At 33.9% G+C, this 57,671-nt stretch carries 33 protein-coding genes (1 of these 33 running past the window's edge); 25 read left to right on the plus strand and 8 right to left on the minus strand.

Annotated elements, in window-relative coordinates; genetic code table 11:
* From rpoC to ABI657_RS06200, 4 genes are all read left to right on the plus strand, one after another.
* A partial coding sequence (gene rpoC / locus ABI657_RS06185; protein WP_348096371.1) for a DNA-directed RNA polymerase subunit beta' occupies window positions 1-3,251 on the plus strand: 3,251 nt, incomplete at its 5' end.
* A 55-nt stretch (window positions 3,252-3,306) separates the two neighbouring features.
* Complete coding sequence (locus tag ABI657_RS06190; RefSeq protein ID WP_025572408.1) at window positions 3,307-3,615, plus strand: DUF3467 domain-containing protein; 309 nt, start codon at window positions 3,307-3,309, stop codon at window positions 3,613-3,615.
* 390 nt (window positions 3,616-4,005) lie between these two features.
* Window positions 4,006-5,541, plus strand: coding sequence for an apolipoprotein N-acyltransferase (gene lnt / locus ABI657_RS06195; RefSeq protein WP_348096372.1), 1,536 nt, complete (start codon window positions 4,006-4,008; stop codon window positions 5,539-5,541).
* Between the two features lie 39 nt (window positions 5,542-5,580).
* A complete protein-coding gene (locus tag ABI657_RS06200; RefSeq protein WP_348096373.1) occupies window positions 5,581-7,302 on the plus strand; it encodes a LamG-like jellyroll fold domain-containing protein in 1,722 nt (573 codons plus the stop codon).
* Between the two features lie 246 nt (window positions 7,303-7,548).
* Here ABI657_RS06200 and ABI657_RS06205 read toward each other — a convergent pair whose 3' ends face one another.
* Both ABI657_RS06205 and ABI657_RS06210 read right to left on the minus strand, forming a co-directional pair.
* Window positions 7,549-9,138, minus strand: coding sequence for a peptide chain release factor 3 (locus tag ABI657_RS06205; protein WP_348096374.1), 1,590 nt, complete (start codon window positions 9,136-9,138; stop codon window positions 7,549-7,551).
* Between the two features lie 150 nt (window positions 9,139-9,288).
* Window positions 9,289-10,731, minus strand: coding sequence for an alpha-amylase (locus tag ABI657_RS06210; protein WP_348096375.1), 1,443 nt, complete (start codon window positions 10,729-10,731; stop codon window positions 9,289-9,291).
* Window positions 10,732-11,205: 474 nt separating this feature from the next.
* Here ABI657_RS06210 and ABI657_RS06215 point away from each other — a divergent pair, with 474 nt between their 5' ends.
* Both ABI657_RS06215 and ABI657_RS06220 read left to right on the plus strand, forming a co-directional pair.
* Window positions 11,206-12,636 (plus strand): peptidylprolyl isomerase, encoded by a 1,431-nt coding sequence (locus tag ABI657_RS06215; protein ID WP_348096376.1) that lies wholly within the window; start codon window positions 11,206-11,208, stop codon window positions 12,634-12,636.
* A gap of 78 nt (window positions 12,637-12,714) precedes the next feature.
* The gene (locus ABI657_RS06220; protein ID WP_348096377.1) at window positions 12,715-13,668 is read left to right on the plus strand and encodes a MoxR family ATPase; all 954 of its coding nucleotides are present in this window, start codon (window positions 12,715-12,717) and stop codon (window positions 13,666-13,668) included.
* A gap of 44 nt (window positions 13,669-13,712) precedes the next feature.
* Here the strand turns inward: ABI657_RS06220 and xrtN are convergent, their stop codons facing one another.
* Both xrtN and ABI657_RS06230 read right to left on the minus strand, forming a co-directional pair.
* Entirely contained in the window at window positions 13,713-14,963 is a 1,251-nt protein-coding gene (gene xrtN / locus ABI657_RS06225; RefSeq protein WP_348096378.1) for an exosortase N, read from the minus strand.
* Window positions 14,963-17,566 carry an XrtN system VIT domain-containing protein gene (locus ABI657_RS06230; RefSeq protein WP_348096379.1) on the minus strand — a complete coding sequence of 868 codons (2,604 nt, stop codon included), beginning with the start codon at window positions 17,564-17,566 and terminating at the stop codon, window positions 14,963-14,965. Before ABI657_RS06230 ends, xrtN begins: the two co-directional genes overlap by 1 nt.
* 403 nt (window positions 17,567-17,969) lie before the next feature.
* Here ABI657_RS06230 and ABI657_RS06235 point away from each other — a divergent pair, with 403 nt between their 5' ends.
* The 3 genes from ABI657_RS06235 to ABI657_RS06245 all read left to right on the plus strand — a co-directional run bounded on the left by ABI657_RS06235 (window position 17,970) and on the right by ABI657_RS06245 (window position 24,640).
* Window positions 17,970-20,753, plus strand: a complete 2,784-nt coding sequence (locus ABI657_RS06235; protein ID WP_348096380.1) for a bifunctional aconitate hydratase 2/2-methylisocitrate dehydratase — start codon at window positions 17,970-17,972, stop codon at window positions 20,751-20,753.
* Window positions 20,754-20,879: 126 nt separating this feature from the next.
* Complete coding sequence (locus ABI657_RS06240) at window positions 20,880-23,144, plus strand: aconitate hydratase (RefSeq protein ID WP_348096381.1); 2,265 nt, start codon at window positions 20,880-20,882, stop codon at window positions 23,142-23,144.
* Window positions 23,145-23,521: 377 nt separating this feature from the next.
* A complete protein-coding gene (locus ABI657_RS06245; RefSeq protein ID WP_348096382.1) occupies window positions 23,522-24,640 on the plus strand; it encodes a LysM peptidoglycan-binding domain-containing protein in 1,119 nt (372 codons plus the stop codon).
* Between the two features lie 96 nt (window positions 24,641-24,736).
* Here ABI657_RS06245 and ABI657_RS06250 read toward each other — a convergent pair whose 3' ends face one another.
* On the minus strand, window positions 24,737-25,183 hold the full coding sequence (locus ABI657_RS06250) for a hypothetical protein (protein WP_348096383.1): 447 nt from the start codon (window positions 25,181-25,183) through the stop codon (window positions 24,737-24,739).
* Window positions 25,184-25,363: 180 nt separating this feature from the next.
* Between ABI657_RS06250 and ABI657_RS06255 the strand changes: the two genes are divergently transcribed.
* From ABI657_RS06255 to ABI657_RS06270, 4 genes are all read left to right on the plus strand, one after another.
* Entirely contained in the window at window positions 25,364-26,377 is a 1,014-nt protein-coding gene (locus ABI657_RS06255) for a 2-hydroxyacid dehydrogenase (RefSeq protein ID WP_348096384.1), read from the plus strand.
* 65 nt (window positions 26,378-26,442) lie between these two features.
* Window positions 26,443-27,042: a hypothetical protein gene (locus ABI657_RS06260; RefSeq protein WP_348096385.1), complete on the plus strand. Its 600-nt coding sequence runs from the start codon at window positions 26,443-26,445 to the stop codon at window positions 27,040-27,042.
* 105 nt (window positions 27,043-27,147) lie between these two features.
* Window positions 27,148-28,341 carry an ATP-binding protein gene (locus ABI657_RS06265; RefSeq protein WP_348096386.1) on the plus strand — a complete coding sequence of 398 codons (1,194 nt, stop codon included), beginning with the start codon at window positions 27,148-27,150 and terminating at the stop codon, window positions 28,339-28,341.
* 2 nt (window positions 28,342-28,343) lie between these two features.
* Entirely contained in the window at window positions 28,344-28,934 is a 591-nt protein-coding gene (locus tag ABI657_RS06270) for an RloB family protein (RefSeq protein WP_348096387.1), read from the plus strand.
* A gap of 55 nt (window positions 28,935-28,989) precedes the next feature.
* On the opposite strand, the gene lysS is transcribed toward ABI657_RS06270, so the two are convergent.
* On the minus strand, window positions 28,990-30,693 hold the full coding sequence (lysS, locus tag ABI657_RS06275) for a lysine--tRNA ligase (RefSeq protein WP_348096388.1): 1,704 nt from the start codon (window positions 30,691-30,693) through the stop codon (window positions 28,990-28,992).
* Between the two features lie 339 nt (window positions 30,694-31,032).
* Between lysS and ABI657_RS06280 the strand changes: the two genes are divergently transcribed.
* The 3 genes from ABI657_RS06280 (at window position 31,033) to lipB (ending at window position 33,281) form a co-directional block, all read left to right on the plus strand.
* On the plus strand, window positions 31,033-31,749 hold the full coding sequence (locus tag ABI657_RS06280; protein WP_348096389.1) for a hypothetical protein: 717 nt from the start codon (window positions 31,033-31,035) through the stop codon (window positions 31,747-31,749).
* A 66-nt stretch (window positions 31,750-31,815) separates the two neighbouring features.
* Window positions 31,816-32,577, plus strand: a complete 762-nt coding sequence (locus ABI657_RS06285) for a hypothetical protein (protein WP_348096390.1) — start codon at window positions 31,816-31,818, stop codon at window positions 32,575-32,577.
* A gap of 5 nt (window positions 32,578-32,582) precedes the next feature.
* A complete protein-coding gene (gene lipB, locus ABI657_RS06290) occupies window positions 32,583-33,281 on the plus strand; it encodes a lipoyl(octanoyl) transferase LipB (protein WP_348096391.1) in 699 nt (232 codons plus the stop codon).
* A gap of 114 nt (window positions 33,282-33,395) precedes the next feature.
* Here lipB and ABI657_RS06295 read toward each other — a convergent pair whose 3' ends face one another.
* On the minus strand, window positions 33,396-34,064 hold the full coding sequence (locus tag ABI657_RS06295; RefSeq protein ID WP_348096392.1) for a ribonuclease HII: 669 nt from the start codon (window positions 34,062-34,064) through the stop codon (window positions 33,396-33,398).
* A 511-nt stretch (window positions 34,065-34,575) separates the two neighbouring features.
* On the opposite strand from ABI657_RS06295, the gene ABI657_RS06300 reads away from it, so the two are divergent.
* From ABI657_RS06300 to ABI657_RS06315, 4 genes are all read left to right on the plus strand, one after another.
* Complete coding sequence (locus ABI657_RS06300; RefSeq protein WP_348096393.1) at window positions 34,576-37,803, plus strand: SusC/RagA family TonB-linked outer membrane protein; 3,228 nt, start codon at window positions 34,576-34,578, stop codon at window positions 37,801-37,803.
* A gap of 18 nt (window positions 37,804-37,821) precedes the next feature.
* Entirely contained in the window at window positions 37,822-39,312 is a 1,491-nt protein-coding gene (locus ABI657_RS06305) for a RagB/SusD family nutrient uptake outer membrane protein (RefSeq protein ID WP_348096394.1), read from the plus strand.
* A 127-nt stretch (window positions 39,313-39,439) separates the two neighbouring features.
* On the plus strand, window positions 39,440-41,398 hold the full coding sequence (locus tag ABI657_RS06310; RefSeq protein ID WP_348096395.1) for a putative porin: 1,959 nt from the start codon (window positions 39,440-39,442) through the stop codon (window positions 41,396-41,398).
* A 48-nt stretch (window positions 41,399-41,446) separates the two neighbouring features.
* A complete protein-coding gene (locus ABI657_RS06315) occupies window positions 41,447-42,808 on the plus strand; it encodes a pyridoxal-phosphate dependent enzyme (RefSeq protein WP_348096396.1) in 1,362 nt (453 codons plus the stop codon).
* 37 nt (window positions 42,809-42,845) lie between these two features.
* On the opposite strand, the gene ABI657_RS06320 is transcribed toward ABI657_RS06315, so the two are convergent.
* Window positions 42,846-43,649, minus strand: a complete 804-nt coding sequence (locus ABI657_RS06320) for a polysaccharide deacetylase family protein (RefSeq protein ID WP_348096397.1) — start codon at window positions 43,647-43,649, stop codon at window positions 42,846-42,848.
* Between the two features lie 392 nt (window positions 43,650-44,041).
* Here ABI657_RS06320 and ABI657_RS06325 point away from each other — a divergent pair, with 392 nt between their 5' ends.
* From ABI657_RS06325 to ABI657_RS06345, 5 genes are all read left to right on the plus strand, one after another.
* Window positions 44,042-46,969 (plus strand): triple tyrosine motif-containing protein, encoded by a 2,928-nt coding sequence (locus ABI657_RS06325; protein WP_348096398.1) that lies wholly within the window; start codon window positions 44,042-44,044, stop codon window positions 46,967-46,969.
* Between the two features lie 213 nt (window positions 46,970-47,182).
* Entirely contained in the window at window positions 47,183-51,142 is a 3,960-nt protein-coding gene (locus ABI657_RS06330) for a family 16 glycosylhydrolase (RefSeq protein ID WP_348096399.1), read from the plus strand.
* A 155-nt stretch (window positions 51,143-51,297) separates the two neighbouring features.
* The gene (locus ABI657_RS06335) at window positions 51,298-53,967 is read left to right on the plus strand and encodes a beta-1,3-glucanase family protein (protein WP_348096400.1); all 2,670 of its coding nucleotides are present in this window, start codon (window positions 51,298-51,300) and stop codon (window positions 53,965-53,967) included.
* Between the two features lie 106 nt (window positions 53,968-54,073).
* Entirely contained in the window at window positions 54,074-55,699 is a 1,626-nt protein-coding gene (locus ABI657_RS06340; protein WP_348096401.1) for a glycosyl hydrolase family 18 protein, read from the plus strand.
* Window positions 55,700-55,823: 124 nt separating this feature from the next.
* On the plus strand, window positions 55,824-57,671 hold the 5' portion of the coding sequence (locus tag ABI657_RS06345; protein ID WP_348096402.1) for an RICIN domain-containing protein. 303 nt of this gene lie beyond the right edge of the window; the window shows 1,848 of its 2,151 coding nt (coding positions 1-1,848); its start codon is at window positions 55,824-55,826; its stop codon lies beyond the right edge, outside the window.

Below are 57,671 nucleotides of genomic sequence, written 5' to 3' on the forward strand. Positions count from 1 at the left end.
GTAAGCAAGGACGTTTCCGTCAAAACTTACTTGGAAAACGTGTGGATTATTCTGCCCGTTCGGTAATTGTTGTTGGTCCTGAACTAAAATTATTCGAATGCGGATTGCCAAAAGATATGGCAGCTGAATTATACAAACCTTTCGTAATTCGTAAATTGATTGAAAGAGGTATTGTTAAAACAGTAAAATCTGCTAAGAAAATTATAGACAAAAAAGAGCCAGTAGTTTGGGATATTCTTGAAAATGTAATTAAAGGACACCCAGTATTGCTTAACCGTGCTCCTACATTACACAGACTTGGTATTCAGGCTTTCCAGCCAAAATTAATTGAAGGAAAAGCGATTCAATTGCACCCATTAGTATGTACGGCTTTCAACGCCGATTTTGATGGGGATCAGATGGCAGTTCACTTGCCATTAGGACCAGAGGCTATTTTAGAGGCACAATTGTTAATGTTGGCTTCTCATAATATTCTTAACCCCGCAAATGGTGCTCCAATTACTGTACCTTCTCAGGATATGGTGTTGGGTCTATACTACATGACCAAAGAGCGTATCTCTACTCCTGAACATAAAATTTTAGGTCAGGATTTGACTTTCTATTCTGCAGAAGAAGTAAATATTGCATTAAACGAAGGAAGATTAGAATTGAATGCCCGTGTGAAAATTAGAGCAAAAGATTTTAATGAAGCTGGAGAACTAGTATACAAAATCATTCAAACTACTGCAGGACGTGTATTATTTAATGAAGTAGTACCTGAAGCAGCCGGATATATCAATGATGTATTGACTAAGAAAAACCTTAGAGATATTATTGGACACATTTTAAGTGTGACTAATGTACCTACTACAGCAGCTTTCTTGGATAATATGAAAGATATGGGGTATAAATTCGCATTTAGAGGAGGTTTATCATTCTCTTTAGGTGATATTAGAATTCCAGAACAAAAAACACAATTAATTGCAGATGCCAGAGAGCAAGTTGAAGGTATTTCTGTGAATTATAACATGGGTCTTATTACCAATAACGAACGTTACAACCAGGTTATTGACGTATGGACTTCGGCAAATGCTCAATTAACTGAGTTAGCAATGAAAAATATTAGAGAAGACCAACAAGGTTTCAACTCTGTGTATATGATGCTTGACTCAGGAGCGAGGGGTTCTAAGGAACAAATTCGTCAGTTAACTGGTATGCGTGGTTTGATGGCTAAGCCTAAAAAATCTACTGCCGGTGGTGGTGAGATTATCGAAAACCCAATTCTTTCTAACTTTAAGGAAGGTCTTTCGATCCTTGAGTACTTTATTTCTACTCACGGTGCCCGTAAAGGACTTGCGGATACGGCTCTTAAAACTGCCGATGCCGGATACTTGACAAGAAGACTTCATGACGTTTCGCAAGATGTTATTGTTAACATCGAAGATTGTGGAACCTTAAGAGGTGTTGAAGTTTCAGCATTGAAGAAAAATGAAGAAATCGTTGAATCATTAGGGGAAAGAATTTTAGGACGTGTTGCGTTACAAGATCTTATAAACCCACTTACTAATGAAGTATTAGTTCAATCAGGTCAACAAATTACTGAAGCAATTATGAGAACTATTGAAGCTTCTCCAATTGAAAAAGTAGAAGTTAGATCTCCATTAACTTGTGAAGCTACAAAAGGTATTTGTGCTAAATGTTACGGTAGAAACTTAGCTACCGGAAAAATGACACAAAGAGGTGAAGCTGTCGGAGTTATTGCAGCTCAGTCTATTGGTGAACCAGGTACACAGTTAACACTTCGAACTTTCCACGTTGGAGGGGTTGCAGGAGGTATTTCTGAAGAGTCCAGTATTGTTACAAGATTCAACGGTAGACTTGAGATTGAAGATTTAAAAACGGTTAAAGGTGAGGATAGTGAAGGTAATGCTACTGATATTGTAGTATCGCGTTCAACTGAATTAAAATTAGTTGACGAGAAAACTGGAATTGTCTTAAATACACATAATATTCCTTACGGATCCAGCATTTTTGTGAATGATGGTGATGTCGTTACTAAAGGAACAGTAATTTGTAAATGGGATCCATATAATGGTGTAATTGTTTCTGAATTTACAGGTAAGATTGCTTACGAAGATTTAGAACAAGGACAATCATTCATGGTTGAAATTGATGAGCAGACAGGTTTCCAGGAAAAAGTAATTTCTGAGGCCAGAAATAAGAAATTAATTCCAACTTTATTAGTTTATGGTAAAGAAGGTGAATTGATTCGTTCGTATAACTTACCAGTAGGAGCTCACTTAATGGTTGAGAACGGTGAGAAAATTAAAGCAGGTAAAGTATTGGTTAAAATTCCACGTCGTTCTTCTAAATCTGGTGATATTACGGGAGGTTTACCAAGAATTACAGAGCTGTTAGAAGCTCGTAATCCTTCGAATCCAGCTGTAGTTTCTGAAATCGATGGTGTTGTTTCTTTTGGAAAAATCAAAAGAGGAAACCGTGAGATTGTTATTGAGTCTAAATTTGGTGACATCAGAAAATACCTGGTTAAATTATCAAGCCAAATCCTTGTTCAGGAAAATGACTTTGTAAGAGCGGGTGTTCCATTGTCTGATGGTGCAATTACTCCGGATGATATTTTAAGAATTCAGGGACCAGCCGCTGTTCAACAGTATTTGGTAAATGAAATTCAGGAAGTATACCGTTTGCAAGGGGTAAAAATCAATGACAAGCACTTTGAGGTAGTTATTCGTCAAATGATGCGTAAAGTAAGAGTTCAGGATCCGGGAGATACATTATTCTTAGAAGATCAATTAATTCACACTAAAGATTTCATCGTTCAAAACGATAAATTATATGGTATGAAAGTAGTTGAAGATGCTGGAGATTCTGCTGTATTGAAACCAGGTCAGATTATTACACCTCGTGATTTACGTGATGAAAACTCATTGCTTAAACGAAATGATAAAAATCTGGTTGTAGCCAGAGACGTAATTACTGCAACTGCAACGCCAGTTTTACAAGGTATTACAAGAGCTTCGTTACAAACTAAATCATTCATTTCTGCTGCTTCATTCCAGGAAACTACAAAAGTACTTAACGAAGCTGCAGTAGCAGGTAAAGTTGATGATCTTGAAGGATTGAAAGAAAATGTAATTGTTGGACACAGAATTCCTGCAGGAACTGGTATGAGAGAATACGATCATACTATTGTAGGTTCTAAAGATGATTACAATGAAATGATGGCTAATAAAGAAGAGTATATTTATTAATTCTTATCAATTCCCTCTTCTTAGGAAGGGGGAAATTGAAAAAAAATATTAAATTATGAGTAATCCGAAACAACAAGAACAAATTAATATTGAACTGGACGAAACCATTGCAGAAGGAATTTATTCCAATCTTGCGATTATCAACCACTCATCATCTGAATTTGTTTTAGATTTTGTAAACATTATGCCGGGTACTCCAAAAGCCAAGGTGAAGTCAAGAATTGTCCTGACACCACAACATGCTAAAAGATTATTGAGAGCAATTGGAGAAAATATTCATAGATTTGAAGCAGCTCATGGCGAAATCAAAGAAACTGAACAAGCACCAATTCCACTTAATTTTGGTCCGGCTGGACAAGCATAAATTTTAAAGCTCCAGTAATGGAGCTTTTTTTATACAAAAAAGATTACGGGTTATTTTTTTGCAGGCCCTTAGTCCGATTTAATGCATCTTTAACGATTATGTTTTATAAGTGCTGAACTTTGCTATACTTTTGATCAACATAAAATAAGAAAATTAATTTTGAAATAAATGCAAGTTTGATTCAATTTAAAAAGCACTAATTTATTTAGTGCTTTTTTTTATGAAGTTTTTAATCGAAAATTTTAAAAATTCAGGGGTTTCCCCTTATATGATAAAACTTTCTATTTATTCATCTTTGAATAAATATTGAATCTAAATAGTATTCAATTAATTGATTTTAATCATAGCTACATTTTAACAATGCAATCAATAGTAAGTTCATAATTATCAATGGGAAAAAACTTAAAAACAGGACTGATATCATTGACTTTCGGATTAATTTTTAATTATGCCAATACGCATCTTTGGATTTTTTTAATATGTATAAGTATTGTTCCTCTATTTGTATTTGTAAATGATAATAATAAAAAAAAGTCACTAAGTATTGGTTTTATGTATGGTCTGGGAATAGGATTAGGTATGTTTTTCTGGATGATAAAAGGTGTTAGTCATTATACAGGAAATGGTTTTTTTTATGGAGTTTTACTTTGGATAATAAGCAGTCTTTTTCTTGGGTTTTATTTTGCTTTTCTTTCGTGGCTTACAAAATGGATTTGGCTTTCTAGTGCAAGATCAAATTGGTTATTAATTTTAAACAGGCTCTGTATTGCTGGTCTCTGGACAATTATAGAGTTTCTTTTAGCATCTTTATTAGAATCGTTTCCATTACACTATTTCAGAATTGGTTTTCCTTTTGTAACTAACATTTATTCTATCCAATTAACCAGTATAGGAGGTTTGTCATTATTGACTTTTTTTACTGTTTTAATCAACCTTTTTGTAGCTGAGTTTTATATTCAAAAAAAGAAACTGTATTTGTTGTATGGTTTTTCCGTACTTGCGTTTATGTTCATAATAGGAGCTGTAAGCTTTTATACTTTCAAGCCAACTCCGGTTGGAAAATCATTTAAAGTAGCGGTAGTTTCAGATAATACAAATCCGGAATCCAAATGGAATAGTGAAAACGGAAACACTTTTGCCAACAACTATTTTCAATTGTGCAAGGATGCTGCTGCACTAAAACCTGATTTTATTATCTGGCCTGAAACTGCACTTCCGTGGACGTATTCTCCTGATGATGACTTATTAAAACAAATAATTAGAATAAGCAGTAATCATGACCTTACTCATGTTATTGGAATTAACAATGAAAACAGTAAAGATAAAAAATTATATAACTCGGTTTTTTATATCAGCAATCAAAATAAGGTAAACGGAATTTACAACAAACAAATATTGCTTAAAGGTATTGAAGAACCATTAGGGAAGTTTCTGGTTCCTTTTTTAAGTCAGGATGGTTTTGTTTTATCAAAGGGAAAAAATCAGCTGCCTGTTACAACCCGTTTTGGTAAGGCTGGAAATTTGATCTGTAATGAAGTTGTAGTTGAGAATTCTGGCGCAGAGCAAGTAAGACGCGGTGCTAATTTTTTGTTCAATTTCAGCAATGATGGCTGGTTTAAAGATAATTATATATCAGATCTTCATTTTTATTATGCCCGCCTTCAGGCAGTAGAAAATCGAAAAGACATTAGTGTTGCCAATAATTGTGGTATTAATGCCATCATTGACAGTAACGGATCAATTATCTCACAAAAAAAAGATACGATTGGAACATTAGTATATGGAACTATTCAGCCAAATAATAATATTTCCTTATTTACAAAATATCCTTTATTTTTTCCTGTGTTACATATCATATTCATTCTAATATATTTATTAACCTTAAAACTCAAAACCATACAAAACAGAAAAATACCACGAATTTAATCCAATTTTTTAATTAATTTTTTAACACAATTTACAAATATGAAAAAAATATTACTTTTTACATTATTGCTTGCCAATTTCTTTTTTGCTAATGCATTTACCAGAATAACAGCCTACCGTTGGAGAAATGATAATGGAACTGAAACTAATGCTACATGGAAGGCAGCAACAAATACTCCTATACAAATTAATACCTTAGACCCAATAAGAATTAGAATAGCTATTGAAGATAATAGTGGTACAGACCCTAATAATGACCAATTTCTTGGTTCTACAATAGCTGTAGATGCTACTATTGAATTTTCAGTTAATAATGGTCAGACATGGAAAAGTATTACAGTTTCAGGATCTCCATTTGATTTTGTAAGTTCTTCAGTTCTAGATGGTACTAATACTACCCAGCAAATTACGTCTGGTAATCCCTCTTCATTTGTTGCAGGCTTGTTCAAAAGTACAGACCAAAATACTCCATTTAGTTTGCCAAGAAAAAATAGTAGTTTTACAGAGCATGAATTTTGCATAAAGCCAAATGTGCTAATTGATGCTTCAGTTATATATATCTTTAGAGCATCTAGCAGTACAATTGATCAAGTAACTCCTGCGCTTACCTATTGTCCGACTGTCGTTGATCCACCAGTAGCAAATGCATCACAAAATTTTAATTCAAATGCTAAAGTTTCAGATTTACAAGCTGTTGGAACAGATTTGAAATGGTATACAACTATTTTTGGAGGTACTGTATTAGACGAGTCAACGACCTTATCAACAGGTTTATATTATGTATCACAAACTCTATCTTGTGAAAGTACGCGTACTCAAGTAAAGGTAAATATTATTCAAGGTGCTACATTAAATTTCAATGGAGGATATATAGATTTACCTTTTAATATGCCAGCTATCTACACGAAAGAAGCCTGGATTAATGTAAGGGATTTTTCAGCTGTAAATAATATTATTTCTGGAGATGATCAGAATGGTAGACATGCTATTTATATACCTGGTGGTAAATTGTCTACAGGACATAATGGTGCTTATGAAAATCTAAAAGATCCTACACAATTAAGTACAAATACATGGTATCATGTTGCAGTAACTTATGATGCAAATGGTACTTTAACGCTATATAAAAATGGTGATGTAGTTGGTGCTGCGGCTAATGTACCTGCTTTTACAGGAACTGCGGTCAGAATTGGAGCATTTGATCCGGGACAAAATTTGTTTAATGGTACGATAGATGATGTTCGAATCTGGAATAAGGTTTTAACTCAAGCTGAAATTCAGGAAAAAATGAACTGCGAATTCGCAGGTCCTCAACCAGGTTTAGTAGCATATTATAAATTCAATCAGGGATTTGAAGGTGCTGACAATTCAGCAGTTACAACCTTAACAGATTCAAGCGGAAATGGAAATGACGGTACCTTTGTTAATTTCGATTTATCTGAAAACTCTTCTAATTTCATTGGCGGTTCTATTATTCAAACGGGTAATACTTGTACAACATTAAGTGTTGGTGATCATGATTTGGATTTTAGTTCGAGTTTAAAAGTATATCCTAATCCTTCAAGAAGTGCATTTTTTATCGATAGTGACTCAATCGGTACTGTAGTTATATTCGATATATTAGGAAAAATTATTCAAAGCCAAAAAATAAATTCAGGTACGAATACGTTAGATTTAGGAAGTACTCCAAATGGAGTTTACTTATTAAAAGTTACTAATGAAAAGAATCAGTCAAAAACTGTGAAGTTGATTAAGAATTAAGAACATAAGAATTTTAAAAAGCTCCAGAAATGGAGCTTTTTTATAATCAATCAACTAAAAACCTAAATGTTTGTCGTTATTGTACACTTAATCCGATATAATTCGTTTTTAACGAATATATTTTAAGTATCTAAATTTGTAGTCTATATTTGACCAACATAAAATAAGAAAATTAATTCCAAAAGTTAATTTAATTCTATTAAAAAAGCGCCAATTGCAAAATTGGCGCTTTTTGATTTTTATAGTTTATTCGAATTCCGAAGTGAAAAATAATTTTACATTTGGATATTTACTTTGTGTCATCTGAATAGTAAAATCTGAATCAGCTAAAAACACCAGCTGGCCATATTTGTCGTGAGCAAGGAATTTTTGTTTGATTCTTCTAAACTCTTTAAATTCATCGCTCTTAGGATCATTCGGCTTTACCCAACAGGCTTTATGAACAGGGAAATTTTCGTACGTACATTTTGCTCCATATTCATGTTCCAATCGGTATTGAATAACTTCATATTGCAATGCTCCAACAGTTCCGATGATTTTACGGTTATTCATTTCCAGAGTGAATAACTGAGCAACACCTTCATCCATTAACTGATCAATTCCCTTATCCAATTGTTTTGCTTTCATTGGATCAGCGTTATTGATATATCTAAAATGTTCTGGTGAGAAGCTCGGAATTCCTTTAAAACTCATTAGTTCTCCTTCTGTTAAAGTGTCACCAATCTTAAAATTGCCGGTATCGTGTAACCCAACAATATCTCCCGGATAGGAAATATCAACGATTTCCTTTTTCTCAGCAAAAAAAGCATTCGGACTTGAAAATTTTAAATTTTTCTTCTGGCGAACATGATAATAAGGTTTGTTTCTTTCAAAAGTACCCGAAACAATTTTGATAAAAGCCAAACGGTCTCTGTGTTTTGGATCCATATTAGCATGGATTTTAAATACAAAACCTGACATTTTCTCTTCTGTTGGATCAACTAAACGGGTTTCAGAATCTTTTGCTCTTGGAGATGGTGCAATAGAAACAAAACAATCTAATAGTTCACGGACCCCAAAGTTATTCAATGCTGAACCAAAAAACACCGGCTGCAATTTACCATCCAGATAATCCTGACGGTCGAATTTTGGATACACTTCATCGATTAATTCTAATTCTTCACGTAATCTGTCAGCAGGCTTTTGACCAATAATTTTTTCTAATTCAGGATTTTGAACATCTGAGAAAGCAATAGTTTCCTCAATATTTTTACGGCTGTCCCCACTAAAAAGATTGATATTCTGTTCCCATAAATTATAAATTCCCTGAAAGTCATAACCCATTCCGATAGGAAAACTCAAAGGTGTAACGGTTAGTCCCAGTTTTTGTTCCACTTCATCCATCAAGTCAAAAGCATCTTTACCTTCACGGTCTAATTTATTGATGAATACAATCATTGGGATATTTCTCATTCTGCAAACTGCGACCAATTTTTCAGTCTGTTCCTCAACCCCTTTAGCAACGTCAATTACAACAATAACACTATCAACTGCAGTTAAAGTCCTAAAAGTATCTTCGGCGAAATCCTTGTGGCCGGGAGTATCAAGAATATTTATTTTTATGTCATTATAATTAAAAGCAAGAACAGAAGTAGAAACCGAAATACCTCTCTGGCGTTCAATTTCCATGAAATCACTTGTTGCTCCTTTTTTAATTTTATTGTTTTTTACAGCACCTGCTTCCTGAATGGCCCCTCCAAAAAGTAATAATTTTTCTGTCAATGTAGTTTTACCGGCATCGGGATGCGAGATAATTCCAAAAGTTCGTCTGCGTTGTATTTCTTTTAAAAAGCTCATATTTTGTATAAATAGGATGCAAAAGTACTATTAATTACGGCTTAATAAAAATATTCACTTCTTAATTTAGAAGTCCTGAGTTTAAAGTAAACCCGCGAAAAAAAATAAGGCTGTTTTTTGAAACAGCCTTAAATTATCATTTTAAATATATTATTGATTGACAGACCAAACTGAATATCCTTTGGGCGGACATTGAATTTTTACCCATTTATCTGCCTGAGTGGTTGGATACCAGGTTGAATTTCCGGTAAAGTCCTTGATTTGAGTATTTGCCCAGTTGGTTTGAACCCATCTTTCCTGCCATGCAGAGGAGTTATTAATATAAACAACTAATCCGGGGTTTCCATTGTATCCGTTTCTTCGGGCTACATATTCATCATTGTCAGAATATAAAATGGATGTTGTGCCAGTTGCCTTATTATTGTGTATCCATATAAGATTGTTTAGTTTATTTTTATCCAGCCATTCTTCATAATCCCTATAGAAAATGGTTGGATATCCTTCATGTGTTAGAATATACGAATACGCTAATAATTTATTTGAGATTTCATCAGTATCGTGATTGCTTACAAAAGTCACGGCTTTGTATGGATTTCTTTTCCACATCATATCGTCATTTAATATGGCGAGATTATTACCATCAAAGGCATCATTCATTTTATAATAACAGGCAAAATCAAACACAGAACTATTGGCATTGTTAGCCCACCATTCCAGTGTGTTTACATTGGCATCCCAGTATTCTCCAACAGAAAACCCGCCAACATTCGCATTCCATGCATTTACTACCCAAGGGCCAAAACCCTTTACGTAGTCAAATCTCCAGCCATCAAATTTCATGGTATTTTTGTAATATTTGCCAACTCCATCAGCTCTCATCCATAACCAGTCTTTTACATAAGGATCAGCATGACATAAATCCGGAAACCCTCCAAAGGCACCTTCATCATTATTACCATAACTATTTTTATAAAAATTAGTGTAGGTACGTTTGAATTTTCCTGAAGCAATTCCATTAAAATTAGTCCAGGTATTGGTTCCTGTAAATGGATTTGCTTCTGACTGTCCTCCGCTGTTATGATTGATAACGATATCTGCATACACCTTCATGTTTTCGGTATGAGCTTTTGTTATCAGACTTACTAATTCTGTTTTAGATCCAAATCGGGTTTCTGTAGTTCCGTTTTGATTATAGTCTCCAAAATCAAAATAATCGGTGGGGTCATATCCCATGGAAAAAGCCCCATTTTGTGCTTTTGAAACGGGTGGCAGCCATACTGAACCGATTCCTGCATTCGACCAGGCGGTTATTTTGCCATTTATGGTATTCCACCAATTTCCACCGGAAGGAACATCCCAATAAAAAGCTTGCATCATGACTCCTCCTCCGGGATTGTCAACGTACTTTCCTGTCAGGGATGAGGCTTGTATTCCTGTGCTAAAAGGTTTTCCATCATGATTTGTAACATTAATAATCTTAAATTGCTGACTTTCAGTTCTGGTATTTGTTTTCTCAGTTTCATTTTCTGAGCACGAATAAAAAAGTACGGTACATACTCCAATAAAATAAACTTTTAAATTTAGTTTCTTCATAATTACGGTGGTTTTAAGGTAGATAATAAAGTTTAATTGAATAGTTTTGACTGTTTGTTACTAATAAAGCCTTACGGTTTATTCAATATTTATCTAAAGTAAATAATTTTTCATTCGACCTTTTTTTGTGCAAAAATAGTTATACAACGAAAACGTTATAGTGTTGAAAACTTTATTTATTTAATTGTAAATTAGATGTTTATGAAATTGTTAAAAAGGGTATAAATCATAAAATTATTTTTCTGAATGATTAAATTTCTTCACGTTGCTTTTTGTTTTTAGAAGGTTTTTAAAATTATCCCTATAATTTTTTGTTAATAGTATTACTGATAGTTGTATTATGTAATTGAATTGTTATTTTTGTTCGTTATAAGTCAAAAGCATAATTATGTAATTCAGTTTTTTAACTTTTGAAGGAGTAAAATCTATTGGATTCATAAACAAGTCTTTCACATTAAAATTAAATTTAAAATAATGTTATTAAAAAAAATACAGCTAAAAACCATTGATTTCAAAGTGATGTTAACAATGTGTTTTTTGTTTTTTTTCAGCTCAATTATTTCAGCTCAGGAAGTTATTAAAGATACCGTTGTTGAAAAACCGGTTCAAGTCTCAATTGATAAGAAAAAAATTGATGGTATTATAGCTAATGTTGGAGACTATATTATTTTAGATTCAGATATAGACAAAGGTTTTGTTGAAATTTCGGCTCAGGGCGGATCTGTAAATGATATTACAAGATGCCAGATGTTAGGTAAACTTTTAGAGGATAAATTGTATGCACATCAAGCCATTCAGGACAGTATAATTGTTAGTGATGCAGAGGTTAAAAGCCTCATGGATGACAGGCTTAATTACATGCTCCCGCAAGCGGGAGGAGATATAAATAAAATTGTAGCATTTTATAAAAAAAGTTCTGTTGAAGAGTTTAAAACTTATTTTGCAGATATTTTGAAAGAGCAAAAATTATCTGCCGAAATGCAGAAAAAAATTGTAGACGGTGTTGAAATTACGCCGGAAGAGGTTCGGAATTTCTTTAAAAAAATACCTAAAGATGAACTCCCAACATTTGGTGCAGAGATGGAAGTAGCTCAGATTGTAGTTGAGCCTAAGGTTTCTGCTGCGGATAAGGAAAAAGTAATCGACAGGTTAAAATCAATTAAAAAAGACGTTTTAGAAGGTTCTAGTTTTGCAACGAAAGCAGTTTTGTATTCTCAGGATCCCGGATCTTCACCTAATGGAGGATATTACAAGATGACAAGAAAAACTCCATTTGTGAAAGAGTTTAAAGATGTTGCTTTTAGTCTTGCAGAAGGTGAGGTTTCTGAACCATTTGAGACTACTTTTGGATATCATATTATAATGGTAGACAAAATTAAGGGTCAAGAGGTTGAACTGCGCCATATTTTAATTTCTCCAACAGTTTCTGAAGATGCATTAAAAGAAGCCAAAGACAGAATTATAAATATTAGAAAGAAGATAGAAAGTAAGGAAATTTCTTTTGCTGATGCTGCCAGAACTGAATCTGATGAAAAACAAACCCGCGCTAACGGAGGAACTTTGGTGAATCCTAATACTCAGGATACACGTTTTGAATTGACAAAAATGGACCCGACATTATATTCTCAGGTTTCTAATTTAAAGGATAATGAAGTTTCGCAGCCACTTTTAAATACAGATGATAAAGGCAAAAAAACATATAAATTAATTACTGTAACAAACAGAATTGATTCTCATGTGGCTGATTATGCTCAGGATTACACCAAGATCAAAGAATTAGCATTAAAAGAAAAGCAATTCAATACTATTGGAAAATGGTTTGATACCAAAATTAAAGATACCTACATAAAAATAATTGGGGAATACAGAGATTGTACTTTTACAAACAATTGGTTGAAAAAATAATTTTTATAAAATAAATAAAAAGAGTTAGTTTTATGAATTCATAGAACTAACTCTTTTTTAATTTAAAAACATATTTAAATGTCGGATGTAGCAGCAATTCATAATTTAGTTCAGAAACGTAATGAATTAAAAACAGAAATAGCAAAAATCATTGTAGGTCAGGATGCAGTAGTAGATCAAATTTTACTTTGTATATTTTCCGGAGGGCATGCTCTTTTGATTGGTGTTCCCGGTTTAGCAAAAACCTTAATGATAAATACATTGTCACAAGCTTTGGGTTTAGATTTTAAAAGAATTCAGTTTACTCCGGATTTAATGCCATCGGATATTTTAGGCAGTGAAATTTTAGATGAAAACAGACAGTTTAAATTTATAAAAGGCCCTATTTTTTCTAATATAATCCTTGCTGATGAGATTAACAGAACGCCACCAAAAACGCAGGCCGCTTTATTAGAAGCGATGCAGGAACGCTCAGTTACAATTGCAGGAGAAAATCATAAACTGGATTTGCCTTATTTTGTATTGGCTACCCAAAATCCAATTGAACAGGAGGGGACATATCCTCTTCCGGAAGCGCAATTAGATCGTTTTATGTTTGCCGTAAAATTGGAATATCCAAGTTTTCACGAAGAAGTCCAGGTGGTAAAACAAACTACTTCTGATATAAAAACAACAATAAATCCATTGTTCACGTCACAGGAAATTATTGATTTTCAACATTTGATCCGCAGGATTCCTGTAGCAGATAATGTAATTGAATACGCAGTTACTTTAGTAAGTAAAACCCGTCCTGATAATCCTCTTTCAAATGATTTTGTAAGAAATTATTTAGATTGGGGAGCTGGTCCAAGGGCATCGCAGAATTTAATTTTGGCTGCCAAAGCACACGCCGCTTTTAATGGTAAGTTTTCTCCGGATATTGAAGATGTAAAAGCGGTTGCAACCGGAATTTTGCGTCACAGAATTATTAAAAACTACAAGGCAGATGCTGAAGGTATTACAGAAGAGATTATCATTCAGAAGTTAATGTAAAAACTGAAATGCTATATAAAAAAACCTAACAGCTTTTAAAACTGTTAGGTTTTTTTATTGAATTCTGTTCTGCTTGTTTCATTGATCAGACGCACAGGTTTGTTGTAAAAGAGTTTTATGGTTAGCACCTCTATAAGTGAGGTATATTTTTTATTTCCACATTCATACCACCAATAAGAAAAATATCTAACATCGCCTTTCTCTATTTTTACAAACCAAATTTCTTCATTATTTCGGGTGATTTTTTTAGATTCAATTATTTTATAACCATTTCCCGTCCAGCAAATCAGAGGTTTATGTGCAGGTGTTTTAATATATGTTAATTTTTCAACAGTTGAGATTTTAAAGACTTCTTCATTTATCCAAATCCCTTTATGAATGTTGTATTTTGGGTTTAGATTTTCCAGAATGTTTTGAGTTTGTTCTTTTTTAATTTCAAGGCTGGTTATGAATAATATTCCTGTTGTTATGATTACTGGTAAGAGTTTAGGTGAAATTGAATTTTCAATAATTTGTTTTGTTCCAGGTTTAAAAAATCGAATCAAAAGCAACATTGGCAGAATCTGATAAAAGAGAAGGCAAATAATTCCGATTGTGTGATGTAATGCATTTTCTTCGGTACAATTGAATAAAATCAAGGTGATGATCCTAAAGTAATTCGAAATTATATTCAATACAACCAATAACAGGCAGAACAGTAAAATTTGAATTATACTGAAAAATTTTTGATATTTTCGTTCTTCCAGAGTCAATAAAAAAGCACCAATAAGTAATCCTGTTTTGAACATGGATAAACCCATGCAAGCCGTATCTACCGATATTTTACTGTTGTTGATGTAGAAATTTACGCCTTCTATTTTCTCAATTTCAATGAAGTTTCTCAAAGTCAAATATACATTGTAACAAAGCTCCTGTTTGATTTCGACAGTAAGATAATTGAATAACTGATCAAAAACAGACGAAAATAAAAAGAGACAGATAAAAGCAATGAACGAGAATTTTCGCGTAAAACTATAATAGATTAAACATATAAATAACGATAAAGCCTGAAAATGTAATGTTTTTGTGTGCAGACGATAGCTGATGAATTCTAATATGATAATCATTGCTATAAGCGGGTAGCTCATTTTTAGAGTAGTTCTTCTACCCGCTGTAAGAAATAATACCATAGAAAAGAATACACCAAAAAAGTTGCTGTCTAATGCTATAACAACAATAGGATAGTTCATCGCCAAAAGCACGGCAATAATCAAAACGATACTTTCTTTTTTATAGGGTATTATTGGGAATTTCATTAAATGGTTTGCTTTTTATTTTTTCGATAATAGAAAAATAATGTAGTCGCACCAATGATAATCATCAGCCATTCGTGTGGTTCAGGCACAGCGCCATCATTGTTTATTGAAGCATTTCCTAAAGTATATACATTTTTTTCTATACCGTTGTTTTTATAATCGGTATCAGTTTCCAAGACAATTAAAGAGGAAATAGGGGTTACAATATTCGCGTCTTTTGCTAAATTCACATATTTATTATAGAGTGAGCAATCATTTTGAATTTTGATATTTTCTTTACGGAATTCATCTACAGAAATTGCTGTAGCGCTGGCAGTATCTTTCGAAAATGTTTCGTATTTATTATGTGATAAACAAACATTCTGAATTTTTACTTGTTCCTCCAAAACTTTTCCAAAAGCATACATTCTGAATATATGATTTGGACCTGTGCTTTTTGATGAACTCGTTTTAGTACTTTCTTTAATTGAAATATGCGCACTCTCAATATTTACTGAGTTTTCTTCTGTTTCAAATAAAACAAATTGATTGTTTGTAATAAGATTCAAGCTGTTTTTTAAGCTAGTTTGAAAATAATCAACATATTTCTGCTCTTTAACAGTCTGCCAAAACGGATTGATTTCTGATGAAATATTAATCACTTTTAAATGCCTATCCTTAGTTCCCGATTTTATTTTTTTCAAATAATCAGAATTTTCAAGTTCTTCAAAATTGGCTGAAAATGTACCGCTTTTGGTAATAATTAAACAGTTTGGGTTCAATTTATAAAGTGGTAATAAAGAGTAATGCAAACCGTCAAATTCTTCCTGAACAGTTTTATAGTTTTTTATGTTGATTGGCTTTTTCTCTTTATTTGTATAGATATAAAAGAGTTTTTCTTTTAAGTTTAATATGGATTCTATTTCCCGGGTTTTCCAATTACTATTCAGATCCAAAATGATTTCAGATGCTGTAAAAGGGACTGTAGTTTTTTGGATATCTTTTACCTCATAGACTTTTTCTTTCCAGACAAAAGAATTAGAATATAGTTTTTTACTGTAAGGGATAGTCGCTTCCCAGTTATTCAGTCCGGTTGATTGGTTGATGTAATAATTGTTTTTTAGTTCAAAATCTTTATCAGTTTCCACTTTTGATTTTCCAACTATCTGAATTCTGGAAAGCGATTCTGCGTTTGAAATATTCGGACCTTTTATAGAAAGACTTTGGTATTTCATTTGGTTAGCTTCGACTTTTAAAGGAGTTGTAAATCCGCATTTGAATGTTCTGGGTGTATCAAAATTTACAGGAAAAACTCTGACAACTACTTTGTTTCCTTCTTTCCATTGCATTAAGGACGGGTCACGACTTTCAATGCCAACAATTTGCTTATAAGCTTTTGCTGCTTTTTCTTTTGTAGTGAGGATACCTTTTCTTTCAATACCGTTTACCCATAAAGATAATGATGTAGCAACAGAATTTTCGGGAAGCTGAAACGAATAAATAGCTTCCTTATCTTGCCATGATTCTTTTTGGCATGCAATATCCATTGTAATTTCTGTATAAGCCAATCGTGTTTCGGGATAGAGTTTTACATCTTCTTTGATGTTTTTGGTAAATAAATCTTCACCGCTCCACAATTGTTCTTCGGTTTCCAGTCGTTTGTCAAAATTTGATTTTAAAATATTTATTCTGTCATCTGCACTCAAGTTAAGATCATTGCAAAAAAGATAAGCAATCGTAATAAAAGGATTGTGAATTTTTCTTTCATTGAACTGACTATTGCCTAAAGAATTAAAACTTCTAAATTCAAAAAAGTTATCCTTTGAAGTGTAAACAATGTCTTTTTTTAATAAAATCTCATTCCAGAAATTGGGTTTCAGATTTTGTGAAATAGTGATATAATTAGGTAAATCTTGGTTTGAATCAAATGATTTGGTAATAGTATTTCGGGCTATTTTTTCACTTTCTAAATTTAAGCCCACTATAAATGTAATTAAGCTAATCAGTATTATTGAGAATCCGATGCCAAACGAAAGAAAATAGCTTCTTTTTTTCTGATAAATAAGAAATAAAGTTACGGTATGGATTCCCAGTGTAATTGCTGGAACCAAACCGTAAAAACCCATTCCAAGGGCTATAATGCAAATGAAAGAATAAGGCATAATCGGAATAAGATAAATGGTAAAATAAATAATCAGGCTAAAAGATAATCCGTTTATAAAATACGAAATAGTGGAGACGTATTTCTGTTCCGTATTTTGATAAATAAAGAAATTAGAAATACAAAACATAAGTGTAACTACATACACCCAAATAGATAAATCTTCAAAAACGGATAGGAAAGTATTAAGGCAAAAACACCCAATAAACCAATTTAGCATTAGAAACGGAATTAGGTGAAGGTGTTTTTCTTTGTTTTTTAATGTTAAAAAACAAAGAACTGTTCCATAAATGAATTCAATGATTAAACTGATTATAGGCAGTTGTTCAAGTGAGCGAAATTCTAATTTGATTCCAATTAAAGAAGTGATAAGAAGAATGGCGTTGAAGAGGGTAAGAGCAATACTAATTTTTACCCCAGGTTTCCGAAAATAGTCATCTAAAATTTCTAATTTGTTTTTCATAGTTATATTTTTTATAAAGTACTTTGAATTGCAAAGTTAATAGAATATTTGAATTGCAGCAGAAAATTGCATTTTTTTTTATTTTAAGTAGTTTTACGTATAAAAATTGTTTTTCATAATTAACTATAACGTTATAAATACTTATTTAGAAGTATTCTTATCCAAAAAGCATCAAAATTCAATTTCGTTTGTAACATATAATTTCGACTTTGTTAAGGAAAAGATTTTAAATTATTGATAATTTATTATTTTGATGTAAAACTGAATTTTTGACAACAAACAGTAGTAGAAATCATTATTTTGCAATAATAATTTTCCAGAAAGCGACATCTATTATATTTTTTTTAATTCTCAGCTTTAATTTCTACATTTGCGAACAAAAAACAAAAACACCTAATTTACTATGGCTTTTGATAATACTATTTACAAAGATTACCTAAAGGAAATTGAAGAGCGTAAAGAACAAGCACTTAACCCGAAACCAATTGATGGTGCCGATTTGTTAAGTGTAATTATTGCTCAAATTAAAGATGTAAGTAATGAATACAGAGAAAATTCTCTGAAGTTTTTTATATACAATACTATTCCCGGAACGACTAGTGCGGCCGGCGAAAAAGCAAAATTTTTAAAAGAAATCATTTTAGGTGAATCTGTAGTAAATGAAATTACTCCTGCTTTTGCTTTTGAATTATTATCACACATGAAAGGTGGTCCTTCGATTGAAGTATTACTTGATTTGGCTTTAGGGAATGATATTGCAATTGCAAAAGAAGCAGCAAAAGTGCTTAAGACACAAGTTTATCTTTATGATGCAGACACAGACCGTCTTAAGGCTGCGTTTGAAAGCGGTAATATAATCGCAATAGAGATTGTTCAAAGTTACGCACAGGCTGAGTTTTTTACAAAATTACCAGAAATAGCGGAAGAAATTAAAGTTGTAACTTTTATAGCTGGTGTGGGAGATATCTCAACAGATTTACTGTCTCCAGGAAATCAGGCTCACTCCCGTTCAGATCGTGAATTGCACGGTAAATGTATGATTACGCCTCAGGCACAGGACGAAATTAAGGCACTTCAGGCACAACATCCTGATAAAAGCGTTATGTTGATTGCTGAAAGAGGTACAATGGGTGTAGGTTCATCAAGAATGTCAGGTGTAAACAACGTGGCTCTTTGGACAGGCAAAAAAGCCAGTCCCTATATTCCATTCGTAAATATTGCTCCGATTGTGGGAGGTACAAATGGTATTTCTCCAATTTTCCTTACTACTGTTGATGTTACTGGTGGTATTGGTATTGACCTTAAAAACTGGGTTAAAAAATTAGATTCAGACGGTAATACAATTCGTAATGAAAGTGGTGATCCAGTTTTAGAAGAAACCTATTCTGTTGCTACGGGAACTGTTCTTACAATAAACACAAAAAAGAAAAAATTATATAATGGCGATCAGGAATTGATCGATATTTCTAAGGCATTCACGCCTCAGAAATTGGAATTTATTAAAGCCGGTGGTTCCTACGCGATTGTATTTGGAAAAAAAATACAAACATTTGCCTGTAAACTTTTAGAAATCAATATTCCTACTGTATTTGCTCCGTCAAAAGAAGTTACTATTGAAGGGCAAGGTCTTACAGCCGTTGAAAAAATTTTTAACAGAAATGCAGTTGGAACAACTCCGGGTAAAATATTACACGCAGGATCTGATGTTCGTGTTGAAGTTAACATTGTAGGATCGCAAGATACTACAGGTTTGATGACCGCTCAGGAATTGGAGTCTATGGCTGCTACGGTAATTTCTCCAATCGTTGATGGTGCTTACCAATCAGGTTGTCATACTGCTTCGGTTTGGGATAAAAAAGCGCAGGCAAACATTCCAAAATTAATGAAATTCATGAACGACTTCGGTTTGATCACGGCTCGTGACCCAAAAGGCATTTATCATTCCATGACAGACGTAATTCATAAAGTACTTAATGATATTACAATAGACGAGTGGGCTATCATTATTGGTGGTGACTCGCATACAAGAATGTCAAAAGGTGTTGCTTTTGGTGCTGACTCAGGAACAGTTGCTCTTGCTCTTGCTACCGGAGAAGCTTCTATGCCAATTCCGGAATCTGTAAAAGTTACTTTCAAGGGAGAAATGAAGAGTTACATGGACTTCCGTGATGTTGTTCATGCTACACAATCTCAAATGCTTAAGCAATTTGGTGGTGAAAACGTATTCCAGGGTAGAATCATTGAGGTTCACTTAGGAACGCTTACCGCTGACCAGGCCTTTACTTTTACGGATTGGACTGCTGAAATGAAGGCAAAAGCTTCAATTTGTATTTCTGAAGATGATACTTTGGTGGAGTCATTAGAGATTGCAAAAGGCAGAATCAAAATCATGATCGATAAAGGAATGGACAATGAAAAACATGTTCTTCAGGGATTGATCAACAAAGCAGATAAGAGAATTACAGAGATCAAAACAGGTGAGAAACCAGCTTTGACTCCTGATGCAAATGCCAAGTATTTTGCTGAAGTTGTAGTTGATCTTGATTTGATTTCAGAGCCAATGATTGCTGATCCGGATGTAAATAATAATGATGTTTCTAAAAGATATACCCACGACACCATCAGACCTTTGTCTTTCTATGGTGGAGATAAAAAAGTAGATCTTGGATTTATAGGTTCTTGTATGGTTCACAAGGGCGATATGAAAATTCTTGCTCAAATGCTTAAGAATATCGAAGAGCAAAAAGGGAAGGTAGAATTTTTGGCACCATTAGTTGTAGCACCTCCTACCTATAACATTGTAGATGAGCTTAAAGCAGAAGGTGACTGGGAAGTTTTACAGAAATATTCAGGTTTCGAATTCAACGATAATGTGCCTAAAGGTGCAGCACGTACAGAATACGAAAACATGCTGTATTTAGAGCGTCCAGGTTGTAACCTTTGTATGGGTAATCAGGAAAAAGCGGCTAAAGGAGATACTGTAATGGCAACATCGACCCGCCTTTTCCAGGGAAGAGTAGTAGAAGATGCGGAAGGTAAAAAAGGAGAGTCATTGCTTTCATCAACACCTGTTGTAGTCCTTTCTACAATATTGGGACGAACTCCTACAATAGAGGAATATGTAACGGCAGTAGAAGGTATTAACCTAACTAAGTTTGCACCTTCTCATAAATTATTAGTGCAATAAGCCAAATGATAATTTAATCATAAATTCTAAAGCCTGAGTGATAAACTCAGGCTTTTTTATTAGTACCTGCTCAATTTTTTGTATCTTAGAATGTTCAAAAAAATAAACAAAAACAATTACACAATTATGGCATTTGATATAGAAATGATTAAAAAAGTGTATGACAACATGCCCGGGCGTGTTGATAAGGCACGAGAAATAGTTGGTCGTCCACTTACTTTAACTGAAAAAATATTATACAATCACCTTTGGGATGGAAATCCAACAAAGGCGTTTGGAAGAGGAGTAGATTATGTTGATTTTGCTCCCGATCGCGTAGCATGTCAGGATGCAACGGCTCAGATGGCATTATTGCAGTTTATGCATGCCGGAAAAAAAACAGTGGCTGTTCCAACAACGGTTCATTGTGATCACCTGATTCAGGCTAAAGTAGATGCTGCAACCGATTTGGCCAGAGCAAAAACACAAAGCAATGAAGTTTTTGATTTCTTATCGTCCGTTTCAAATAAATACGGAATTGGTTTCTGGAAACCGGGAGCCGGAATTATTCATCAGGTAGTATTGGAGAATTATGCTTTCCCGGGTGGAATGATGATTGGTACCGATTCTCACACTGTAAACGCAGGTGGTTTAGGAATGGTAGCGATTGGTGTTGGTGGAGCTGATGCTGTAGACGTTATGTCAGGTATGGCCTGGGAACTGAAATTCCCAAAATTAATCGGAGTAAAATTAACCGGTAAATTATCGGGCTGGACAGCTCCTAAAGATGTAATCCTTAAAGTGGCCGGTATCCTTACTGTAAAAGGTGGTACCGGTGCTATTGTTGAATATTTTGGTGAAGGTGCCACTTCTATGTCTTGTACCGGAAAAGGTACTATTTGTAACATGGGAGCCGAAATTGGAGCTACAACTTCAACTTTTGGTTACGATGCTTCAATGGGGCGTTACCTGCGTTCTACAAACAGAGCCGATGTTGCCGATGCTGCAGATAAAATTGCTTCTTATCTAACCGGAGATCCTGAAGTGTATGCTGATCCTGAAAAATACTTTGATCAGGTTATTGAAATTAATTTAACTGAATTAGAGCCGCACTTAAACGGTCCGTTTACGCCGGATTTAGCTACTCCAATTTCTAAAATGAAAGAAGAAGCAATTAAAAATAACTGGCCATTGCAAATTCAGGTAGGTTTAATAGGTTCCTGTACCAACTCTTCTTATGAAGATATTGCACGTGCAGCTTCATTGGCAAAACAAGTTGCGGATAAAAACTTAAAAGTTAAATCTGAATTTACAATAACTCCTGGTTCAGAAGTAGTTCGTTCTACTATTGAAAGAGATGGATTTATTGAAACGTTCCATAAAATTGGAGCAACGGTTTTCGCTAACGCATGCGGACCCTGTATTGGTATGTGGGATAGAGAAGGTGCAGAGAAAGAAGAAAGAAATACAATCGTTCACTCTTTCAACCGTAACTTCTCCAAACGTGCAGATGGTAATCCAAACACTTTGGCTTTCGTAGGTTCACCGGAATTGGTAACCGCTATGGCCATTGCAGGAGATTTAGGTTTCAACCCTTTAACAGATACATTAATCAACGAAGATGGAGAAGAAGTAATGCTTGAAGCTCCAACAGGAGATGAACTTCCTGCAAAAGGTTTCTACGCTGAAGATCCGGGCTTTCAGGCTCCGGCTGCAGATGGTTCAGGAGTTCAGGTTGCAGTAAGTCCAACTTCAGAACGTTTGCAATTATTAGCTCCATTTGATGCCTGGGATGGTAAAAACATTACAGGTGCAAAATTGTTAATCAAAGCTTTCGGAAAATGTACTACAGACCACATTTCTATGGCTGGACCATGGCTGCGTTTCCGTGGACACTTAGATAATATTTCAAACAATATGCTAATTGGTGCCGTAAATGCTTTTAACCAAAAAACAAACTCTGTCAAAAATCAATTAACCGGAACTTACGATGCAGTTCCTGCTGTAGCGCGTGCTTACAAAGCAGCCGGAGTACCATCAATTGTTGTGGGAGATCACAATTATGGTGAAGGTTCTTCCCGTGAGCATGCAGCAATGGAGCCACGTTTTCTGGGAGTTAAAGCGGTATTGGTAAAATCTTTTGCCCGTATTCATGAAACCAACCTTAAAAAACAAGGCCTTTTAGGATTGACTTTCGCTAACGAAGCAGATTATGATAAAATTCAGGAAAATGACACAATCAATTTCACTGATTTAACAGAATTTGCTCCAGGGAAACCATTAACGCTGGAATTCGTTCACGAAAATGGTTCAAAAGATATCATTTTGGCTAATCATACGTACAACGCTGGTCAGATTGGCTGGTTCGTTGCAGGTTCAGCATTAAACTTAATTGCTGCCGGAAAAGCTTAATCTTTAATTTATATACTTTAAGAACGCTCTGTGAAAACAGGGCGTTTTTTTATTAGGAGCTATTTCCAGCTGTCCGCTATATCTTTTGTTTTTTAAAGAAAAAAACAAAAGGATACCGCTTCCATCTGGGCTAAGGCTTCAGTTTTAAAGATTGCGTTTTGGTATAAATTTCATGAAATAATTAAAATCATAACTCACACGAAAATTTTAAGTTAACAGTAAAACAATTTTAAGGTTGCCTGTTTGAGGTAAATTAGTTGTTAAAAAACGTGCATTTTTTACTTTAAAAAGTTAAATTCGCCTTTGTAGTAATATTGTTTTCTTTTTCGAGTTTAAAATAGAGAAAAGAAATAGTAGCAATTAAAATTCCCCCAATAATGATTTTTAGGTTAATCTTTATCTTCTTGTTTGTTAGTGTTAGTGTTTTTTCCCAGGAAAATTATATCAGACATACCATCTCAAAAGGAGACAACCTTACTAGCATCGCAAAGAAATATGGAGTTAAGCCGAAAGATATCTCTAACGCAAATCCTGATGCACCCAAAATTTTAAAATTAAATTCGGTTTTATTAATTCCATCTAATCAATCTGCAATCAAACCGAAGGAGAACGTTATAGTTAAAAATACTGATTCACATGAAGTTTTAGTGAAAGAAACACTTTGGGGAATTTCCAAACAATATAAAGTTACTGTCGAAGATTTAAAAAAAGCAAATCCTTCCTTAGATACCGAAGGATTAAAAATAGGACAAATAATCAATATTCCAATAAGCAGTGATCAGATTACAAAACAAACACCTCCAGGAAATACAGTTGTAGTTGAAAACGTTGAGGTTATAAGGGAAGTCCAGCCTAAAGAAACCAAATACTCTATCTCAAAGGAATTCGGAATCACAGTTGCCGAATTAGAAATGCAAAATCCTGAAATTAAAACTAAACTGCCTGTCGGATATAAATTGAAAATACTGACTTCAAAAGAAAAAGCCTTGGCACATCAAAAAGCAAATCCACCAGTCGCTACTCCGGATAAAACGTTAAACAATCCAATCATAAAATCAGAAACTTCAGTTGTAAAAGTGGATTCTGGAACAGTAAAAGTTGCTAACTATTCCGATTTTATTGATCAATTGGTTTATAATGCTACAGATAATATTGGAACTCGATATCGTTCTGGCGGAACATCAAAAGCAGGCTTTGACTGTTCCGGATTGATGTATGCTACTTTTGGCAATTTTGCTATCAGGTTGCCAAGAACCTCTCTGGAACAATCCAGAATTGGTATTAAGGTCAACACAGAAGAAGCTCAAAAAGGAGATTTGATTTTCTTTAAAACAAACGGGAGAAGCCAGATCAACCATGTCGGAATGGTAGTTGAGGTAACAGAGGAAGAAATTAAATTTGTTCATGCCTCAACACATGGAGGTGTAATGGTTTCATCAACCAAAGAATCGTATTACGAAAGGACATTCTCGCAGGTTAATCGGGTTTTAGAGTAAAAAAAAATCATTTTTATACCTAGTAATAAGTTTAATTCCTGCCAATCAACCTAACTGTTTAAAATAAAAAGAGACCTTAAAGGCCTCTTTTTATTATTAAATTTTGTTATCTCTGCGTTCTTTTATTCTTTCTCGCATTTTATCTTTGTTTTCTTCCTGATTTGCTTTCCACTTAGAATATTGATCGGTAGTTAAGATGCCTTTCATTTTAGCGTCAGTGGTTTCTTTTTCTGCAATCATTTCTTTTTTGAAAGCTTCTTTTTGATCGGCACTAAGTTTAGTACCACTTTCTTTTTGCCCTTTTCTGGCTTCTCTTAACTTTTCAGATTTAGCACTTCTTTCAGCTATAAATAATTTAACCTGTTCTTGCTGTGCAGTATTTAAATTCAACTCGGTCGTAATTTTTTTTAGCTGTTTTTCATTTCGCTGTTCAGGGGTTAATCTTTCTCTCTGCTCACGAGCTGGTTTTTTATCCATATCGCCATCTTGTGCGAAACTTGCTATTCCAACCAATAATAAAGCCGCAATAAATAATTTTTTCATGATTTTTTTCTTTTAAGGTTATAGCATTTAGACAGTATTAAATTCATTAGGTTTAATTGAATATTTATAATTGTATTTTATTTAACAGATTGAATATGAAACGGCTAAGTTTTTATAATAGACTTGAGTTGTAATTGCTTAAATTTAGAGGGTGAAGAAATTTTAAACTCCCCAAATATTATGAAACCAAACGAAAATAAAATTGCCTTTTTTTCAACCCAGGCTTATGATAAAACTTTTTTTAATAAATACAATACTGATTTTGGTTTCGAATTAGATTTCTTCGAAACACAACTGAATCCACAAACTGTAATTTTAATTGAAAATGCTTCAATAGTATGTGTATTTGTAAATGATATTGTCAATGAAACTGTGATCAGGCACTTGGCTGAAAAGAAAGTAAAAATTATTGCCTTGCGTTGTGCCGGTTTTAATAATGTCGATTTAGAAGCAGCCAAAAAGTACAATATAAAAGTTTGCCGCGTTCCTGCCTATTCTCCACAGGCAGTTGCAGAACACGCTATGGCAATGATTTTAACTTTAAACAGAAAAACACACAAAGCTTATAACAGGGTACGTGAGCAGAATTTTTCCCTGAACGGATTATTAGGTTTTGACTTATTTGGGAAAACAATAGGAATCATCGGAACGGGAAATATCGGAAAAGCTTTTGCTAAAATTTCCTTAGGTTTTGGATGCAAAGTCTTCGCGTATGATATTGTGACAAATCCTGAAATGGAAAAGGACGGAGTTGAATTTGTATCCCTGGAAACTATCTTTAAAACAAGCGATATTATTTCCCTTCATTGTCCGTTAAACGAGCAAACCAAACACATGATAAATGAAAAATCAATTGCTTTAATGAAAGACAGCGTTATGATCATCAACACCAGTAGAGGAGCATTGATTGAAACCGCCTGTGTAATCGAAGGCCTTAAAAAAGGTAAAATAGGTTATCTCGGAATCGATGTTTACGAACAGGAAGAAAAACTCTTTTTCAGGGATTTATCAGCCGATATTATTCAGGACGATGCGATTCAGCGATTGATGAGTTTTCCTAATGTTCTGGTTACGGCTCATCAGGCGTTTTTTACCAACGAAGCATTAACGCAGATTGCCCTGATCACTTTTAATAATATAAAATCACTGTTAAATCAAAAGGATATTGAAAATAAAGCAGCATTATTGGTTTAGAAAATGATAGTTTTTGGGTTTTATTATTTGTAAATTTAAGTGACCAATTATAAACAAGTAACATTATGAAAAATGCATTTTTAATTGCATTTGCAGTTTTGATGTTTTGTGGATGCCAAAATAAAGAAAAAACACAATCCAATATAATCAAAACAATAGCCGAAGACACATTATCAAAAACCGCTGCAGGCACAGCAGATGTAAGCAATGCTCCGGCAAAAGATGATAAAACTGTCGGACTGATTCGAAAACAGTTAAATGTTCTGCTGAAAAAAGATTTACCTGTAATGACAAAAGAAAATCGATTTTTTTACTACGAAGCCTTCGATTTAAACAACGATAAAAAAGACGAGTATTTTATTGGTTTCTCCAATTCCTATTTCTGCGGAAGCGGTGGCTGTTCAGGCTATATTCTTAATAATGACGGAAGTGTAATTAATTCTTTTACGATAACCGATTTTCCGATTTACATTACAACTTCATCCACTGAAAAATTCTATGATCTGATATTTGAAAATGGAGGAAAATTTTATATTGTAAAAATGAAGGATGGCAAATATCCGTCAAATCCATCTGTTAAGCAAGAATTGACTGGCAGAGCCCCAAAAGAGAATACAAAGGTTTTGGATATTGAAGGGAAGAAATTGGAGAAGTATTCGTTTTGACATATTAAAAACTAATTGCTTCTTAAGGTTTTTAAGTGCAAATAAAATGTATATTTGTATAATATTTACAAATTAAACCCTTATCTGATGTTGTTAAACTTTAGAGTGTCAAATTTTCGATCTATTAATCAAATGGTTGAATTGTCGATGATTCCTAGTGATTTAAAAAATCCAGTAAACGTAATCAAGAGGACAAATCCTGAAGCTAGTAAAAATAAAGATTATTACGGTTTAACTTCTGCAGCTATATATGGGCCTAACGCAAGTGGGAAAAGTAATATTATTAGAGCTTTATATGAATTCAAAGAGTATGTAAGAACTTCAACTGATAATAAACCTAATGATTCTATTTTATTGTTTAATCCTTTTAAACTCAATAATAATATTAACAATTCATCATCTTTTTCAATTGATTTGTTAATTTATAATGTTTTGTACACATATACTATTGAAATTACTCGGGATGAGGTCTTATATGAATCTCTTTTTAGTTATCCAAAAGGATTAAAAGTGAAGGTTTTTGAAAGATTCCGTAAAGATTTCAGTAAAGGAAATGGTTATGAAGGAATTTTTGAGAGTATAAAATTGCGTACAACAGAAAATCAGCTATTTTTAAGTAAAGCTTCGACTGAAAATAATAAAATTGCGAAAATCGTTTATTTGGAAATTTCGATGCTACTCACACTCACAACGGATAATCTTCATTCTGATAATTTTAATAAAAAAGAAAGTACTTCTGTTTTTATGGATGAAGAAATTTTGAAATTATCTAAATCATTAATTCAAAAAATAGATACACAAGTTGTTGATTTTGAAGAGGAAAATGGAAAGTTTAAAACCTTTCATTTAGATGCCAATGGTGAAAAGATTGAATTTGAGTTTGATGATGAGTCTTCTGGTACACAAAGAGTTATTGCATTTATCCCGTTAGTTTTTTTAACTTTAAGTTATGGAGGCATATTTATCGTAGATGAATTTGAAAGAAGTTTGCATCCTGAAATTGCACAATATATATTAGGATTGTTTAACGACCCGAAAATAAACATTAAAGGCGCGCAATTTATTTTTGCTACTCACGATACAACTCTATTAAGTCCTGAAAATAATTTACGAAGAGATCAAATCAATTTAGTTGAGAAAAATTCAAAAGGAGAAACAGAGCTATATACTGTATCAGATATTAAAGGAATTAGAGAAGGAAATTTTGAAAAATGGTATACAGAGGGAAGGCTAGGTGCTGTTCCAAATATTGCAAAGGAAACTTTTAGGCATGAATTGATTGAATTTATAAATTCTTAATTATGGCTAAAAGACCAATTAATAATTTTAAAACAAGATCATTTAAGGAAAAAGTTTTAATTCTTTGTGAAGGCTTAACGGAAAAGAATTACTTTAATGCACTAAAGGAAGATTTGGGTTTGCCTAAAACTATAGCTGTAAATGTAATTGATTGTAAAGGTGATGTAACGGATGTTTTAAAAAATGCCAAAAAAGATGGTTTTGAAAAAATATTTGTAGTTTTTGATCATGATAATTTTCCAAAAAGAGGTGATGTTTTTAAACTTGCTTCTAATAAAAATGCCGATGTAATTTTTTCAAGCATTTGTTTTGAATTATGGTTTCTATTTCATTACAAAAATTCAACAAAAGCTTTTGCTTCCGAAGCAGAACTCGAAAGAGAACTAAAGAAATGTATTGGAATGGAAAGTTATGAAAAAAATAATTTTAAACATTATTCGATTCTAAAGGATAAAATAGCAAATGCCAAATCGAATGCAGAAAAAATTAGATTATCCGTAATTGATGATAATGAAGGTGCTGAAGTTTTTAATTTAAACCCTTTTACAAATGTTGATGAATTGGTTATCTATTTAGAAAGCCAAAAACAATAAAATAAAAAAGAGCTTCAATTTGAAGCTCTTTTTTATAAATATTATGGATTGAAAACTAACTTATCAATTCCACAAATTTAAAATCACCTTCAACAGCCACTTTAGTCAAACCGTGTCTTGATAAATTTTTCATAGAAGCATCCCATTTTTTACCACTTAAATTTGAAGTAATTTTTAATTGCTGAAGATCCATTTTATTTTCATTTTCTTTTAATAAATCTACTATAAATTTCTCTTCATCAGACAATTCAATCTGAGCTTGTTTTTTCTCCGGACGCATTTGAGGAAACAATAAAACTTCCTGAATAGAGGCATTATTAGTCAAATACATAATCAAACGATCCATACCAATCCCCATTCCGGATGTTGGTGGCATACCATATTCAAGCGCTCTTAAGAAATCTTCGTCGATAATGCCGTTTGCTTCGTCATCGCCTTTTTCTGCTAAACGCATTTGGTCTTCAAAACGCTCACGCTGATCAATCGGGTCGTTTAATTCAGAATAAGCATTGGCAATTTCCTTACCACAAACCATTAATTCAAAACGCTCAGTAAGTTCAGGATTATCGCGATGTTCTTTACACAACGGAGACATTTCCTTAGGGTAATCTGTAATGAAAGTAGGCTGTATATAATTTCCTTCGCATTTAGCGCCGAAAATTTCATCAATCAATTTTCCTTTCCCCATTGTCTTATCAACTTCAATTCCCATTCCTCTCGCAGCTTCAAATAATTCGTCTTCGCTTTTTCCTGAAATGTCAAAACCTGTAAAATGTTTGATAGAATCTGTCATGGTAACACGAGCATAGGGCGCTTTAAAGTTAATTTGGTGTTCACCAAAAGTTACTTCGCTGGTTCCGTTTACTGCAATTGCACAATGCTCAAGCAAACCTTCAGCAAATTCCATCATCCAGTTGTAGTCTTTGTAGGCTACATATATTTCCATTGCGGTAAATTCAGGATTATGCGTTCTGTCCATACCTTCGTTTCTAAAGTTTTTCGAGAACTCATAAACACCTTCAAATCCACCAACAATTAATCTTTTCAAATACAATTCGTTTGCAATACGCATGTAAAGCGGAATATCAAGCGAATTATGATGCGTAGTAAAAGGTCGTGCTGCAGCACCACCGGGAATTGACTGTAAAACCGGAGTTTCAACTTCCAGATATCCTGCATCATTAAAATAACCACGCATAGCAGTGTACAACTTCGTACGTTTGATGAAGTTTTCTTTAACTTGCGGATTCACAGTTAAATCTACATAACGCATTCTGTAACGTAATTCAGGATCATTAAAAGCATCGTGTACGTTTCCGTCTTCATCTACTTTTGGTAAAGGCAGCGGACGCAAAGTTTTACTCAAGAAAGTAAATCCGTCAACACGAATACATTGTGCTCCCACTTTTGTAGTGAACAATTCTCCTTCAATACCAATAAAATCTCCTAAATCGGTCAGTTTTTTAAATACGGTGTTGTATAAAGTTTTGTCATCACCTTCACATAAAACATCGCGATTCACGTACAATTGTATACGCCCTTCGCTATCCTGCAATTCAGCAAAACAAGCTTTTCCCTGATCACGAACACTCATCAAACGTCCTGCAACGATTACCTTCTTACCTTCTTCAAAAGATTCCTTCACTTGTTTCGAAGTATGGTTTACAGGAAAAAGATTAGCCGGATAAGGATTGATTCCTAAGTTGCGTAAGTTTTGAAGTTTTTCTCTTCTGATGATTTCTTGTTCTGATAATGCCATTTTGTGCTCGTTTTTAAGAGTGCAAAGATAAAATTTTTGTTTCAAGTTTCAACCCTAAGTATCAAGGTTTTTTGAAGCAGAAAATTATGGTATTTCAATCACCTTTTGTCCCGCTATGCATTTCAATCTTTTATGCCAAACACCGGCACAAAAGGATTTTCATTTCTATCGGGGCTGGATTAGAAATTTTTAGTTCTCAAAATATATTTTAGTTGGACTGCTCTGCGCAATATTGTTGTTCCCGCAGAATGAAAAAAGACGATAAAATATTATTTCTGTAAAAAAATCCAAATAAAAACCTCAGTATCTTAGCAACACAGAATCTTAGAACTTCAAAAAATGAACTTAATAAAACCCTTTTTACTCTTAATTTTACTCTCAGGATGTCAAATCACAGAAACCCTCAACATCAATCAGGACGGAACCGGAACCATTGAAATCTATAGCCTTCGTGATGAAAATAGTTTTATGCAGATGGGAAGAAATCATTTTGCTTCTGAAAAATTCAGGGATACAATCTTTATTTTTCAGGATTATATCACAAAATATAAGGACACTTTTGTGAAATTTAGTAAATCGGATCAGGCACTATTTCAGGAGCATGCCAATGTTAAAATGCATATAAAAACTGATCCGGTTCAAATGGAAAATTTTAATGTAGTTTCTTTTGATTTTAAGAAATTAGAAGAAATACCTGACCTGTATTTAAGTCTTGGTTTATCGAATTCCTTAAAAGAAAATTATCCCGTACAAAAACGATTTTTTACCATAAAATACAATTTTGACGGAACCACTTTTAAAAGAAATGTAATAATAACAGATCAGGAAAAATTTGATCAGGAAAAAAAAGAGTCTGAAGCAAGAAAAGTAATGTTTTCTAAATATAAAGCTATGCAATCGTATACATTAAAATATAATTTTCCAAAAGATATAAAAACTGTTTCAAATGAAAAATCACTCATCAGTTCTGATAAAAGAACATTAACACTTGAATTCCAAATTTCTGATTATTTGCAAAATCCGGAGAGCACTAATTTAGAAGTAGTTTTGGAATAAAATAACCATTAACAAACCAATTTATTTTTTGAATAGACTTCGTATCTTTGATAAAAATTAACGAAAATGAAATTATACAAATTACTTAGTTTCTCTTTTTTACTGGCAGCACTTACAAGCTGTACTTTCACTGAAAACATTTATGTAAACGATAACGGAACCGGAAAGTTCTCAGTAGATATGGATGGTTCTTCCTTAATGGCAATGGCCGGCGATCAGATTGGCCAGCAAATGGGAACTGATGCCACAAAAAGTATTGATTCTACTTTTACATTCAAACAATTATTGGAAGATAAAAAAGACAGTATTGCCAAACTTTCTCCGGAAATGCAAAAAGAACTTAAAAAAGTTGAAAACTATATAGTTCACACTAAAATGAGTACTGAAAAGAAAGAGTTTCTAATGACAGTATCCACTGATTTTAAAAATGCCAATGAATTACAGGATATATTGCAAACGCTGAGTGCTTTTCAAAAATTAGAAAAGAGTACAGCGGCTACAGCTCCTTTTGGGGGTAGTTTTGGTAATAATAACAGTAAATTAAATTATACGTACAGTGGAAAGAAATTTACCCGGACTTCAGTAATAGATCAAAAGAAACCGGATGAAAAAGCTAAAGACACTTCTGCTTCACCAGATATGTCTAAAATGATTTTTGCATCATCCAATTATATTTTGAAATATCACTTCCCGAAAAAGATCAAAAAAGTATCCAATCCCAATGCTTTGTTTAGCGACGATAGAAAAACAATCACAATTCAATACCCTTTTACGGATTATATAGAGAATCCTGACAAGTTTAATTTAGAAGTAGAGTTTGAAAAATAATTAAAATGAATAAAAAAATTCAACTTCAGGATTTAGGTCAGAAAGACTATAAAGCAGCCTGGGAATATCAGGAAGAACTTTTTAAGGATATAGTCGACCTAAAAATCAAAAACAGAAGAGAAGAACTTGAGTTAGAGACACCAAATTATTTACTTTTTGTAGAACATCCGCATGTTTATACATTAGGGAAAAGCGGCTATCTGGAAAACTTGCTGTTAAACGAAAAACAACTCGAAGCCAAGGGAGCGACATTCTATAAAATCAATCGTGGTGGTGATATTACATACCATGGTCCCGGGCAAATTGTTGGGTATCCCATTTTAGATCTTGAAAATTTCTTTACCGATATTCATAAATACCTGCGTTTTCTTGAAGAATGCATTATCCTGACTTTAAAAGAATATGGTCTGGAATGTGGGCGTAGTGATGGCGAAACAGGAGTTTGGCTGGGTGTTGGCACTCCATTTGCACGTAAAATATGCGCACTTGGTGTACGGGCTTCGCGTTGGGTGACCATGCATGGATTCGCTTTAAATGTAAATGTAGACTTAGGTTATTTTGATAACATTATTCCGTGTGGTATTCGGGGAAAAGCGGTTACTTCACTAAACGTCGAACTTAGCACTGAAAAAGTAGATGAGGAAGAAGTGAAATCAAAAATAATAAAACATTTGACAAATTTGTTTGAAGCAGAATTCGTTTAAAAAACGACACAATTGCTGTTCTTTGGTTTTTCGGCTGATTTTGGATATAAATATCAGTTTTAGAAAAACACAACTTCAAAACTCAGAAGGTTTATCCAAATCGATAAGCCTTTTTTATTGTTCTAAAAAATCCAGTTCTAATTGTTCCGGCAAAAGCCTGAAACTCATTCGATGATATTTTGTAGTGCCGTACTTCCTAATGGCTTCACGATGTTCTTTGGTAGGATAGCCTTTGTTTTGTTTCCAGTTGTACATTGGGAATTCTTTATGTATTTCGTTCATGAATTCGTCCCGATATGTTTTTGCGAGTACAGAAGCTGCAGCAATACTTAAAAATTTACTGTCACCTTTTATGATACTTTGATTCGGAATCGATTTTAAGAATTCTATTTCAGATGCCGAAAATTGTTTTCCACAAGTATTTTTGAGTCCTAATTTTGCATTTAACATGCGATTACCATCTACAATTATAAATTCGGGCTGTTGTTTTAATTTTAAAATGCATTCCTGCATTCCTTTCATAGAAGCGTTAAGTATATTTATTTCGTCAATTTCATCCGGATGTAAATGGGTTACGGCAAAGCAGACAGCATTTTCCTCAATAATAGGTTTTAAAGATTCTCTTGTCTTTTCTGATAATTGTTTACTGTCATTTAAAAATTCATTTTCAAAATTGGCAGGCAAAATTACGGCAGCAGCTGTAACTGGTCCTGCCAGACATCCTCGTCCGGCTTCATCTGTTCCGGTTTCGAAAATATATCCTGAAAAGTTCTTCTGAAGCATGTGCTAAATTTTAAAACAAAAATAGGATATTTTTATTTTAGCTCTAATTGAACTAATTTTTTTAACTATTTATAAAATTTTTATATTGAATGTCAATGGTATATAGTGATATAGTACTATATTTTTAAAATTTATGAAAAAATTAACTAATTAAAATAATGTATTCTTTAAATAACATTTTTTTAAAAATTCTTACAAAAATTTCATTATAAATTTTTTGTAAGTATTTCAAAAAATATCCACTAATATCACTGAAATAGTGTTAAATGTTAAATAAATAAGGTTAAATAATAATTATACTTGTTAAATTAATGTTAAATAAAGTAATATTATCTTTTAATTCTTTTTAAATATAATTCAATACTTCATTATAATTTGTAGGATTTGATTTGTTTTTTTTGAGATATGTTAATATTCTTTGAATATAATGCAAAAACTTTACATGATTCGATTTGCTATTTTAAGAAATTATTAAGATTTTTGCTTTATACTAATTCAAAAATTACTTAAAATGAAATTTAAATTAAAATGGATTTATACGCTGTTGATAGCGTTATCTATGCAGTTTTCTTTTGCACAAGAGAGAACTATTTCTGGAGTTGTGTCTGATAATTCAGGTGTTGTTCCAGGTGTCAATGTTGTAATTAAAGGAACAAAAACAAGTGTGCAGACTGATTTTGATGGCACTTACAAAATTAAGGCCAATACGGGTGATGTTTTAGTATTTTCCTATGTGGGTATGGAAGATAAACAAGTTTCTGTCGGTGCTTCAAATAATTTGAATGTCACTTTGGAGTCAGAAGTTAAATCACTTGATGAAGTTGTTGTTGTAGGTTATGGTAATACAACTACCAAATCATTTACAGGAACTTTTAAACAAGTAAAGGCTGAGGTTTTAGAACGTAAAAATGTTACTAATATTTCACAAGCTCTTGCTGGTGAGATAGCTGGTGTACGTGTTATTACAACTTCTGGTCAGCCGGGTTCAGATGCTACAGTAAAAATTCGTGGTATTGGTTCTGTAAACGCTAGTTCAGATCCTTTATATGTTGTTGATGGAGTTCCTTACAGTGGGAATTTAAGTTCAATCAACTTTGCTGATATTGAATCTACAACAGTTTTAAAAGATGCTTCTGCAACTGCTATTTACGGTTCTAGAGGAGCAAATGGTGTAATTATTATTACTACTAAGACTGGTAAATCAGGAAGATCTTATATTCAGGTGGAAACTAAATTAGGAAATAATGTTGCGTTATTGCCTAGATATAAAACAATTAAGTCTGCAGATGAGTATATTGCTTTAGGGTGGGAGTCTTTATATAATCAGGGAGTAATAGTTGGGAATGCAAATCCAACTAATTATGCTAACGTTCGTTTATTTACTACTGCTGGTGTAAATGCTAATTATAATTCTTGGAATGTTGCTAATGGTGGTGAATTAATTGACCCTGTTACGCGTACAGTTAGACCAGGTGTAACAAGAAAATATACTCCTGAAAACTGGGAAGATTATGCATTTCAAGCTTCTTTGCGTTCAGAAACTACCTTAACTATGGGTGGTGGTGAAGGAAAAACAAATTATTTCTCTTCTTTTGGTTATCTTGAAGATAAAGGATATTCTATTAATTCAGATTTTGAGCGTTTGTCAACTCGTTTGAATATTAATCACGAAATTAGAAGCTGGTTGAAATCCTCTATGAATATTGGTTACTCATTCTCTAAATCAAGAAATAATGGGCAATCATCTGATTCTGGAAGTGTTTTCTGGTTTGTAGATAATATGCCAGCTATTTATCCTCTTTTTGAAAGAGATGCTACAGGTGCTATTTTACAAGATCCAATTTATGGTGGTCCAAAATATGATTACGGAGATAAAGGAAGAAGATTTGGTTCTTTAACTAATGCTATTTCTGATGCATACAAAGAAGTTGACAAAACAGGTAGACACGAATTGAATACAAATATCTTTTTTGATTTGAAATTTACTGAAGGTTTAAATTTAGAAACCCGTGTAGGTTCTCAATATTATAATTCTTCAAATGATTTCAAAGGAAACTCTTTTTATGGAGGTTCTGCGTCTCAAAATGGATTAATTTCTAAAACTAAGACTGAATATTTGACTTATAACATTTTAAATTTATTACGTTATAAAAAGACTTTTGGTATGCACTCTATTGAAGCTTTAGTAGCACATGAAAACAATAAAATTACAAATAGTGTGATGAACGCTAGTAAGAATAATTTGTTTGATCCGAATGGATTAGAACTTAATAATGGGGTTGTTACACAACCTTCTAGTTCTTATACAGATACAAGTTCTTTAGAAAGTTACTTTGGACAGGTTAATTACGATTATGATGGAAAATATTTCCTTTCAGGAACTGTAAGACGTGATGGTAGTTCTAAATTCTTGAATGAAAAATGGGGAACTTTTGGATCTGTAGGTGCAACTTGGTTGGTATCTAATGAGGATTTTATGGCAAACCAAACCATTTTTAGTTTCTTGAAATTAAAAGCAAGTTATGGTATAACAGGAGAGCAAGGTGTTACAAATGCTGATGGTACTCTTAATTATTATCCGGGATTAGATACTTATACTATCAATAACTTAAATGACGAAATTTCTCTTTCTTTTGTTACTAAAGGAAATCCAGATTTAACCTGGGAAAAATCGAATCAATTTCAGGTTGGTGTTGAATTTGGACTTGGTAAATATATTGATGCCTCTGTAGATTATTATACAAAACATACTAATGACCTTATTTTTGACAGAAGAGTTGGTCCTTCTATTGGATATGCCCTTACGAAAGTTAACGATGGAGAATTATTAAATAGTGGATTGGAATTTGATATTACTGCGCACTTACTAAAAGGAAATGATTATTTTATTGATTTTACGGTAAACGGAGAACTTCCTAAAAATGAAATGTTGAAACTGCCTATTGATCCTGCTACAGGTCAGGAGAAATTGATTGATATTAGCGGTACATTTGGTAGGTCTGCAGGACACTCTTTATATGATTTTTATGTAAGAGAATGGGTTGGTGTTGATCCTGCTACAGGAGTTAATCAATGGAATGCTTATTATTTTGACGCTAACAGTAACGGAGTGAAAGATACAACTGAAGCTTTTATCTTATCGCTTGAAGAATACAAAAAACAAAATCCAAACAACGTAGGTGGAATAGTTGAAACTAAAACCAGTACTTATGCAAGTGCTGCTACTAAGTATGTAGGTAAATCTGCAATTCCAAAAATAAGAGGAGCATTTACTTTAAGTACACAATACAAATCTTTTAGTTTAAGTACACAATGGTTGTATAGCTTAGGTGGTTATGCTTATGATGGAGCTTATGCTGCTTTAATGCATAGTGGTATCGTAGGTTCTAACAACTGGAGTACAGACATTAGAGGCAGATGGCAAAAAGCAGGGGATATTACTGATGTTCCTCGTTTGTCAAATAATGCTGACGTTTCTTCTAATGGTACCTCTACTCGTTTTATTGAAAAAGCAGATTATTTATCTTTAAACAATGTGAGATTAGGATACTCTTTACCAAAGAACTTTATGGAAAAAGTAGGGATGTCAACTCTTGATTTTTACGTTTCCGGAGATAATTTATTATTGTTCTCTGCTCGTGATGGTTTTAATCCGTCAGCATCTTTATCTGGAAGCTCTAGTACTTATGCTTACTCTCCAATGTCAACTATTTCAATGGGATTAAAAGCCAAATTTTAATTATAAAATATAAAAAATATGAAACATTTAAATTTAATATTGATTTTCATAACTACACTTTTTTTAGGAGGATGTAGTAGTGATTTTCTGGATGCAGAACCAAATGAAGAAACATCTATAGATAAAATTGAAGAGGTGTCTAAAGTTAATCCAGAAGCTTTAAATGGTTTGCTTCTTGGTATATACAGTACTATGTACACACCTGGATCTGGAGGAACAAATCTAGATCATGATGATTTTGGACAAAAGGGGTACGATATTTATACTGATTTATTATGTTCAGATATGGTTTTACCATCTGTGAATTATGGTTGGTACAGAGATATTGCCCGATACCAGACTACAGTGAATTTTGTTGACAATGGTAACTACAAGCCTTGGAGATTTTATTACCGTATAATTCTTTCTGCAAACCAAATTATCGAGACTTTTGGTGGTGGTAACGATTTTGTACCTGCTGATGAAGCTGGTAAGCATATTATGGGACAAGCAAAAGCTTTAAGAGCTTATGCATACTTTTACTTAGCGCAATTATTTCAAAAAGAATATAAAGCTGATGAATTGATCTTGCCTATTTATACAGATACAAAAGTTCCTAATCAGCCTAAAAGCTCAGCAGCAGCTGTTTATACGTTGATTGAAAAAGATTTGACTGATGCAGTTGCTTTATTGGAAACATATAATAGAGACTTTAAAAGTAGTATTAACAAAGGTGTTGCACAGGGATTATTAGCTTATGCTTATGGAGCACAGGGAAAATATGACAAAGTAGTAGAAGTTACTAATGACATTATTACTGATAACGAATATCCGTTAACTACAGAAAGTCAATTAGTTGGAAAAGTAGATGCTAATGATAGATTAATTAATGCAGATGCAGGATTTAATAATGTAGCTACGCCAAGCTGGATGTGGGGTGTAGATTTAACAGTTGCTAATGACCTGGATTTAGTTTCATGGTGGGGTCAGGTAGATTTGTACAGCTATAGTTATGCCTGGGCTGGAGATCCTAAATTAATAGATAGTGGTCTTCAAAATAGTATAACTGCTTCAGATATTAGAAAAGGTCAGTTTACTGAAGATGGAGAGCCTTCTTATAAATTTTTTGATCCAAACAGAGAAATCGGAGGACAAAGAGTTATAATAACTGATTACTTATACATGAGAGTTGATGAAATGTATTTCCTGAACGCTGAGGCAAAAGCTAAAACTGGAGATGAGGGCGGAGCAAAAACTATTCTAAAACAATTATTGGATATTAGAAAAGTTGATGTTGCTTATCTTGCTCCTTTAACTGGAACTGCTCTTCAAGAAGAAATTTATTTACAAACAAGAATAGAGTTCTGGGGTGAAGGTAAAAGTTACTTAGCAATGAAGCGTAACAAAGCTACTATTACAAGAGGTGATAATCACTTATTTTTAGCTGGTCAGAGTTTCCTTTATAACGATGATAAATTGACATTTGATATTCCTCAAACGGAAGTTTTAAATAATCCATTTATTGACTAATTAAGTTTTAATATAATATTTACAAACCCGCTTTTAAGCGGGTTTGTTGTTTTTAAAACCTTTTTTCATTTACCTTTGCCTTATAAATTTCATCAAAAATAAGATCTACAAATAAAGCTGTTAAAAAATGAGAATATTCTTTTTTCTATATCTATTAGTCGTGCCAACTTTATTGTTTTCTCAGGAAAAAAAGCTGAAGAAGAATTTAGATATGAATACGAAATACTCAAGTATTACAGACACTGTAAAAAAGAAAAAAATTCTGGTAGCCAAGATTGATCAATACCAGATAATTACTTTAGAACATGATACGACTTATGCTGATACGTCTTTAACTATAAAAAGTGCCTATAGGCAAAACTATCTTCGAAAAGATATTTTCGGACTTTTACCATTTTCAAACGTCGGACAAACATACAATACACTTCAATATAGCCTGACGGATTTTTCTCCCTATCCGGATATAGGTTTTTCGGGAAAGCACTTTCCCTTTCTGGAAGTCAATGACATTCGATACTATTCGGTTGCCACTCCGCTTACAGAACTATTTTTCAATACATCTATTGGTAAAGGTCAGAATGTTGATTCATTTATCACACTGAACACGTCTAAAAACCTAAATTTTTTTATCGCTTACCGCGGATTGCGTTCTGAAGGAAAATATATAAATCAATTAACAAGCATAGGTAATTTTAGATTTGGAACCAGTTATTCAACAACAAACAAACGTTATACTTTAAACGCTCATTACACCTATCAGGATATTCTGAATGAAGAAAATGGGGGAATTACAACCTCTGAAGATTTTGAAAGCGGTGATCCAAATTTCGCAAACCGTCAAAGATTACAAGTATATCTTACCGATGCAGAATCGTTCTTAAAAGGAAAAAGATTGTTTTTTGACCATGCTTTCAGAATAAATCCAAGAAATGCAAATAATAATCTATATGTAACACATCAATTTAATTTTGAAAATAAATTTTTTGAATACAAGCAGCCCACTGTAACTTCTATAGTTGATGGGGTCCCGGTTGAGAGGTTTGGCGAATCATATGCAGCCAGTAATTTGAAAGATCAGACCCGATTTGAAAAGTTGTATAACAAGGCCGGATTGACATATGAAAACTCCCTTCTTGGAAAATTTAATTTCTTTATTGATGACTACAGGTCCAATTATAAGTACGACAGAATTATCGTAAATAAAGATACTATTCCGGATAACCTTTTTCAGCAGATCAATAGTTTTGGAGGTCAATATGAATATCAGAAAAATAAATGGAACGGACGATTTTTATATTCAAGATCAATTACAAACGTTTCCCTTTCTGATTTAGATGCCAGACTGAGATATAATATGAGTGAAAAAATTCAATTCGATTTTAGTTATAGAAACGTAAATAAACTTCCCAATAACAACTATAATTTATACCAAAGCAGTTATGTAGAATACAATTGGTCTAATAGTTTTAAGAACGAAAAAATAAATACTCTTGGTGCAAATGTTTTTACACCATGGGCCAATGCAGAGGTACAATATACAGTTTTAAACGACCATTTGTATTTTGAGGATAAATCTACTCCGGCACAAATTGCTGCTCAGACCCAAATTATAAAACCTGCACAATACGCAAATACTATTAATTATTTATCTGTAAAAGCCAACAGGGAATTTAAATTTGGTCCGTTTGCTTTAGACAATACTCTTTTATATCAAAAAGTCACCCAGTCTGATTTGGTTCTCAATGTACCTGATTTTGTAACCAGAAATACATTTTATTATTCAGGTTATTTCTTTAAAAAAGCGCTTTACCTTCAAACAGGGATAATTTTCAATTATTTTACAAAATTTTATGCCAATGATTATAATCCGGTGGTTGGTGAGTTTTTTGTTCAGAAAACCAAAGAAATTGGCAATTATCCAACATTTGATTTCTTTGTAAATGGCAGAATCCGTCAGACGAGAATTTATTTGAAAGCAGAACATTTTAATTCTTCTTTTTCACAAAATAATTTTTATTCATCACCCAGTAATCCTTACAGGGATTTCACTATCAGTTTTGGTTTGGTTTGGAATTTCTTTCAATAAAAACCAATTCTTCCTTATCACAGAAATTAAATATTTAAAATAAAAAAAATGGACTTTTCAAATAATATTTTAGAGACAATTGGCAATACACCTTTAGTAAAACTAAATAAGGTTGTGGCTGAAATAGATGCTTTGGTATTGGCAAAAGTGGAGACTTTTAATCCCGGAAATTCTGTAAAAGACAGGATGGCGGTTAAAATGGTAGAAGATGCTGAGGCAGATGGGCGTTTAAAACCCGGAGGAACAATAATTGAAGGAACTTCGGGAAATACAGGAATGGGTTTGGCACTAGTGGCCATCATAAAAGGATATAAATTAATTTGTGTGATATCTGACAAGCAATCCAAAGAAAAAATGGATATTTTGCGTGCTGTGGGCGCCAAAGTTGTTGTTTGTCCTACTAATGTTGAACCAACTGATCCGCGTTCGTATTATTCGGTTTCAAAACGCCTGGCCGAAGAGACACCGAATTCATGGTATGTGAACCAATACGATAATTTATCGAATTCGCTGGCACATTATGAACAGACAGGACCGGAAATCTGGAAACAGACAGAAGGAAAAATTACCCATTTTGTAGTTGGGGTAGGAACTGGCGGAACCATCTCTGGTGTTGGGAAATATTTAAAGGAAAAAAATCCAAACATTAAAATTTGGGGAATCGATACTTATGGTTCAGTTTTTAAAAAATACCACGAGACCGGAATTTTTGATGAAAACGAAATTTATTCCTATATAACAGAAGGAATTGGAGAGGATATCTTACCTAAAAATGTTGACTTTTCGTTAATCGATGGCTTTACAAAAGTAACCGATAAGGATGCCGCGGTTTATACCAGAAAAATTGCAATGGAAGAAGCTATTTTTGTTGGAAACTCAGCAGGCGCTTGTATTAAAGGGTTATTACAATTAAAAGAACACTTTAAACCTGATGATGTTGTAGTGGTTTTATTTCATGATTCAGGAAGTCGTTATGTAGGCAAAATGTTTAATGATGACTGGATGCGTGAGCGTGGTTTTCTTGATGAAAATATAACAAAGGCTGAAGATGTTATCAAAGACCATATTGATAAAGAATTGATAGTGGTTCGTACAGAAGAACTAGTTTCTCATGCCATTGAACGTATGCGTAAATATAAAATTTCGCAAATTCCGGTAGTTGATATTAATGGATTTGTGGGTTCTGTTGATGAAACCGATTTATTCAGAAGTTATGTGGCTGACAAAAATGTTGCTGAAAAACCAATTAAGGAAGTAATGGGAAAACCTTTTCCTATTGTAAAATTAGGAACTCCAATAGAAGAAGTTTCTAAGCTTTTTACGAAAGAAAATGATGCCGTTTTGGTTGATTTGGAAAACGGACACCATCATATTATTACTAAGTACGATATTATTGGCGCTATAAAATAAAAATTTTAGCTTGGGATTAATTGATCCCGAGCTAAAACTATTTTTTAGTTTGCTTTTCCTTGATAAATTTTGCCACATCTACCATTGTTGCGATCCAAATATCATTTTCTCTCCTTTTTAAGTATTCCAGTAATTTGCGATGTTCTTCTAAATCCACATTTAAGGCATGTTCTCCGCCAACACCGTGAAATAGAAAAACGATAAAAGAACCATTTTTTTCTGCTTCTTCTACCTGAGTAATCATTTGTGAAGCTGTGCTTCCAATCTGGACAAAAGAATCTATATTGTTAAGATCCACTTCTTTTATTGGTGTAAACTTTGAAGTTACTCCGCGCGCTCCAACAAAATCATTTCTTAAATCAGTATAATACAAGCTATCGTTAATAGTAAAGTCACCACAAGGGTAAGCAAAAGTTCTTTCTTTTTTTCCATCTATAGCATTCAGCAATGTATTAGTAATTCTTATTTCATTGACAGCTCTCGCCACTGTATATTTTGACAAATCATTTTCTGAAGTCACGAAATCCCTTCCAGGCAAACTGCCATCACAAGGATGATTTAAAGAATGATTCCCTAATTCATGTCCATTTTTAGAAGCTTTTCTCCATTCATCCACTCTTAGTGAAACAACCGGAGAAGAACCGATAAGATAAAAAGTGCCCTTAAATCTGAATGAGTCAAGCATTGGAATTACCTTATCAAGGTGAATATTCAAGGCATCGTCGTAGGTTAATACAACAGCACATTTTTTATTATTCCAACTTTTTGTTTGTGCCTGACCATAAATTAAATATGGAAATAGGCCTAGTATTGCAATATATATAATTGTATTAAGTTTCATTTATATTTATAATAGTTTGGATAATAAGTTAATTGTCAGGATTAAAAATACATCTTTTAACTTAAATTAATGAAAGCGTTTTGTTTTAAGTAAGTTTTTTCTACTTATTATGTCTTAATTTTAAATTATACATCAAAGATTTTAAAGGCAATAGAGAGAAAAAACATTGTTTAAGTTATAAATTACACGTGATTCAAGCTTTTTTACTTTTCTTAGGTCTTTGTGTAATTTGTTACATTAAAACAATTTTTTTATATATTTGATTTTCAACATTCAATTTTTAGTTTCAATTTTGAAATACGATAATCGAATTTTTTAAAATAGCTTCTCCCCAAGGGGCTATTTGAAATTGTGATTCCCAAGTCACAAAAATAACCTACAGACATAACAAAATGACAAAATTTATAATTAGAATTTTAGTTCTATTGATATTGCTTGCTACTCCAATTCTTAATGCTCAAATTAAAAAAATTGGCGTTCCTTTCATAACAAATTACAATCCAAAAACGTACAAGGCAGCTTCAGAAAACTGGGATGTTTTACAGAATTCAAAAGGCATGATGTTTTTTGCCAATCATTTTGGAATTATGCAATTTGACGGTGTCCGATGGTGTATTATAACTCAACCTGACAATAAAAGTATGGTTCGTTCACTGGCAATTGATAAAAAAGACACTATTTATTTGGGCGCTCAGGGCGATTTTGGTTATGTTTTTCAGTTACCGAATGGACAATACAAATACATTTCATTAGTAAAATTACTTCCAAATTCAGCTAGAAATTTCGGTGATGTTCTCCATACAGTAGTACTTGGTAATGAAGTGATTTTTTTCTCTACTGAAAAGATATTTATTTATAAGAATAACAGAATCAAAGTTATACAGGCAGATTCTGCATTTGATGAATTTTTTGAAGTCGGTACCGATATCTATGTTCTAGATAAAGATAAGGGTTTATTGAAACTTAAAAATGATGTTTTGGAGCCTGTTGCCGGCGGATATAAATTTGCAGGAATGAATATTCGAAAAGTTTTTGCAACTAAAGAAGGTTTTCTGTTATTTACACAAAAAAACGGACTTTTTATTTATAAAAATCATCAGATTCAATCCTTTATAACAGAAGCGGATTATTTACTTAAGCAGAATCAAATCTCAACCGCAATTTTACTTCCTGATGGATATTATGGAATCGGGACACGCCAGACGGGTTTATTAATTATTGATAGTTATGGACATTTGATTCAGCATATCAACAAACAAATGGGTTTGCAGAATGAATATGTAACCAATCTTAAAACCGACAAAGAAGGCAATTTATGGGTGACACTTAAAGAAGGTATTTCACTAATTCAGATTTCCTCGCCTTTGTCAAGAATATTAACCACTTCTAATTCAGAAACCAAAATATATTGCAGTCATATTTATGAAAATAAATTATATATTGCCACTGATAATGGCTTATTTTGGCTCGACTGGGAAGCCTACAAAAATGGAAAACGGGAAAGTTCCAATTTTCATCATATCTCGGGAATGTCTGAAAATGTATGGAATGTAGGCGTTTTCGGCAACTCACTTTTAGCTTTTGAAAAGAATGGAATATTTGAAGTTTCAGGTAATTCAGCAAAATTACTCGCAAAAACGGATGGTGCCTGGAAAGGGATACTTATTCCCAATCATCCTGACTTAATGCTTGTTGGAGGTTATACGGGATTGTATTTGTTGAAAAAAATAAATCAATCGTGGGTCTATCAAAATAAAATAAAAGGATTTAACGAAAGCAGCAGGATCATTATCACCGATAAAGAAGGTAATATCTGGATTGCCCATGGATATAAAGGAATCTATAGAATAAGGTTTAATAAAACATTTGATGCCGTTTCAAACCTTGTATTCTACAATCAGGCAGACGGTTTTCCTTCAAGTTTGTTTTTAAATACTTTCAAAATAAATAATGAAATTCTTTTTGGAACAACGAAAGGAGTTTACAGGCAAAATGTATCTTCAGGGAAAATGATTCCGGACCCGATTTTTAAGAAGTATCTCGGAATGGAAAATCATATTCGGTTATTAAAATCAGATGATAAAAATAATATCTGGTATGTTTCGGGAGAAAATACCGGAAAAATAAATCAGAGAAAACAAGGAAATTTGCATTTAGAAGAATTGCCTTTTAGAAAATTAAGGTATTTATATATTCCGGGTTTCGAAAACATTGAGACAACTACAAACGGAGATGTTTTTTTTGGTACCCAAAATGGATTAATCCATTATAATGTAACCAAAAATAAAAGTTACCAGTTGAAATATAAAGCCGTAATCTCTGAAGTTAAATGTATTTTTCCTAAAGATAGTTTGTTGTTTTCCAGTCGGTATGATGTGCTTCCAAGTGATGTAAAATCAGAGAAAGAGCTTTGTCCTGAATTATCCTATTCAAACAATGCATTGCATTTTTCGTTTGCATCACTTTGTTATGATGAAGCCGATGCCACAAAATACGAATATTGGCTGGAAGGTTTTGAACCAAAGTGGTCTGACTGGAGTCTGCAAACTGAAAAAGAATATACAAACCTGCCTGAAAATGAATATGTTTTTCACGTACGTGCAAAAAACATATATGATGTTGTAAGCGAAGAAGCTGTTTTTAAATTTGAAATTTCACCGCCATGGTACCGTACAATTTGGGCCTATATTTTGTATTTATTGCTTTTTTGTATTTTGATCTATGCGATTATAAAAGATCAAAAAAATATTGCTGAGCGTGACAGGGAACAATTAATTCTCAATCAGGAAAAGGAATTATTGCGAAACCGCGCTGAATTAAATGAACAAAAACTGGCATTAGAACAGGAAAATATGGCCATTATGCGTGATAATCTGGAAAATACAATTAATCTTAAAAATGCAAAAGTTGCTTCAAATACAGTCAATCTCATCCATTTAAATGAAATTTTGTTGTCGATAAAGGAACTGATCGGTCAGATAGACAAGAAAAATGATTCCAATACCAATTTTAGTTTACTGACTAAAATAAACAGGATAATCGATCACGAATTACAGGGTGATAAACACTGGAATGAGTTTGAAGAAATTTTCAATCAGCTTCATGATAATTTCATGCAGAGACTCAAGACAAGTTTTCCCGAACTTACTCCTCGTGATATGCGATTATGTGCTTATTTACGAATGAATTTCAATACAAAAGAAATTGCACCACTTTTAGGAATTTCTGTTAGAGGAGTTGAAGACACCCGTTATCGTATCAGAAAAAAATTGCAGCTTTCATCTGATGACAATATCACAGAATTCATTTTAAATTTTTAGTTTTTTACTATTAAGTAAAATCTCGGTTAATTACACCTTTTGTACAGGGTAAAAACAATATTTTTTTTACCACCGTAGTCAAACCGTATCGTAAAATACAAGTATTACTTAGTTTGTTTGTTAATATTGTGCATTATTGATAAAATAACAATCCCTTTTTTAAAGAGTTAGTTTTATTTAATCAATAGCACTTTACTAATAAAAACTAAAAAAATGAAACAAAACAACTCTTTCCTCGGCCGACCACCGGAATCAAATTACCATTATTTTAAAAAAATTACCATTTTGGCAGTTATGCTATTGCTGCCATTATTGAAAACCCAGGCACAATGTAATACACTTATCTGGGCAGATGAATTTAATGGCACAACCGTAGATTTAACAAAATGGGAGAGCATTTCCGGAAACGGCTGTCCTTCGCTTTGCGGATTCGGAAATGGAGAAGCACAGCGCTACGATCCTAATCAGGCCACAATTGTCAAGGAAGGAACAAACAGTTACCTGAACATTCAGGCCAAGTATGAACCTAATGGACAATTTCCACAACAACCTTATTCTTCTGCGAAGTTAACAACTCAGGGTAAATATGCTATTAAATACGGAAGGATTGAAGCCCGTATGAAATTGTCAACCGGAATGGGCGCCTGGCCTGCCTTCTGGATGTTACCGGCAGGTGCATCAAATTGGCCGTACACAGGTGAAATTGATATCATGGAAGCCAAACACAGAAATCCAAAATCCGTGGATGGTACGATTCATTATGATGGAGGCGGTTATCATTATACAGGCAGAAGTTATACTTCACCAACTGATTTGTCTAATGAATTTCATGTGTATGCAGTAGAATGGGGACCAAATATCATAAAATGGTTTATTGATGGCAATTTATTTCATACTGCCACACCAAATACGACTGTAAATGGTGGATGGCCGTTTAATGACCAGCAGTTTTATATCATTTTAAATCTGGCCGTTGGAAGTTTAGGCACGCCTTACACCAGTGTTAACGGTGCTGGTGTTGAACCAATTCCGGCTGATTTTCCGGCAAAAATGCAGGTAGATTATGTTCGTGTTTACAGTGGTAGTTTTACATACGGCGTTTTGGGAGATGCCAAAGTATATAATAACGAAACAAACAAAACGTACTCAATCAATACAATTTCTGGCGCAAGTTACAACTGGACAGTTCCTTCGGGAGCGGCAATTACATCTGGACAAGGTACTAATACGATTACAGTAAACTGGGGAACATCTGGGGGAGATGTTGCTGTAGCTACTACTGTTTCGGGATGCGCTGCCAATACCTATCAACTGGCTGTCACGACAGAAATACCTTTGCCAGTAGAAAGAATACAGGAAGACTTTCAATCGAACAGAAATATTGTTTACGGAAATAAAACGGGAGTTTTAACAGAAGCTGTTGCCAATCCTTCGGCAACCGGAATTAATACTTCTGCTCTGGTAGGGAAATATGTTCGTAATGCATCTGAATTATATGATGTGATGAATATCAAAAACGTAGTAATCTCTAATGCTAACGACTATGTTTACGGCAGAAAAAAGATTTCTTTTGATATCTACACTTCGGCTCCGGTCGGAACTAAAATTTCAATGCAGCTTGAAAATAGCCTGGTAACAACGGCTATTAATTTTCCAATGGGAAGACATAGCGGTTATAAAGCCACAACCACTGTACAAAATAAATGGGAAACGATCGAATTTGAATTTGAAAAAGTAATCGACCCTAATACAAGTGCTTTGACTATCAATACCGTAGTTTTTCTTTTCGAATCAAATTCAAATTCAGGAGCAACGTATTATTTTGATAATCTGCTGACAAAAGCGGCACCAGAAAAGCCAGTTATTGCAACAGATGTTTTACTGAATTATGACGGAACCAACAGAATTATAAAAGGAACGACTACCGGGACATATTCTGTGGTAGCAAATCCGGGTTCTAATTCGGTTAACTCGTCTGCGAATGTGGCAAGATATGTTCGAAATGTAACGGAACAATATGATGTACTTTTCTTTAATACACAAAGCACAATCGAAGATGCCGGTTTATTGAAAAACCAAACCAATAAAATCATGATTGATGTGTATACTTCAGCACCAATTGGAACGGTGGTAAGTATGAATCTGGAAAACAGTGCAACATCGCTTCCTACCAATTTTCCAACAGGAAGAAACAGTAATTACGTAGCGATAACTACCAAACAGAATCAATGGGAAACCCTGACTTTCTATTATAATGCAAGTCCGGATTTAGGAACTTCTAACCTGGCCATCAACCAAATGGTTTTATTGTTTAACTCTGGTTCTTATACAAGTGATACCTATTATTTTGATAATATCAGAATTGGTGCTACCAAACTTCCGGATACTTTTACGCCCGGAGTAGTTTATGAAGATTATCAAAACACACACAACATTACATTTAGAGATGCCATTGGAACATATACGCCAAATACTGCAAATCCAAATGCCAGCGGAATCAATACATCTTCAAATGTGGCAAGATATGTTAGAAAAGCAACTGAATTGTATGATAATTTCTCATTCAATACAACTTTAACCAATGTTGCGGACTTCAAAAGCGGAACTAAAAAATTCGCAATGGATGTATACACCTCTGCACCGGTTGGATCTATAATTTCGTGGCAGGCAGAAAGCAGTGCTTCGATTCCGTCTAATTTTCCGGCAGGAAGACATAGCGTCTATCAGGGAGTTGTCAAACAATCCAATGCATGGCATACAGTAACTTTTACTTATGCAAGTTCACCGGATGCTTCGACTTTAGATAGTGAAGTAAATCGTTTTGTTTTCTTATTTGAACCGGGAACAAGTTCAGCAAATACTTATTTCTTTGATAACATCAGAGCAGTGAATTTGGTTTCCACAGAAAATCCGCCGGCAACTTTACCAGCTCCCTGGATTAGTACAGATTTGGGTGCAGTAACTCCGGCTGGATCAGCGACACACTCTAATGGAACTTTTACCATTAAAGGTGCGGGAACAGATATTTGGGAATCAAGCGATCAGTTTCAATATGTATACCAACCAATAACTGGTGATGCAGAGATTATTGCCAGAGTAACTTCATTGACAAATACCAATACTTATGCGAAAGCAGGAGTGATGTTCCGTGAAACGCTTACGACAACTTCTAAACATGCTATGACCACTATTACGGCTGCGGCAGGAGTAGAGTTTTTATCAAGAGATGCAGTTTCAGTACCAACAATTCAGCAGGGAGCAGCGGGAACTATTCCTAAATGGATTCGTACTGTTAGGGCAGGAAACGTATTTACGTCTTACACATCGGATAACGGAACAACCTGGACTCAAATTGGTACAGCACGAACAATTGCAATGGCCAATACAATTTATGTGGGAATGGCAGTAACATCCCATAATAATGGAACCTTGGCAACAGGTGTTTTCAGCGATGTGGTTGTTAGAAATATTACGCCTCCAAATACCAATGTCAATTTAGCTTTGGCAAAAACAGCCACAGCTTCTACAGAAGAAAATGCTACTTACACCGCGAGTCAGGCAACTGATACTGATTCAACAGTTTCGAGATGGGCAAGTTCATTTGCTAATGCGACAGAATGGATTTATGTTGATTTGGGAAGCAATTATAATATTAACCGCGTTGTATTGAAATGGGAAGCAGCTTTTGCAACGCAATACAAAGTGCAGCTTTCTACGGACAATGTCTTTACAGAAAACGAAACGATAAATACGCAAACTTCCAGCGATGGAGGAACAGATGACTTAACGGTAAGTGGATCAGGAAGATACCTGCGAATTTTATGTACAACAAAAGCTTTAGCTCCTTATGGATATTCATTGTATACAATAGAAGCTTACGGATCAGCTTCAACAGCTAAAAAATCACTTCTTGAGGAAGAAGTAGTAGAAGCAAGTGATTTCGCCATGTATCCAAATCCTGCGAGTAATTATGTTCAGCTTTCAATACCTGAAAAATTAGACAATAAAGTTGTAACGATTTATGACAATTCAGGCACATTGATAATTGAGACTAAGTTGAATGCTGACGTTAATGAAAGCCAAATTGATATTAGTAAACTGTCAAGAGGAGTTTACATTCTGAATTTCAAATCAGATCAAAAAAGCTGGACTAAAAAACTGATTAAGCAATAAAATAAAAATCCGTTGGGTGTAAGTTTATTTGGAATACTATTTCAATGTCCCCAAATTAGAAATAAATTCATGAATAAAATAGTACACCTGACGGATAAATATGTTCATTTCGAATGACTTAGAATCTATTTGCGTAACCCCAAAATTATCTAGATATGAATAAAATTAAACTTACAAGAATTTCTCTTCTGACAGCACTGCTTTTGGTGTTTTCAAACCTAATGTTCGGGCAGGGCCCAATACCTTTTACAATAAATAACACGTCTACATTTAATGATAACGAATTGTATGTAGCTATCGTGGGTATAGATTATACAACTGGAAATCACGTTTGGGTCAATGCTAAAACGAGTCAGGTTTTACCAATGAGTTCTTCTTATAATACTGTTACCGGACCTACAATTGGAGGCAATACCGGACCGGGACAAAACTCAAAATATGCCAATTGTTTTACCAAGTTGAGCGAGATTCCAAACAAGACTTTTACATTACCTCAAATTGCGGGATGCAGGGTTTTTATCGCCAAAGGGCAACAACTTTATTTCTACTTTTTTGGTGCCAGTGGCGCTCCTTCAGGATATACATCACCAAATCCTTTGAATGTTACAGATCCAAATCAGGGAATTTTATATGAAATCATCGAATTGACTAACAATCAATATGGTTTTTTTGGAAACCCATCAAGAGTAGATTCGTATAAATATCCAATGGGGCTCGAGTTATTTGGAGCCAATGGATATCAAAAAAGGGTAGGAGAATTAAAAAAACACGCTGATATTGTGGCTGCTTTTAAAGCTAATGTGCCGTCTGAATTTCAGGGTTGTGTGAACGATGCGACAGGAGAAATCACTGCACCATCTAAAACGCCCGCTTTCGCTGATGGAACAGGAGGAACTTCTGTAGGATCTCAGGCGAATTACCTAAAATCTTATATTGATGCCATTTGGAACAAATATAAAAATGAAGATTTGATATTTTATGCAGGAGATGCAGGTGTTTTTAAAGGAAGAGTTATTGGAGAACAACTTGAAATGGTGGGACAATCAGGAGGTTTTACCGGTCGTACAGGAAGAGTTCAAAATCGACCTTCGACTCAGGAAGCACTTGAAGGAAAAGGTGTTCTGGACAGAAGACTGGTTGATGGAGATCTGGATCTTGTGATTCAGGCACAACTAACTGCTGCAATCAACAGACACGTTGTAAATACTACAACTTCTAATCCGGGCCAGCAAAATTGGTACGATGCAACAAAATTTTATCAGGTAAATCCAACCAATCATTACTCAAAATTCTGGCATTTACCAGGAATAAGTGTTGATAATCTTGCCTACGGATTTGCTTATGATGACGTAGCGGATCAGTCGCCATCACTTCACACGCCACAGCCAACCAAAGTAATTGCTGCTTTTGGTGGTTATGCAGGAACGGTTCCCTCAGTTCCCGCTACAACTGATTTGATTACGGTTTATAAAGATTGTAATTATACCGGTTTTTCTGGTGGATTGACTATTGGAGATTACAACCTGGCTCGCCTGAATACTTTGGGAGTTTTGAATGATGACATTTCTTCACTTAAAGTGGCACAGGGTTTTAAAGCGATTTTGTATCAGGACGATAACTTTACAGGAGCTTCAACAACGATTACTTCTGATAATTCCTGTTTGAATACAACGTGGAATGATAAAGTAACTTCTGTTAGAATTTTACCTAATGGAGTTACGACTTTAGGAAACCAGACTTTCTTTCTACAAAACAGAAACAGTAATTTAAACATGGACGTTTGGAGTGCCAGTTTATCTAATGGAGCCAATGTTGCTCAGGGTACAGCAAATTCAAACGCCAACCAGAAATTTACTTTTACACATTTAGGTGATGGATTATACAAAATTGTTGCCAGCCATAGCGGACAGTCATTAGATGTAAATAATTTTAATAAGGATAATGGTGCCAATGTTGAGCAATATCCATATAATGCAACTACAAATCAACAGTTTATATTAGTTGCTGCAGGCGACGGATTTTATAAAATTGTTGCCAGACATAGTGGTAAATTAGTAGAAGTTGCAGGTGCAAGTACTATTAATGGTGCCAATGTACAGCAATGGCAGGATAACGGACAGATTTGTGCACAATGGAAACTAGTTCCTGTAACTACTTCGCAAACATCTGTTTTAATTCAGGCTGAAGATTATTCGGCAATGAACGGAATTCAGGTAGAAGCTACTACAGATACCGGAGGAGGTTCAAATGTGGGTTACACAGAAACCGGAGATTGGTTGGCTTATAATAGTGTAAATTTCCCAACAACAGGTTCTTATTTAATCGAATACAGAATAGCCAGTGCAGTTGCAGGCGGTAAATTGTCTTCTGATCTGAATGGCGGAACAATTATTTTAGGAAATGTAGATGTACCTAATACCGGAGGATGGCAAAATTGGCAGACCGTTTCCCAAACCGTTAATGTAAATGCAGGAACGTATAATTTCGGAATCTATATTCAGAATACGGGAATGAATATTAATTGGATTAAAATAACGAGAGTAGGTGCTGCTTCAAGTGCAAAATCGGCTTCAACTCAAATTACAGAAGAAACAGTAGTTGAAACTCCATTAAATATTTATCCAAATCCGGTTGAGAGTACACTTTTCTTTACAACTGAGGTTTCCGGAAACGTGAGTATTGTTGATGCACAGACAGGAGTTTCAGTTTCTTCTCAAAAAACCAATAACAACAGCATAGATGTTTCACGTCTAAGGACTGGTGTTTATCTGATTGTTTTGGAAAAAGACGGACAAAAAACGATAAAGCGTTTCATTAAAAAATAGTTTAAATAAACAAAGCCTCGGACATTCTGATCAAAATTAGAATTGTTTGAGGCTTTTAATTTCTCCCCAAAGTTTACAAATTTATTAATCTATTAAAAAAGTTACCATGAAAAACAATTACAAAGCGATCCGGTTAAGATGGATCTTAATTTTCGTTGTGGGTATTGTCAATTTATCAATGGCCCAAAAAAAAGTAATAGCTTATATTCCAAACTGGATTGATCTGAATTCCTTTTCAACTACCATTCAATACAGTAAATTAACCCACATTAATATCGCTTTCGAAAATCCGGATGCCAACGGATATCTTACTTTTAATACAGGTTCTAATTCCATCATTAATGCTGCACATGCACAAAATGTAAAAGTGTTTGTCTCGCTTGGAGGAGGTTCAATTTCTGAAGGAGGTGCTATTAGGGATAATTATTTCAATCTGATTACTTCTGGAAACAGAACAGCATTTATTCAAAAAATTTACGATTATGTTGTTGCACATAATTTTGATGGAGTGGATGTTGATTTAGAAGGACCGGCTATCAATGGTGATTACGGTGGATTTGTAATTGCTTTGGCAAATAAATTACATTCAGGTGGAAAACAAATTACGGCAGCACTTTCAGAAGGGTATGGGGGTGCTAATGTACCATCTTCTACTTTTGCAGCTTATGACTGGATTAATATCATGGCATATGATGCAACTGGTCCGTGGAACACAGCAAATCCAGGACCTCATTCACCTTACAGTATGGCGGTTAACCAGTTTAACTACTGGACAGGAAGAGGTTTACCGGCAAGCAAAGCCATCATTGGATTACCATTTTACGGGTATGGTTTTGGAGCTGCAGCCAATCAGGGAATTTCTTATGCAAATATTATAGCACAATATCCAGGTTCTGAAAATCAGGATCAGGTTGGAAATACTATTTATTATAACGGAATACCAACTATCAAAGCAAAAACAACTTTTGCTATTCAAAATGCCGGAGGAGTCATGATTTGGGAATTATCTCAGGATGCTGTTGGTTCTAAATCTTTATTAACGGCAATCAATCAGGTTATTACCGGGAGCCAGCCACCAGTAACAGGCGGAACTTTAATTCAGGCAGAAAATTTCTCTTCTATGAGTGGTATTCAGACTGAAAGTACAACAGATACCGGAGGAGGATTGAATGTAGGTTACGCAGATACAGGAGATTGGATGGCGTATTTCAATATCAATTTTCCAACTTCAGGAAATTATATAATTGAATACAGAGTGGCAAGTGCTGTTTCAGGGGCTAAATTATCATCCGATTTAAATGCAGGAACCATTCAGTTAGGTGCTGTTAATGTACCCAACACCGGAGGATGGCAAAATTGGCAAACAGTTTCTCAAACCGTAAATGTAAATGCCGGAACGTATAACTTCGGGATATATATTCAAAATTCAGGTGTGAATTTGAACTGGTTCCGAATCACAAAATCAGCGTCGGCTTTAACTGCTAAATCAGCTCCGGCAGAAAAAATAGAAAGCCTTACTGTTTATCCAAGTCCAACAGAAAATGAACTTTTCTTTACTGCTGAGGTTTCAGGAGCCAACGTAAGTATTATAAATTCTCAGGATGGTGCTACGGTTTCGTCACAAAAAGCCAACAATAATAGTGTTGATGTCTCAGGTTTAAAAGCAGGAATTTATTTGATTTTGGTAGAAAAAGACGGAATCAAAACAGTAAGACGTTTTATCAAAAAATAAATTCACAAACAGAGTTCATTCATTTTATTCTAAAAAAATAGAAACTATTCAGTCTTCTTACTGTTGTTTTTAACAGTTATATGAGACTGGATAGTTAATGAAAAATCTGTTATAAAACGAAATTATGAAAAAAAAGCAAAAATTAATATTAACTATAAGTCTCCTCTTTTATTTAACAATGGGCTATTCTCAAGATTGGCAGATTGTCTGGCAAGATGAATTTAACAATGGTATTAGCTCTGATTGGGTTTTTGAAACAGGAAATGGAGGCTGGGGAAATAATGAACTGCAGTATTACCGTCAGGAAAATGCCACGGTTTCAAATGGTAAATTAATTATAACAGCTAAAAGAGAAGCTTTTGGAGGATCTAATTATACTTCTGCAAGATTAAAGACCCAAGGGAAAAAATCGTGGAAATATGGAAAAATTGAAGCGAGTATAGCCATGCCTTCTTTTCAAGGTATTTGGCCTGCCTTTTGGATGTTAGGAGATAATATTAGTTCTGTTGGTTGGCCAAAATGTGGCGAAATTGACATAATGGAACACGTAAACACAGGTGGAGAAGTTGTAGGGACTATTCATTGGGATGCTAACGGACACGCTTCATATGGTGGAAATACTAGTACAAACATTACTGCTTTTCATACTTATAGTGTTGAGTGGGATGAAAATAGTATTAAGTGGTTTATTGACGGAGCCAAATTTCATGAGGTCAATATAGCTGGTAATGTGAACAGCACGGATGAGCTTCATAATAACTTTTTTATTTTATTGAATTTAGCTGTGGGTGGAGACTGGCCAGGGTCAAATATTGACAATAATGGTTTTCCTGCGCAAATGCAGGTAGAATATGTCAGAGTTTATCAAAAAGGAGCTAATCCACCATCAGTCAGTCCTTCGACAGATGTAATTACGGCTTATAAAGATTGTAATTATACTGGTTTTTCAGGAGGATTAACTATCGGAGATTATAATCTGGCACGTTTAAAAACATTGGGAATTCAGGATGACGCTATTTCTTCTCTTAAAATTGCGCAGGGTTTTCAGGCGATTTTATATCAGGATGATAATTTTGGAGGCGCTTCAACTGTGATTAATGCTGATAATTCTTGCTTAAATGCAACCTGGAATGATAAAGTGACTTCTATTCGAATTATTGCAAACGGAACAACAACTCTGGGAAATCAGACATTCTACCTGCAGAACAGAAACAGCGGACTTAACATGGATGTTTGGAATGCCAGTTTAGCAAATGGAGCCAATATAGCACAAGGAACGGTTAATACAACAAACAATCAGAAATTTACGCTTACACATTTAGGCGACGGGTTATACAAAATCATTGCAAATCATAGCGGTCAATCTTTAGATGTAAATAATTTTAACAAAGCTAACGGTGCCAATGTAGAACAATATCCATACAATGGTACAGTAAATCAACAATTTGTATTGGTTTCAACTGGAGACGGATTTTATAAAATTGTTGCCAGACACAGCGGCAGAATTGTAGAGGTTGCTGGAGCAAGCACAGCCAATGGCGCTAACGTACAGCAATGGGATAACAACAACCAAACCTGCGGGCAATGGAAGCTGGTTCCGGTAACGACTTCTCAAACATCTGTTTTAATTCAGGCCGAAAGTTATTCAACTATGAGTGGAATTCAGGTAGAAGCTACTACAGATACAGGAGGAGGTTCTAATGTTGGCTATGCCGATACAGGGGACTGGATGGCGTATAATAACATCAATTTTCCAACTTCGGGTTCTTATACTATTGAATACAGAGTTGCAAGTGCCGTAACAGGAGCTAAAATATCTTCTGATTTGAGTGCGGGAACAATTCAGTTAGGGTCACTTGATGTGCCTAATACTGGAGGATGGCAAAATTGGCAGACAATATCTCACACGGTAAATGTGAATGCTGGAACTTATAATTTTGGATTGTTCATTCAAAATACAGGAGTGAATTTA

It is taken from the genome of Flavobacterium sp. (assembly GCF_039930565.1).
Classification (GTDB): Bacteria; Bacteroidota; Bacteroidia; order Flavobacteriales; family Flavobacteriaceae; genus Flavobacterium.

What these genes read in the sequence shown, in the direction of transcription:
- ABI657_RS06315 (WP_348096396.1), top strand. Translation starts at nt 41,447, where the DNA reads ATGGACTTTTCAAATAATATTTTAGAGACAATTGGCAATACACCTTTA.
- ABI657_RS06210 (WP_348096375.1), bottom strand. Translation starts at nt 10,731, where the DNA reads ATGAAGAAACTAAATTTAAAAGTTTATTTTATTGGAGTATGTACCGTA.
- ABI657_RS06230 (WP_348096379.1), bottom strand. Translation starts at nt 17,566, where the DNA reads ATGAAAAACAAATTAGAAATTTTAGATGACTATTTTCGGAAACCTGGG.
- ABI657_RS06240 (WP_348096381.1), top strand. Translation starts at nt 20,880, where the DNA reads ATGGCATTTGATATAGAAATGATTAAAAAAGTGTATGACAACATGCCC.
- ABI657_RS06220 (WP_348096377.1), top strand. Translation starts at nt 12,715, where the DNA reads ATGTCGGATGTAGCAGCAATTCATAATTTAGTTCAGAAACGTAATGAA.
- ABI657_RS06245 (WP_348096382.1), top strand. Translation starts at nt 23,522, where the DNA reads ATGATTTTTAGGTTAATCTTTATCTTCTTGTTTGTTAGTGTTAGTGTT.
- ABI657_RS06295 (WP_348096392.1), bottom strand. Translation starts at nt 34,064, where the DNA reads ATGCTTCAGAAGAACTTTTCAGGATATATTTTCGAAACCGGAACAGAT.
- ABI657_RS06260 (WP_348096385.1), top strand. Translation starts at nt 26,443, where the DNA reads ATGAAAAATGCATTTTTAATTGCATTTGCAGTTTTGATGTTTTGTGGA.
- lnt (WP_348096372.1), top strand. Translation starts at nt 4,006, where the DNA reads ATGGGAAAAAACTTAAAAACAGGACTGATATCATTGACTTTCGGATTA.
- ABI657_RS06285 (WP_348096390.1), top strand. Translation starts at nt 31,816, where the DNA reads ATGAAATTATACAAATTACTTAGTTTCTCTTTTTTACTGGCAGCACTT.
- ABI657_RS06190 (WP_025572408.1), top strand. Translation starts at nt 3,307, where the DNA reads ATGAGTAATCCGAAACAACAAGAACAAATTAATATTGAACTGGACGAA.
- ABI657_RS06300 (WP_348096393.1), top strand. Translation starts at nt 34,576, where the DNA reads ATGAAATTTAAATTAAAATGGATTTATACGCTGTTGATAGCGTTATCT.
- xrtN (WP_348096378.1), bottom strand. Translation starts at nt 14,963, where the DNA reads ATGAAATTCCCAATAATACCCTATAAAAAAGAAAGTATCGTTTTGATT.
- ABI657_RS06250 (WP_348096383.1), bottom strand. Translation starts at nt 25,183, where the DNA reads ATGAAAAAATTATTTATTGCGGCTTTATTATTGGTTGGAATAGCAAGT.
- ABI657_RS06255 (WP_348096384.1), top strand. Translation starts at nt 25,364, where the DNA reads ATGAAACCAAACGAAAATAAAATTGCCTTTTTTTCAACCCAGGCTTAT.
- ABI657_RS06330 (WP_348096399.1), top strand. Translation starts at nt 47,183, where the DNA reads ATGAAACAAAACAACTCTTTCCTCGGCCGACCACCGGAATCAAATTAC.
- ABI657_RS06325 (WP_348096398.1), top strand. Translation starts at nt 44,042, where the DNA reads ATGACAAAATTTATAATTAGAATTTTAGTTCTATTGATATTGCTTGCT.
- lysS (WP_348096388.1), bottom strand. Translation starts at nt 30,693, where the DNA reads ATGGCATTATCAGAACAAGAAATCATCAGAAGAGAAAAACTTCAAAAC.
- ABI657_RS06280 (WP_348096389.1), top strand. Translation starts at nt 31,033, where the DNA reads ATGAACTTAATAAAACCCTTTTTACTCTTAATTTTACTCTCAGGATGT.
- ABI657_RS06205 (WP_348096374.1), bottom strand. Translation starts at nt 9,138, where the DNA reads ATGAGCTTTTTAAAAGAAATACAACGCAGACGAACTTTTGGAATTATC.
- ABI657_RS06215 (WP_348096376.1), top strand. Translation starts at nt 11,206, where the DNA reads ATGTTATTAAAAAAAATACAGCTAAAAACCATTGATTTCAAAGTGATG.
- ABI657_RS06200 (WP_348096373.1), top strand. Translation starts at nt 5,581, where the DNA reads ATGAAAAAAATATTACTTTTTACATTATTGCTTGCCAATTTCTTTTTT.
- lipB (WP_348096391.1), top strand. Translation starts at nt 32,583, where the DNA reads ATGAATAAAAAAATTCAACTTCAGGATTTAGGTCAGAAAGACTATAAA.
- ABI657_RS06305 (WP_348096394.1), top strand. Translation starts at nt 37,822, where the DNA reads ATGAAACATTTAAATTTAATATTGATTTTCATAACTACACTTTTTTTA.
- ABI657_RS06235 (WP_348096380.1), top strand. Translation starts at nt 17,970, where the DNA reads ATGGCTTTTGATAATACTATTTACAAAGATTACCTAAAGGAAATTGAA.
- ABI657_RS06320 (WP_348096397.1), bottom strand. Translation starts at nt 43,649, where the DNA reads ATGAAACTTAATACAATTATATATATTGCAATACTAGGCCTATTTCCA.
- ABI657_RS06335 (WP_348096400.1), top strand. Translation starts at nt 51,298, where the DNA reads ATGAATAAAATTAAACTTACAAGAATTTCTCTTCTGACAGCACTGCTT.
- ABI657_RS06270 (WP_348096387.1), top strand. Translation starts at nt 28,344, where the DNA reads ATGGCTAAAAGACCAATTAATAATTTTAAAACAAGATCATTTAAGGAA.
- ABI657_RS06340 (WP_348096401.1), top strand. Translation starts at nt 54,074, where the DNA reads ATGAAAAACAATTACAAAGCGATCCGGTTAAGATGGATCTTAATTTTC.
- ABI657_RS06310 (WP_348096395.1), top strand. Translation starts at nt 39,440, where the DNA reads ATGAGAATATTCTTTTTTCTATATCTATTAGTCGTGCCAACTTTATTG.